The organism is Alteribacter keqinensis (assembly GCF_003710255.1).
In the GTDB taxonomy this organism is placed as follows: Bacteria; Bacillota; Bacilli; order Bacillales; family Salisediminibacteriaceae; genus Alteribacter; species Alteribacter keqinensis.
The window spans coordinates 346,029-403,699 of sequence record NZ_RHIB01000002.1 but is presented as its reverse complement, the minus strand read 5'-3'; the positions used below and the strand labels follow the sequence as shown (position 1 = coordinate 403,699).

At 46.9% G+C, this 57,671-nt stretch carries 47 protein-coding genes and 2 riboswitches (1 of these 49 only partly in view); of the genes, 30 read left to right on the top strand and 17 right to left on the bottom strand.

The window, feature by feature from the left end; translation table 11 throughout:
• Nucleotides 1-136 precede the first annotated feature (136 nt).
• From hxlA to EBO34_RS13345, 13 genes are all read left to right on the top strand, one after another.
• On the top strand, nucleotides 137-775 hold the full coding sequence (gene hxlA / locus EBO34_RS13405) for a 3-hexulose-6-phosphate synthase (RefSeq protein ID WP_122899377.1): 639 nt from the start codon (nucleotides 137-139) through the stop codon (nucleotides 773-775).
• Nucleotides 753-1,304 (top strand): 6-phospho-3-hexuloisomerase, encoded by a 552-nt coding sequence (gene hxlB, locus EBO34_RS13400; RefSeq protein WP_236784655.1) that lies wholly within the window; start codon nucleotides 753-755, stop codon nucleotides 1,302-1,304. The genes hxlA and hxlB overlap by 23 nt, the downstream gene beginning before the upstream one ends.
• Before the next feature lie 28 nt (nucleotides 1,305-1,332).
• A complete protein-coding gene (locus tag EBO34_RS13395; protein WP_122899374.1) occupies nucleotides 1,333-2,364 on the top strand; it encodes a TRAP transporter substrate-binding protein in 1,032 nt (343 codons plus the stop codon).
• 64 nt (nucleotides 2,365-2,428) lie between these two features.
• Nucleotides 2,429-2,905, top strand: a complete 477-nt coding sequence (locus EBO34_RS13390; protein WP_249414095.1) for a TRAP transporter small permease — start codon at nucleotides 2,429-2,431, stop codon at nucleotides 2,903-2,905.
• A gap of 3 nt (nucleotides 2,906-2,908) precedes the next feature.
• Nucleotides 2,909-4,198: a TRAP transporter large permease gene (locus EBO34_RS13385; protein ID WP_122899370.1), complete on the top strand. Its 1,290-nt coding sequence runs from the start codon at nucleotides 2,909-2,911 to the stop codon at nucleotides 4,196-4,198.
• Between the two features lie 20 nt (nucleotides 4,199-4,218).
• Nucleotides 4,219-4,503: a cupin domain-containing protein gene (locus EBO34_RS13380; RefSeq protein WP_122899368.1), complete on the top strand. Its 285-nt coding sequence runs from the start codon at nucleotides 4,219-4,221 to the stop codon at nucleotides 4,501-4,503.
• Between the two features lie 4 nt (nucleotides 4,504-4,507).
• Nucleotides 4,508-5,182 (top strand): bifunctional 4-hydroxy-2-oxoglutarate aldolase/2-dehydro-3-deoxy-phosphogluconate aldolase, encoded by a 675-nt coding sequence (locus EBO34_RS13375; RefSeq protein ID WP_122899366.1) that lies wholly within the window; start codon nucleotides 4,508-4,510, stop codon nucleotides 5,180-5,182.
• A gap of 345 nt (nucleotides 5,183-5,527) precedes the next feature.
• Complete coding sequence (locus EBO34_RS13370; RefSeq protein ID WP_122899364.1) at nucleotides 5,528-5,923, top strand: C-type lectin domain-containing protein; 396 nt, start codon at nucleotides 5,528-5,530, stop codon at nucleotides 5,921-5,923.
• Nucleotides 5,924-6,208: 285 nt separating this feature from the next.
• Nucleotides 6,209-6,315: riboswitch (TPP riboswitch) on the top strand.
• A 97-nt stretch (nucleotides 6,316-6,412) separates the two neighbouring features.
• Nucleotides 6,413-7,036 (top strand): thiazole tautomerase TenI, encoded by a 624-nt coding sequence (tenI, locus tag EBO34_RS13365; protein ID WP_183163876.1) that lies wholly within the window; start codon nucleotides 6,413-6,415, stop codon nucleotides 7,034-7,036.
• Nucleotides 7,033-8,160 carry a glycine oxidase ThiO gene (thiO, locus tag EBO34_RS13360; RefSeq protein ID WP_122899362.1) on the top strand — a complete coding sequence of 376 codons (1,128 nt, stop codon included), beginning with the start codon at nucleotides 7,033-7,035 and terminating at the stop codon, nucleotides 8,158-8,160. Before tenI ends, thiO begins: the two co-directional genes overlap by 4 nt.
• A gap of 4 nt (nucleotides 8,161-8,164) precedes the next feature.
• Nucleotides 8,165-8,368, top strand: coding sequence for a sulfur carrier protein ThiS (gene thiS, locus EBO34_RS13355; RefSeq protein WP_122899359.1), 204 nt, complete (start codon nucleotides 8,165-8,167; stop codon nucleotides 8,366-8,368).
• 1 nt (nucleotide 8,369) lies between these two features.
• Nucleotides 8,370-9,137: a thiazole synthase gene (locus tag EBO34_RS13350; protein ID WP_122899357.1), complete on the top strand. Its 768-nt coding sequence runs from the start codon at nucleotides 8,370-8,372 to the stop codon at nucleotides 9,135-9,137.
• Complete coding sequence (locus EBO34_RS13345; RefSeq protein WP_122899355.1) at nucleotides 9,137-10,165, top strand: thiazole biosynthesis adenylyltransferase ThiF; 1,029 nt, start codon at nucleotides 9,137-9,139, stop codon at nucleotides 10,163-10,165. The genes EBO34_RS13350 and EBO34_RS13345 overlap by 1 nt, the downstream gene beginning before the upstream one ends.
• A 1,025-nt stretch (nucleotides 10,166-11,190) precedes the next feature.
• Here EBO34_RS13345 and tenA read toward each other — a convergent pair.
• Both tenA and EBO34_RS13320 read right to left on the bottom strand, forming a co-directional pair.
• Nucleotides 11,191-11,865, bottom strand: coding sequence for a thiaminase II (gene tenA / locus EBO34_RS13325; protein WP_122899349.1), 675 nt, complete (start codon nucleotides 11,863-11,865; stop codon nucleotides 11,191-11,193).
• Nucleotides 11,855-13,153 carry an acetylornithine deacetylase gene (locus tag EBO34_RS13320; protein WP_183163900.1) on the bottom strand — a complete coding sequence of 433 codons (1,299 nt, stop codon included), beginning with the start codon at nucleotides 13,151-13,153 and terminating at the stop codon, nucleotides 11,855-11,857. The genes tenA and EBO34_RS13320 overlap by 11 nt, the downstream gene beginning before the upstream one ends.
• Before the next feature lie 218 nt (nucleotides 13,154-13,371).
• Nucleotides 13,372-13,471, bottom strand: a riboswitch (TPP riboswitch).
• A 799-nt stretch (nucleotides 13,472-14,270) separates the two neighbouring features.
• Here EBO34_RS13320 and EBO34_RS13315 point away from each other — a divergent pair.
• Both EBO34_RS13315 and EBO34_RS13310 read left to right on the top strand, forming a co-directional pair.
• On the top strand, nucleotides 14,271-14,567 hold the full coding sequence (locus EBO34_RS13315) for a DUF4190 domain-containing protein (RefSeq protein WP_249414094.1): 297 nt from the start codon (nucleotides 14,271-14,273) through the stop codon (nucleotides 14,565-14,567).
• Nucleotides 14,568-14,598: 31 nt separating this feature from the next.
• Nucleotides 14,599-14,922 carry a hypothetical protein gene (locus tag EBO34_RS13310; protein WP_249414093.1) on the top strand — a complete coding sequence of 108 codons (324 nt, stop codon included), beginning with the start codon at nucleotides 14,599-14,601 and terminating at the stop codon, nucleotides 14,920-14,922.
• A gap of 360 nt (nucleotides 14,923-15,282) precedes the next feature.
• On the opposite strand, the gene ulaA is transcribed toward EBO34_RS13310, so the two are convergent.
• From ulaA to EBO34_RS13295, 3 genes are read right to left on the bottom strand one after another with little or no spacing between them, the layout of a single operon-like run.
• Nucleotides 15,283-16,545, bottom strand: coding sequence for a PTS ascorbate transporter subunit IIC (gene ulaA, locus EBO34_RS13305; RefSeq protein ID WP_122899343.1), 1,263 nt, complete (start codon nucleotides 16,543-16,545; stop codon nucleotides 15,283-15,285).
• A 3-nt stretch (nucleotides 16,546-16,548) separates the two neighbouring features.
• Nucleotides 16,549-16,821, bottom strand: a complete 273-nt coding sequence (locus EBO34_RS13300) for a PTS sugar transporter subunit IIB (protein WP_122899341.1) — start codon at nucleotides 16,819-16,821, stop codon at nucleotides 16,549-16,551.
• Between the two features lie 27 nt (nucleotides 16,822-16,848).
• A complete protein-coding gene (locus EBO34_RS13295; RefSeq protein ID WP_122899338.1) occupies nucleotides 16,849-18,912 on the bottom strand; it encodes a BglG family transcription antiterminator in 2,064 nt (687 codons plus the stop codon).
• Between the two features lie 831 nt (nucleotides 18,913-19,743).
• On the opposite strand from EBO34_RS13295, the gene EBO34_RS13290 reads away from it, so the two are divergent.
• The 7 genes from EBO34_RS13290 (at nucleotide 19,744) to EBO34_RS13260 (ending at nucleotide 31,455) form a co-directional block, all read left to right on the top strand.
• The gene (locus EBO34_RS13290; RefSeq protein WP_122899336.1) at nucleotides 19,744-21,093 is read left to right on the top strand and encodes a glucoamylase family protein; all 1,350 of its coding nucleotides are present in this window, start codon (nucleotides 19,744-19,746) and stop codon (nucleotides 21,091-21,093) included.
• 365 nt (nucleotides 21,094-21,458) lie between these two features.
• Nucleotides 21,459-22,706, top strand: a complete 1,248-nt coding sequence (locus EBO34_RS13285; protein WP_122899334.1) for a sugar ABC transporter substrate-binding protein — start codon at nucleotides 21,459-21,461, stop codon at nucleotides 22,704-22,706.
• A 374-nt stretch (nucleotides 22,707-23,080) separates the two neighbouring features.
• Nucleotides 23,081-23,962 carry a carbohydrate ABC transporter permease gene (locus tag EBO34_RS13280; protein ID WP_122899332.1) on the top strand — a complete coding sequence of 294 codons (882 nt, stop codon included), beginning with the start codon at nucleotides 23,081-23,083 and terminating at the stop codon, nucleotides 23,960-23,962.
• An 11-nt stretch (nucleotides 23,963-23,973) separates the two neighbouring features.
• Nucleotides 23,974-24,789 carry a carbohydrate ABC transporter permease gene (locus tag EBO34_RS13275; protein ID WP_236784661.1) on the top strand — a complete coding sequence of 272 codons (816 nt, stop codon included), beginning with the start codon at nucleotides 23,974-23,976 and terminating at the stop codon, nucleotides 24,787-24,789.
• Nucleotides 24,790-24,826: 37 nt separating this feature from the next.
• Nucleotides 24,827-27,010 (top strand): glycoside hydrolase family 3 N-terminal domain-containing protein, encoded by a 2,184-nt coding sequence (locus EBO34_RS13270; protein ID WP_122899330.1) that lies wholly within the window; start codon nucleotides 24,827-24,829, stop codon nucleotides 27,008-27,010.
• Between the two features lie 42 nt (nucleotides 27,011-27,052).
• The gene (locus EBO34_RS13265; protein WP_122899328.1) at nucleotides 27,053-30,397 is read left to right on the top strand and encodes a GH36-type glycosyl hydrolase domain-containing protein; all 3,345 of its coding nucleotides are present in this window, start codon (nucleotides 27,053-27,055) and stop codon (nucleotides 30,395-30,397) included.
• 74 nt (nucleotides 30,398-30,471) lie between these two features.
• Nucleotides 30,472-31,455, top strand: coding sequence for a LacI family DNA-binding transcriptional regulator (locus EBO34_RS13260; RefSeq protein ID WP_122899326.1), 984 nt, complete (start codon nucleotides 30,472-30,474; stop codon nucleotides 31,453-31,455).
• 674 nt (nucleotides 31,456-32,129) lie between these two features.
• Here the strand turns inward: EBO34_RS13260 and EBO34_RS13255 are convergent.
• Both EBO34_RS13255 and EBO34_RS13245 read right to left on the bottom strand, forming a co-directional pair.
• The gene (locus EBO34_RS13255) at nucleotides 32,130-34,850 is read right to left on the bottom strand and encodes a phospholipase D-like domain-containing protein (protein WP_183163875.1); all 2,721 of its coding nucleotides are present in this window, start codon (nucleotides 34,848-34,850) and stop codon (nucleotides 32,130-32,132) included.
• Between the two features lie 907 nt (nucleotides 34,851-35,757).
• Nucleotides 35,758-36,219 (bottom strand): GNAT family N-acetyltransferase, encoded by a 462-nt coding sequence (locus tag EBO34_RS13245; protein ID WP_122899320.1) that lies wholly within the window; start codon nucleotides 36,217-36,219, stop codon nucleotides 35,758-35,760.
• A gap of 173 nt (nucleotides 36,220-36,392) precedes the next feature.
• On the opposite strand from EBO34_RS13245, the gene EBO34_RS13240 reads away from it, so the two are divergent.
• From EBO34_RS13240 to EBO34_RS13210, 7 genes are all read left to right on the top strand, one after another.
• Complete coding sequence (locus tag EBO34_RS13240) at nucleotides 36,393-37,610, top strand: ROK family transcriptional regulator (protein WP_142996794.1); 1,218 nt, start codon at nucleotides 36,393-36,395, stop codon at nucleotides 37,608-37,610.
• Nucleotides 37,611-37,676: 66 nt separating this feature from the next.
• Nucleotides 37,677-38,948 (top strand): ABC transporter substrate-binding protein, encoded by a 1,272-nt coding sequence (locus EBO34_RS13235; protein ID WP_183163874.1) that lies wholly within the window; start codon nucleotides 37,677-37,679, stop codon nucleotides 38,946-38,948.
• Nucleotides 38,949-39,020: 72 nt separating this feature from the next.
• On the top strand, nucleotides 39,021-39,962 hold the full coding sequence (locus EBO34_RS13230) for a carbohydrate ABC transporter permease (RefSeq protein ID WP_122899314.1): 942 nt from the start codon (nucleotides 39,021-39,023) through the stop codon (nucleotides 39,960-39,962).
• 16 nt (nucleotides 39,963-39,978) lie between these two features.
• Nucleotides 39,979-40,821, top strand: a complete 843-nt coding sequence (locus EBO34_RS13225) for a carbohydrate ABC transporter permease (RefSeq protein ID WP_122899313.1) — start codon at nucleotides 39,979-39,981, stop codon at nucleotides 40,819-40,821.
• 21 nt (nucleotides 40,822-40,842) lie between these two features.
• Complete coding sequence (locus tag EBO34_RS13220) at nucleotides 40,843-41,832, top strand: Gfo/Idh/MocA family protein (protein WP_122899311.1); 990 nt, start codon at nucleotides 40,843-40,845, stop codon at nucleotides 41,830-41,832.
• A gap of 27 nt (nucleotides 41,833-41,859) precedes the next feature.
• The gene (locus EBO34_RS13215; RefSeq protein ID WP_122899309.1) at nucleotides 41,860-42,840 is read left to right on the top strand and encodes a Gfo/Idh/MocA family protein; all 981 of its coding nucleotides are present in this window, start codon (nucleotides 41,860-41,862) and stop codon (nucleotides 42,838-42,840) included.
• Between the two features lie 14 nt (nucleotides 42,841-42,854).
• Nucleotides 42,855-43,793, top strand: coding sequence for an ROK family protein (locus EBO34_RS13210; RefSeq protein ID WP_122899307.1), 939 nt, complete (start codon nucleotides 42,855-42,857; stop codon nucleotides 43,791-43,793).
• 150 nt (nucleotides 43,794-43,943) lie between these two features.
• On the opposite strand, the gene EBO34_RS13205 is transcribed toward EBO34_RS13210, so the two are convergent.
• The 7 genes from EBO34_RS13205 to EBO34_RS13175 form a co-directional block, all read right to left on the bottom strand.
• Nucleotides 43,944-45,392, bottom strand: coding sequence for an alkaline phosphatase (locus EBO34_RS13205; RefSeq protein ID WP_122899305.1), 1,449 nt, complete (start codon nucleotides 45,390-45,392; stop codon nucleotides 43,944-43,946).
• A gap of 559 nt (nucleotides 45,393-45,951) precedes the next feature.
• On the bottom strand, nucleotides 45,952-46,767 hold the full coding sequence (locus EBO34_RS13200; RefSeq protein ID WP_122899303.1) for a carbohydrate ABC transporter permease: 816 nt from the start codon (nucleotides 46,765-46,767) through the stop codon (nucleotides 45,952-45,954).
• 16 nt (nucleotides 46,768-46,783) lie between these two features.
• Nucleotides 46,784-47,734, bottom strand: coding sequence for a carbohydrate ABC transporter permease (locus EBO34_RS13195; protein WP_122899301.1), 951 nt, complete (start codon nucleotides 47,732-47,734; stop codon nucleotides 46,784-46,786).
• Nucleotides 47,735-47,791: 57 nt separating this feature from the next.
• Nucleotides 47,792-49,108, bottom strand: coding sequence for a sugar ABC transporter substrate-binding protein (locus EBO34_RS13190; RefSeq protein WP_122899299.1), 1,317 nt, complete (start codon nucleotides 49,106-49,108; stop codon nucleotides 47,792-47,794).
• 18 nt (nucleotides 49,109-49,126) lie between these two features.
• Nucleotides 49,127-50,611: an argininosuccinate lyase gene (gene argH, locus EBO34_RS13185; protein ID WP_122899297.1), complete on the bottom strand. Its 1,485-nt coding sequence runs from the start codon at nucleotides 50,609-50,611 to the stop codon at nucleotides 49,127-49,129.
• Nucleotide 50,612: 1 nt separating this feature from the next.
• The gene (locus EBO34_RS13180) at nucleotides 50,613-51,827 is read right to left on the bottom strand and encodes an ROK family transcriptional regulator (protein ID WP_183163873.1); all 1,215 of its coding nucleotides are present in this window, start codon (nucleotides 51,825-51,827) and stop codon (nucleotides 50,613-50,615) included.
• A 207-nt stretch (nucleotides 51,828-52,034) separates the two neighbouring features.
• Nucleotides 52,035-54,566: an NEW3 domain-containing protein gene (locus EBO34_RS13175; protein ID WP_122899294.1), complete on the bottom strand. Its 2,532-nt coding sequence runs from the start codon at nucleotides 54,564-54,566 to the stop codon at nucleotides 52,035-52,037.
• Nucleotides 54,567-54,953: 387 nt separating this feature from the next.
• Between EBO34_RS13175 and EBO34_RS13170 the strand changes: the two genes are divergently transcribed.
• Nucleotides 54,954-55,865, top strand: a complete 912-nt coding sequence (locus EBO34_RS13170; RefSeq protein WP_122899292.1) for an Nmad3 family putative nucleotide modification protein — start codon at nucleotides 54,954-54,956, stop codon at nucleotides 55,863-55,865.
• Between the two features lie 223 nt (nucleotides 55,866-56,088).
• On the opposite strand, the gene EBO34_RS13165 is transcribed toward EBO34_RS13170, so the two are convergent.
• The 3 genes from EBO34_RS13165 to EBO34_RS13155 all read right to left on the bottom strand — a co-directional run.
• Nucleotides 56,089-56,868 (bottom strand): N-acetylmuramoyl-L-alanine amidase family protein, encoded by a 780-nt coding sequence (locus EBO34_RS13165; protein ID WP_122899290.1) that lies wholly within the window; start codon nucleotides 56,866-56,868, stop codon nucleotides 56,089-56,091.
• A 103-nt stretch (nucleotides 56,869-56,971) separates the two neighbouring features.
• Nucleotides 56,972-57,202, bottom strand: coding sequence for a helix-turn-helix domain-containing protein (locus tag EBO34_RS13160; protein WP_122899287.1), 231 nt, complete (start codon nucleotides 57,200-57,202; stop codon nucleotides 56,972-56,974).
• Nucleotides 57,177-57,671: the 3' portion of a sigma-70 family RNA polymerase sigma factor gene (locus EBO34_RS13155; RefSeq protein WP_183163872.1), read on the bottom strand. 135 nt of this gene lie beyond the right edge of the window; the window shows 495 of its 630 coding nt (coding positions 136-630); its start codon lies off the right edge, out of view; its stop codon occupies nucleotides 57,177-57,179. The genes EBO34_RS13160 and EBO34_RS13155 overlap by 26 nt, the downstream gene beginning before the upstream one ends.

Sequence of the window (57,671 nt, the reverse complement as noted above, 5' to 3'; positions counted from 1 at the left end):
TGTTTTAAAAGCCTGTTAGGAGTGGGGTTCTCGTAACAGGCGGGCAACCGAATGGAGCCATTGCCGCTTAAATAAAAGGCAGTGAAAAAGTTGGTTTGTACTTTTTCAGTGGCCTCAGATAGAAGGAGGGCTTCCATTGAAGATTCAACTGGCATTGGACCGGTTAACCCGAGACGAGTGTTTCGCGATTCTTGAACAGACCGAAGCGCATATCGACTGGATTGAGGTGGGCACCGGTGTAATTAAAGAATACGGCATGGCGATTGTGAGGGAGATAAAAGAAACGTTTCCTCACAGAACCGTGGTGGCGGATATGAAAACCTGTGATGCAGGCAAGCATGAGGCCCTCCAGGCTTTTGAAGCGGGAGCGGACATTACAACAGTGATGGCTTTTTCAGCGGATCAGACCATAGCGGATGTGCTGAAAGTTGCCAAAGACAAAGAAAAACGCGTCATGATTGATTTGCTTGGCGTAACAAACCCGGATCGTATTGCAGTCATTGAAGAACTGGGGGCGGACCTCGTAAGTCTCCACTACGGAAAGGATATGCAAAAGGGAGGGGCTATGAAGCTTGACTTGTTCTCCCTTACAGAAGGACGGAAAAATCTTGAAGTAGCAGTAGCAGGCGGCATTTCACCAGATTCACTCCCGGAGATTTTGCGCAAATCCCCTTCGGTTGTGATCGTTGGGAGCGCGGTTACAAAGGCGGATGATAAAAAACAAGTCGTATTAAAAATGAGAGGAGTTATGGATGACTATGAAAACAATCATTAATCAGGTCGCTGCTGAAATGGACACGGTTCTTTCCAACGTTTCCGAAAGCGAAGCCTCGGCACTTAGTCAGGAATTAAAAGATGCGAAGCGGATTTTTATTACAGGTGAAGGGCGCTCAGGACTGATGGGGAAAGCCTTTGCCATGAGGCTCATGCATAGCGGCTACACCGTTTTTGCAGTCGGGGAAACCATTACCCCAAGCGTCGAAGAAGGGGATCTTCTCGTTGGGATTTCCGGTTCCGGAACAACGGGCGCGATTAAGCAGTTTGCCCAAAAGGCCAAAGAGGCAGGTGCAAAGGTGGCGCTTGTCACAACAAACGACCAATCGCCCATCGCTGAAATAAGTGACCTCGTACTGGTCATTCCGGCAGCGACAAAGTTTAGAAGAGAAGAAGAACCTGAGACCATTCAGCCACTTGGAAACCAGTTCGACCAGGCCGTTCATCTGGTACTGGATGCGATTATCATTGGAACAGTTAAAGGTGAAGGGTACGAAGAAATGACCCGCCGCCACGCAAATATGGAATAGATAAAAATAAAACCGGGAGGAATAGGACATGAAGAAACTGGCAAGTACATTGGGGATGACCGTTGCTGCATTGGGATTGGTACTCACTGGGTGTGGAAATGACGATGAAACAAGCGGAGCAGAAGGAAGCGGGGACCTGAAAATCCTTGCTGCCCACAACCAGACTTCTCCCGACAATCCATTTCAGGAAGGGATGCTTGAGTTCAAGAATGTAGCTGAATCAGAATCAGACGGGGCTATTGAAGTGGAGGTTCATGCGGGAACCATCGGGACAGAGGAGTCGGAACTTGTGGAAAAGCTAAAACTTGGTGCAGCGGATGTTGTCCTTGTTTCACCGGGCTTCATGACGGCTACTGGAATCAAAGAAGTCGACTTATTAGCGCTGCCGTACCTGTTTGACGATTACGACCACTGGGAGTCTGTTGTAGACGGGGAAATAGGAGAAGAACTGGCGGAGATTATTAACGAACAATCCGGCAATGACTTTAAAGTACTCGGCTACTGGTCAGCCGGTGTCCGTCACTACTACGGCAAAGAGCCGCTCGAGACTATTGACGATCTTAGAGGAATGTCAATCAGAACCCAGACCTCCGGTGTCGTTGCAGACTTCTGGAGACAGGCAGGCGCAACACCTGTTGATGTAGCATGGGGAGAGCTCTATCAGGGACTGCAGCAAAATGTTGTAGATTCTTCTGAGAACGCTTACCCGTACTTTGTCCAGCAAAATCACCACCAGACACCAAATGGGAAGTACACCACAGAGACAGGACATGACTACACGACCCGTTTACTTCTTGTAAATGGAGAGCGTTTTGATGAGTTGACGGACGAGCAGAAGGAGATTCTGTTAAACGCTGCAGAAGCATCAACAGTGGCAGAGCGTGAAGCCCTTTACGCACAAGAAGAGGAGTATAAGGAGAAAGCCCTTGAGGAAGGTGCTGAAATCAATGAAATTGACCGTGAGCCGTTCATCGAGATTGCCCTTCCGATCCAGGAAGCGTTCGCAGAAGACGCGGGTATTGAAGATATTCTCCAAAGAATCAACGACCTTAAACAATAAATCAAGGGGGAAGAGCACACAGGAGTGATCTTCCCCTAATCTCTAACATGAGTAGGTGAAGCGAGTGTTCATTAAACGGCTGGAGCAGATTCAACTGATTATCGGTGTTGTATTTCTATGTATCTTTTTCGCGGCCATCCTTGTTCAGGTGGTAAGCCGTCAATTGGGCGTATCTGTCCTGTGGACAGGCGAGGTCGCTAACTATTCCTTTATCTGGGCCGTGTTTATGGGTGCGGCCGTGATGGTGAATAAAAAAGAGCATTTTAATTTCGATCTGCTGGCAAAGAAGCTGAAAGGCAAAGCAAAGTACGCGTTAAACATCACTATTGATGTGATCTTGATCGCCTTCAGCAGCGTGCTTTTCATTTACAGTTTAACGGCTTTAACGACGTTTTGGAGTTACCAGTGGGTGACCATACCGGCTTTGAAAATGGGCTATGTATGGATTTCTCTGCCGATTATGGCAGGAACGATGGTCATCTATCTTGCGGCACATGTGTTTACGAGTGTTAAGTTGATCTCGGCACGGGGAGGGGAGTAAGAGATGGGATTTTTATTAATAGGACTCTTTCTTGTACTGCTGCTGATCGGTGTTCCGATTGCGTTTGTTATTGGTATCATTGCCTTTGTCGGAATTTTCGCCATCCCTTATATTCCTGAAGTAACTGTTCCCGTAAGAATGCTCAACGGGTTGGACTCGTTTGTTCTGCTGGCCGTGCCGCTCTTTATTTTAGCCGCAAACCTGATGAATCACGGGCAGATTTCTCAAAAGCTGATTGATTTTTCCCTGAAAATCGTCGGCCATATCCGTGGGGGGCTTGCCCACGCGAATATACTCGTTTCGATGATTTTTGCCGGAGTTTCCGGTGCGTCACAGGCAGATACAGCCGGTGTGGGGAAAATTCTCATCCCCAGCATGAAAAGACAGGGATATGACACCCCGACTGCCGTAGGTGTGACCGCCGCTTCATCGACGATAGGGGTTATTATTCCTCCTAGTATTCCGATGATCATCTTTGCAGGCCTGACAAACGTCTCAGTAGGTGCGTTGTTTTTAGCCGGGATCGTGCCGGGCGTTCTCGTTGGTCTCGGGATGATGCTCCTTATCTACATCTTTGCCGTTAAGCGCGGGTATCCAAAGGCGAACCGCACTTCGGTAAATGAATTCACAAAATCATTTTTGGAAACGCTTCCTGCCATTTTTACTCCGGTCATTTTAATCGGGGGTATTATTTCAGGGATTTTCACTGCTACGGAAGCCGCTGCTTTCGCTTCTGTTTACACATTCCTGATCAGCATGTTTTTCTATAAGACTCTGAAACTAAGGGACATGCCGAAAGTGCTGACGGATACCCTGATGCTCAGTTCTCTCTCGTTGTTTGCCCTGGCCGCAGCCAGCGCTCTCGGGGAACTGCTGAGCTACTACCAGGTAGCCATCTGGGCTCAGGAATTCTTTACGAATAACATCTCAAGCAAGATTGTGTTCCTTTTGATTATTATCTTGTTCTTCCTGTTTATCGGTACGTTTATGGATGCGATTCCGGCCATGATTCTGTTTGTCCCTGTGGTCCTTCCAGTCGCGCAGCTTTTCGATATCAGCCCGGTTCTTCTCGGGATTATCATAATCATGACACTTGCCATCGGACTTATTACACCTCCGTACGGGCTCTGTCTCCTGCTCGCTGCGAAGATCGGAAATATATCCATTGAGCGTTCATTTAAAGCAGTGACACCATTTATTTTGGTGATCCTCATTGTGCTCGGTCTCGTAGCTTTTGTACCGGAAGTGGCATTCTTTATTCCAAAATTCTTTTTCCCTGATTTAGTCATATAACAGAAAGGTTGATAGCGTCTATGGTTAAAAGAGAAGTGTTGGCGTCAGAAGGATCGGTCATGGTTGTAAAAGTAGAGCTGGATAAAGACTTTCACGGAGACGAGGACAAGCACGTGGAAGAACAGGTCAGCTATATAGAAAAAGGCAGCGTGGAATTCGAAGTTGCCGGTGAAAAGAGGGTGTTGCACGAAGGAGATGTGCAGTACATCCCTTCCAATGCACCGCACCGGGTAAATGTGATCGAAAGCTGTACGATACTGGATGTTTTCACTCCGGTTCGAAAAGATCTCCTGGATGGGAAGTGACAAGATGAGTTTTCTTCTTGAAAATATAACAGACAGCGGAATTGTCGCCGTGATTCGCGGCGCCAGAAAAGACAGTATTTTAGACGTGGCCGAAGCCCTGAGTGAAGGGGGCGTCAAATCCCTGGAGATCACGGTGGAAACCCCCGGTGCCATGGGCGTCATTGAAAAGCTGGCGTCTGAGTTTACCGGAGGCGGGGTAAGTGTGGGCGCCGGAACGGTTCTGGATGCGGAAACTGCGCGGGCAGCGATTCTCTCCGGTGCTCAGTTTATCTTTTCCCCTACGCTGAACGTAGACACGATAAAAATCGTAAAACGGTACGGAGCTGTGAGCGTTCCCGGGGCATTTACCCCGACCGAGGTTCTCACCGCTTTCGAACACGGGGCGGACATGGTTAAAGTTTTCCCCGCAAGGACTTTGGGAGCTTCTTTTATCAAGGATATGAAAGGCCCATTGCCGCAAATTCCGTTGATCGCAACGGGAGGCATCGATCTTTCCAATGCGGGTGCCTTCATCGAGGCAGGTGCAGCAGGCGTCGGCCTCGGAAGTACCCTCGTCCCCTCCGGCGGGGCAATGACAGAAGAGAAGCTGAGCGCAATCACTGAGAGGGCGAGGGCGTTTGTGGAGCTGGTTGCAAGAGTGCGAGCGGGTGGAGGAAAAGAAGAGAGTTATAGAGTGTAGGATTTGTAGCGTTTTGGATGGGTTTGGTGTTCGATTTTGGGGTGCTTCTTAGGAGGAGCATCCTTTTTTGCGTGGGGGGGGAGGACGAATTGAAATTTTGTTATCTTAATTTAGATTCATATTTAGTTGACTCATAAAAAAACGGGAAATCAATACACCGAGATGTAAATGATAATCTTTCAGTACTAATATGAATGTTTGCCTGAGCCTTGTCCCAGCCGAAATATTCACTTCCGGGGAAACATTTGGATATACTCTGCGTTTCCACCATTGTCAAACAAAATAAGCATCCAACCAGTTCCTTTTATAACGTAATGAATACTTTATAAAAGGGAGGTGAGCTAAATGGGTATCATACCGTTTTGTCCGAGACAGTTACAACCGTGCGAAGGAGAGCAGTGTACTGAAAGAAGAGCGGAGATTGCTGTCAATAATTTTGATCCGGTTAGTGGACTTGCATATCTTTATACTCCACAAAATATAAGTTTTGAGAACGCATCAACTCTTTGCAGCAATCAAGGAGCCTTTTTAGCTTCTATTAATGAACTAAATCAACTTGCACACATGTTTACCTATACCGATGGAACAGGGAATGTTCAGAGGTGTCCTACCTTATTTTGGAGTACTGATCTTAGCGGGGATCCTGTTATTGTCCGGGTTATGCCTTGTAGTGGTGGCAATATAGAAGTGATAACAAATTTTGAGGATTGTCTGGCGCATGCTTTGTGTGTTTTTCAGTAGGTGCTTAATTTCGTAACAATGGGGGGGATCTCTCCTTCTTTTGAAAGGGAGAGAACTGTCCGTTGCTGCCATCAACACACAAAAGCCTCCGTTCCCTTACAATGGGAAATGGTAACGATCATTCTCATTTATACCTGTCCACTTTTTAGAGTAACTTTAATCTTAATAAAAAAACCGCATGTCTTAACACAAAATCCCATCACTAACGCCTGCAGGACCTGGAACCATTTCCGTATTTTGAAAACAATGAATTGTGTGCTATACTGGGGGCGAATAATTGAATACTCATAACACTGGGGGCGTCATAAGTGACTGAGATGGAAAGAGCAATTTCCAGACCCTTTGAACCTGATCTAGTTCAGACTAGCGTAGGGAAGTGGGATCGCTCTATCACTGTTGAATGACACATAGATTTTAACCACTCTTTACGTTAAAGAGTGGTTTTTTTGGTATTTTTGAAGAAAGAGCAACAAATTTGTTTCATTAAGGATGATTACCTTGCAGTTACATCTTGTTACAGATGGCAAAAAGACAAGAGAACAGTTGGTCTGCATCTTGTCAGACGTTCATGAGTCCGTGGATGTGATTCATGTAAGAGAAAAAGATCGAAGTGCAAAAGAGATAATGGAAATTGTGGAGGAACTTTTAGCGAGTGGGGTTCCGGCGGGTAAATTGATCATTCACGATCGCGTGGATGTGGCCCGAGTGATGAACTGTTACGGGGTTCAGCTTGCCTATCATAGTCTTGGCATTTCTGAGGTTCGAAAGTATTTTCCCCATTTAAGGGTAGGGAAATCGGTTCACCGCTATGAAGAAGCCATCGAGGCAGAACGGGATGGGGCTGATTTTGTCCTCTATGGCCATGTCTATCCGACAGCTTCCAAATCCGGGAAAACGCCAAAAGGACTTGACGAATTGAGCAGCCTGACAAGATCTTTAAGGATTCCAGTCATTGCCATAGGTGGCATCTCTCCTGAAAAGCTGCCGGAACTTCGGGCCGCTGGAGCAGGGGGGATCGCTGTCATGTCGGGAATAATGGATGCGAAAGACTGGGTACAAGCGGCAAAAGCCTATCAAACCGGCCGGCTTGCCGGGAAGGAGGAGATTCGATGACTGCACGTTATGATGCCATCGTGATCGGTGGGGGAGTGAACGGGTGTTCCATCGCCTACTATCTTGCTCTTGATGGGAAAAAGGTATTGCTGTTGGAAAGGGGGCGCCTGGCGGGGAAGGCCTCCAGTGCTGCAGCGGGAATGCTCGGGGCACAAGTGGAGCTGACTGAGGGAGGACCGCTATTTGACATGGCGAAAGAAAGCAGAGCCATGTTTCCATCCCTCCAACACGAATTAAAAGAGCAATCAGGCATTGATATTGAGCTTGTACAAAAAGGAATGCTGAAGCTTGCAAGAACAGATAATGAAACGGAACATCTGAAAAAGACGATTGCCTTTCAACAGAGACTTGGAGAAAGAGCGGAATGGCTGAAACCGGAACAAGTAATGGAAAGAGAGCGTCACCTTTCCGCCTCCTTTTTAGGAGCGATGGATATTCCCAGTGATGGCCATGTGAACCCGGAAAGGCTGACACACGCCTTTGCCACGGCTGCTGTCCATTTGGGGGCTGAGCTGAAGGAAGATACAGACGTGTGTTCTCTTGTTAAAGAGGTAGATTCCGTTTGTGGTGTCCAAACGGGCGATGGGACTTTTTACGGCGAAAGGATCGTGGTAGCTGCAGGGGCATGGACGAAGCGACTGTTAGAAACGTGCGGCCTTTCTTTGCCCGCTTACCCTGTAAAAGGGGAATGTTTTTCCGTATTGACAGAGCGTCCTCTCCTGTCCAGCACGATTTTTACAGACACCTGCTATCTGGTACCGAAGAGTGGAAACCGGTTAGTGATTGGTGCAACCATGATTCCAAATACCTTTTCTGAAAACGTGACGATAGAAGGCCTGTCACAATTAATGAAGGAAGCTGTGAACGTACTTCCGGCCTTGAAGAGCGCCACCTTCGAACGTTCCTGGACCGGCATACGGCCACAGTCGGGAGATGGGTTACCGTATCTGGGTAAGCATCCGGATGATGAGAATCTCATTATTGCCACAGGACATTATCGAAACGGGATCCTCCTTTCCCCGTTAACGGGCAGTCTTGTAGCTAAAATGATACGTGAAGAACCGCTGCCGTCATACATGGGCTCCTTTTCACTGGATCGAGTAAAAGAATCTGTAAAGAGGTGATAAAATGAAGCTGATTATTAACGGAGACCAGGTGGAAATGCCAGATTCCATTACGACCGTATCAGAGCTGCTGCACCATTTTGAATTGGATCAGAAGGTCGTCATTGTGGAGAAAAATAAGGATATTTTAACAAAAGAGCTTCATGAAGCAGAGCGCGTACAGGACGGAGATCACTTCGAGCTAGTCCATTTTGTAGGAGGCGGTTAATATGTTGAAGATTGGTTCAAATACGTTTCATTCTCGTTTATTGCTTGGAACAGGAAAGTACCCGGATTTTGATGTTCAGAAGAAGGCGGTGGATGTTTCGGAATCGGAGATCTTAACCTTTTCAGTAAGAAGAATGAACATTTTTAAGGCGGGTCAGCCTGATTTTCTCGAAAAGCTTGATCTGGAAAAATACAGTCTTCTTCCTAATACTGCAGGGGCGAAAACGGCGGAAGAAGCTGTCAGAACGGCGAAGCTTGCAAAGGCTTCCGGACTCTGTGACATGATTAAAGTGGAAGTTATCGGCTGCTGGAAGACACTTCTACCGGATCCGGTGGAAACGTTGAAAGCAACGGAAGAACTTTTAAAAGAAGGCTTTACTGTTCTGCCTTATACGTCTGATGATGTGGTACTGGCAAGAAAACTGGAAGAGCTCGGGGCACATGCGATCATGCCCGGAGCGTCGCCTATCGGTTCCGGCCAGGGAATCATCAATGAATTAAATCTGGACTTTATTATCGAGCAGGCGAATGTTCCTGTTATCGTGGACGCCGGTATCGGATCGCCGGCAGATGCAGCGAAGGCGATGGAACTGGGAGCGGACGGGGTGCTCCTCAATACAGCAGTGTCTGCAGCGAAGGATCCTGTGAAAATGGCCGAGGCGATGAAGCTTGCAATCGAAGCGGGGCGTCTTGGTTATGAAGCAGGCCGAATGGAAAAGAAGCGTTATGCCACAGCGAGCAGTCCTATGGAAGGAATGAGTGTCAAGTAATGGACCGATACTCACGTCAGACCCTGTTCAAACCGATTGGAGTAAACGGGCAAAAGAGCATCCGCGAAAAACATGTGCTGGTGATCGGTGCGGGAGCTTTGGGGACAGGAAACGCAGAAGCCCTGGTGAGGGCCGGTGTAGGAAAGCTTACTGTGATTGACAGAGACTATGTGGAATGGAGTAATCTCCAGCGTCAGCAACTTTATTGTGAAAAGGACGCACAGGAAAAGCTTCCGAAAGCTGTGGCTGCCAAGCAACGGCTGGCATTGATTAATTCGGAAGTAGAGATTGCCGCATATGTGTCGGATGTAACGAATGAGAGCCTGGAAGCCATGGTGAAAAAAGAACAATTCGATCTGATGCTTGATGCCACCGACAACTTTGATATCAGGCTAATCATGAATGATGTCTCCCAAAAATATCAGCTGCCCTGGATCTACGGAGCATGCGTGGGCAGCTATGGGATCTCCTTGACGATTTTGCCGGGAAAAACCCCATGCCTTCATTGTTTGCTGAAAACAGTACCCCTTGGGGGAGCCACCTGCGATACAGTGGGAATCATTGCTCCCGCTGTGGGAATGGTTGTGTCCCATCAAGTGGCGGAAGCATTGAAAATTCTGTCGGGTAACGAGCAGGAATGCAACCAAAAACTTGTTTCGTTCGACGTATGGAAAAATCAGTATATGGCGGTGAAGGTGGAGAAATTGAAGGACCCTGAATGTCCGAGCTGCGGGACATCCAGGACGTATCCTCATCTTTCTTTTGACAACCAGACAAAAACAGCCGTTCTCTGCGGCAGGGACACTGTGCAGATCCGGCCGTCTGTTCGTTTGGAGGAGGGGAGAAGGCTGGATGCTCTTAAAGAATCCCTTACTTCCCAGGGGATAGAAGTGGAAGAAAACCCGTATCTATTGTCCTTTAAAGTGGAGGAGTATCGCTTGGTGGCTTTTCAGGATGGAAGAGTACTGGTGCACGGGACGAAAGAGATCGGAAGAGCCAAAACCTTGTATCATCGGTATTTTGGATAGGAGCGGGGACAGTTTTTAGCTTCCTTTGGGGAGTGGAAGAGCTGTCCCTTTTTGGCTTTTGCCAGGGAATGGGTGACGTAAAGTGGTTCTTCTTGTCGTACGGTGTCTTGTTAATTAAACGTTTATTTAATGTGGGAATCTTCGACATGCTGGCAAAGCAGGGGTTGTTGTTAGATGGCTGCTTTTCAAGAAGGACAGAGCAGTACCCGTTAATTTTGACTGACAGGAGGTCGGCGGGGGAGAAATTGGAAATAAATTGGATGTCGATCTGGTTATCTTAACATAAATCAGTCATAAATTTATATTCACCGGGCAAATCTTAATATAAAACCGGCATATCTTTACACAAATCCGCATTACAGCCTCTCACCAGGAAATCCAAAAACCCAAAAGCATTCACTCCCAAAAAAAACAGAGCATCGGGTCTTTTCCCGAAGCTCTGTTCATTTATTTTATCCCTTCACCAAAGCTTCCTGTCCATAGAAAGAAACTTTAAAAAGATCCTTCATTTGCTCTACCGAAGTTTCACGCGGGTTGGTGCCTGTACATGGATCTTCCATGGCATTTTTGGCCATGGTGTCCAGGTGGGCGTTGAAGTCTTCTTCTGTTACACAACGGCAATTGCCATAGTGCTAATCGGAAACGTCTCTGACGCGGTGACAAAGGGGAAGAAAGTCCGTTCGGTCAGAGAAATGCGGCTTGCTTATGATCACCGCTAAAACGACGCCGAATATCACCGTGGTCCCCCAGCCCTGTGACAATCACTTGCAACGCAGCGGACAGATGAACTGTTAACAAAACGTCTTTTAACTCCCGGAACTTCGATCGGAAAAGGCTGCACAAAGGGTATATTGGAGAGCCTGGCACCCGATCCCATTGTTGTAACAAATTTCTTTCTCCTAAATCGTAGTTCATATCCTGAAAAACAGGATTCTTCTCTTCTGAACGGGAGTGGGGAGACTTTAATGTGCCCTCGTTAAAGGCCGGGTGTGAACGAGACGGACTTGCAAGTTCCAGTTCCTTTCTTATTGCTGTTCCTCAGGCCATGTCTCTTTGCGGTAGGACATCTCCCAGAACATGTATTCAAACCGCGTTGTCGTTAAAAAGATCTCTTCAAGGTGGCTTAGTTCATGCTCGGGCTTCCCTTCTGTCAGTTCATTCAGCAGATTAATAGTCCAGTTTGTCAATTCCTGAAATTCTTCGCTTGCGTACATCTTGATCCATTCTCCGTACTGATGGTCCCTTGCTCCCGGAGTCTCATCCAGCGCTTTTCCGATTTCGGCATAACTCCACATGCAAGGGAGCAGACTTGCCACAAGCTCTGCTAATCCGCCGTTATTTCCAACATGAAGCATGTAGTGCGTGTAGGCCAGTGTGGTCGGAGCCGGATTTGCCGATTCGAGCTCTTCTTCTGAAATGCCAAATTCTCTGGCATACTGTCGGTGGAGCTCCATTTCTGTATTTAAGGTCGAGTGAAGAAGTTCAGCAAATTCCCCCATTGTTTTAACGTCTTTCGCTTTCATCGCTCCCATTGCAAAAAGCCTGGCATAGTCAATCAAGTACAAATAATCCTGGACCATGAAAAAACGAAATTTCTCCTGATCCAATGTTCCATCCCCAATCCCCCGGACAAAGGGATGATCATGATTGGCTCTCCAGATTGGTTTCACATTTTCATATAATCGCTGACTAAAGGTCATATCTCTCATCCTCCCTTTTTGTATGACACCATTCATGGATAAACGTGACCATAACTTTTGTAAATTCGATGAGCTCCTGAACAGACACAGATTCATTTGTGTGGTGAGCGTTTTGTAAATCACCCGGGCCGTAAATCAGCGTTGGTATACCGGCATCTCCCAGCCAGCCACCGTCAGTAACAGTCGGCGACATACTGACCGTGGGATTTTCCTTAAAAATAGAGGAGTGGGCCCGCTTTAAGGAATGGACTTCCTTTCCATCTGGATCTATGTCCAGTGAGGGAAAGATTTCTCCCTTATCTTCAATCATGGACTTGCCTCCCCACTCGAAAACCGGTGGATGATCCCTTAACCAGGGATCTCCTTGCGCAACGTTTAACAGATGGTTTTCCACCTCTTTGGCGATATCCTCGTGATTTTCATCCGGATAAAAATGAACGGTGATCCAAAGCCTGCACTCATCTGCAACAAACGCAGCATGCCTTCCTCCTTCAATAACCGCAGGGTTTATCGTATTCATTCCTGCTGGAAATCCTGGATAAGACTTCGTAACGGCCCAATGCTGTTCCAGTTCTTTCAGACCTTGAATTATTTTCACCATTTTTTCGATGGCACTCGCTGCATGAAGGCCGCCTCCTGCATGAACCATGTTTCTCCGAACAGCATCATGATAGGTTTTGGGACTTTTCACTGTGACCCATCCTGTGATGACGCCTCCCTGTCCCTGGATATTCAGCTCACTCGTATCCACGACAACAGCAGCATCAGCGGTGTAGCCTTTTTCGCAGCATTCCAGCGTACCCGCTTCACCAACCTCTTCTCCAATCACCGATTGAAAGATCAAATCACCGGGCAGTTCAACCCCGCTCTCCCGCAACAACTTTATGGCAAACAAAGCGCCCGCCAGTCCCCCTTTCATATCCGCAGTCCCGCGGCCATACAACCTTCCGTCTTTCACAGAAGGGGTAAAGGGATCTTTTTCCCAGCCTTCTTCATTTGGTTCAGCCTCTGCCACATCCATATGGCCGTTTACGATCAGGCTCCTGTAGTCAGAAGACTGTTTCCCTTTCAGCGTTCCCACTACGTTGGGGTCATTCGGAAACACCTCCCATTGATCAATGTCAAATCCGAGGTCCCGTAATTGCCCAGCGAAAAATTCCTGCGCTTCCCCGGTATTCCGGGCAGGGGGACTGGGTGTCGGGAAACGAACCAGTTGCTTCACCAACGCCACTAATTCATCCTGTCTCGCATCAATTTGTTCGATTAACTGACTTACCTGGTCCCGCACATCGATTCTCCTTTCCATGTCTGGCACTGCAATTTAACAGACCCTTCCCTTTAGTGAAGGGAAATGATCTTAGAAAAACGAATGATAACTACAGAAAAAGCAAATTCAACTAAAATGTTTCCTGAACAACAAAAAAAACCACTCCAGCTGGAGCGGCAGTGTATGTCAAACAAGAACTCATTGGCGGCACGGTATAAAATACACCACGCCCAATGATGATAATGCTGACGCCACTTCCCTCCGCTGGTATTACCCAGTTCAGGTGACAGGGTTAAGACAAACGTCTCTCTCAGCAAAAAAGCACCCCTAGTGGTCTTTCATTAGGTTGTTTATACATACAAGATTAACATACTCAAGGTGCCCGTCACCACCCGAATGGTGTCAACTGTGGAGGGCCATTCTACATTCAGCGAGAGAGCAGGTCCGGACTGGGCATGCTCTCTCGGCGTGAAAGACCTATGGTTTCGACAAAAACCGGGTGGTGACAGGCACCACAGATAAATATGTTAAACTAATGGGAAATATGATTTTGGAGGTACATACATGAAAATTTTCATCACTTTGCTTTTGCTTATCGCAATTATAATGACAGTTACAGGCGTTGTTAAGAAAAATCGAAAAATGACAGTAACTTCTGCAGTTATATCTGTCAGTCTCCTCGTACTCTATATGATTTTATTTCAATTATAGAATGATTTGATACATGATCTTTTGTACAGGTGTAATCCAGCGTAAATTGGAATTTACCTGGTATGTAAAATTACTTCAATAAGAATTACTTGTTAATCATGCATTACAAATTGGCTGGCGGTCGATGCATGGAGGAAGAAGAAAAAAGAAGAGTAGTGGGATGTAAATAAGGGCGGTTCTTGTGTGGCATTATCTTGAATTTTGGAAGTGTCCTTTAGCTTGGGGCTGAGCCTGTGAATATAGAAGACCGCAGCACTCTCAAAAGAGTGCTGCGGTCTTCTTCGTATTAAAGTTGTCACGTGAAAGCTGCCCCACATAACATTTTCGTCTTATCCTGTTCACTTCTTCGTGCGACGAGCATAGACATCACATTAGCAACAGTGTGCAGCTGCTCTGTGCTAATTTTTTTGATAAAAATGGAGAGGGTGTGGGTGAGATAGGTGAGAGTGTAGAAGCTGTAAAAGAGAAAGTGAACGGCAAGGCGGTGGCCTCTCTTGTGCTGGGGATTCTGTCCCTGATTATTCCGTATGTGGGTTTGATCACGGGAATAATTGGGATTGTTCTTGCGAATCTGGCTCTAAAGGAAATCAAAGTGTCTTCTGAAGGCGGAAGAGGTCTGGCGGTTGGCGGGCTGACGTGCAGCATTATTGCTACGGTTCTGTACGGTATTTTGGTTATCATGCTTATTGCTGCCTTGGGATGGGTAGCCATTTTTGAAGTCTAGACTCAAGTGAATGGGTGGGGGAGGGGAAAGCTTGTCAGTATCAAGGATTCTAAAGTGGGTCACCGGGGGACTTGAGGCGGTGCTCGGTATTCCGTTCTTGGGCGGGATGATCGTCATCAGTCTGTTTTATACGCCTTTAGTGATTATGCTGGCGTTGCATATCGTCACGTTAGTTCTGACAAGAAAGGATGGAAGAGAATCTACAGGAAGCATCTTGGGCATTATTACTTCGTGTGTGGCTTGGATTCCGTTTGTGGGCATGGTCATGCACATTCTCACAGCCACCTTTCTTATGATCGATGCAGCAAAGCCGGATCAGGTTGCAGGAGAGGCTGTACAAACACAAGTAGAATAAGTTTGTTTGAAGAAGGCCGTTCAGCTCTCTGATGAGAACGGATTTTTATGGGTTTCACTGATAGAGTAAGTGTGGCTTTGATGATGGAGGAGGTCTGGATGGAGGAATTGGAAGTAAACTGGATGTGGATCTGGTTATCTTAACATAAAACCGTCATAAATTAATATTCAGCAGGCAAATTTTAATACAAAACCGGCATAACTTTACACAAAACTTGATTATGAAGCAAAGCGGTGGCGGTTATGTTCTTCATTAAGGAAGGGCAGAACCTTCTCAGGGTCGCCAAGTTAATACTCGCAAAAAAAGAGAAACAGCCAACCAGGCCGTTTCTCCTTTTATAGTTAGATTGTTGCTGCCGATTCAATTAAACAAACTCACAAGCCAGCCTAACAGGATACCGACAACGCCAAAGTCTGAATCTCCGAATGTTGTTCCTTCAAAGCCGAGGGAACCGAGTACCGGTAAAAGTAGGGCAGGCAGGAAGCTGATGAGGATACCGTTTGTGACGGCTCCAAGCATTGCGCCTCGTCTTCCGCCCATGGCATTTCCGAATACGCCCGCAGCTGCGCCTGTGAAGAAGTGAGGCACGAGCCCCGGTACGATCAAAGCTAGGCCGAACATCGGTAGGAAGAACATGCTTCCAAGACCCGCGAGAAAGCTGAATAAAAATCCGATGATAACAGCGTTTGGTGCGAATGGGAATACGATCGGTGCATCCAAGGCCGGTTTGGCGTTAGGCACGAGTTTATCCGCAATTCCTTTAAATGCAGGAACGATTTCCGCCAGCAGCATTCGTACCCCGGCAAGAACAACATACACACCGGCGGCAAACGTGATCGCCTGCATAAGAGAGAAGACAATGAAGTTCATTCCTTCACTCAGCTCGGTTTCAATGAAGGTTGCTCCTGCAAAGAGGGCGACAACGATAAACAGAATCGCCATTGTAAGAGAGACAGCAACGGAAGTGTCCCGTAAAAATCCAAGTGATTTAGGCACTTTAATATCTTCTGTGGTCTTTTCTTTATTACCAAAGTACTTACCAATTGTTCCTGAAACAAAGTAACCGACAGATCCGAAGTGACCGAGTGCAATGTCGTCGTTTCCTGTAATTTGTCTCATGTACGGCTGTAATAGAGCCGGGAAGAGAGCCATCACAGATCCTAAGATAAGAGAACCGGTAACAATGAGTGGAACTCCGGCCATGCCGCCTGTACTTAGGATAACTGCGATTAAACACGCCATGAATAAAGTATGATGTCCGGTCAGGAAAATGTACTTAAGAGGCGTCAGTCTGGCAATGACAATATTGGCAACCATACCGAATAACATGATCATGGCTGTCTCTGTGCCAAATGCCTGCTGCGCTACCGCTACAACGGCTTCGTTGTTCGGAATAACCCCGCGGATGCTGAATGCACGCTCGAACATTTGTGAGAAGAAGTCCAGGGAGGAGATGAGAACACCGGCCCCCACCCCTAGGATGACAAACCCCATGATCGTCTTTAACGTCCCGGATACTGTATCAGCAGCTCCTTTTTTCTGTAAAAGAAGGCCCATTAGAGCAAACAGACCAACGAGAATTGCAGGTGTACCCAGGATGTCATTCATAATCAGTTCTGCCATGAATTATCCCTCCTGTAGATGTTTTTGCAACGCTTCCTTCAGTTCTTGCTGATCCATCAAGTTAGTGAGGGGGATGATCTTTCTGTTGCCATCATCCAGGTTCATAATGATATCCCGTGAACCGATGTAGTAATCAGCCAGCTCCGTTTTTGATGTGGCTAAGTCTGTATGAGAGACCTCTGCATCAATTCCCAGTTCATTTAATACCTTTTTTACGTTCATCTCCACCATAAAGCTGCTTCCAAGTCCATTTCCGCATACAACTAATAATTTCATCTTAATTCCTCCTAAATGTGTTTTGTTTTACTCACTGTATTGATCAATGATTTGCTGAATTTCACCAATGTCTTTCGCTGCCCGTAACTTTTCAACGTTGTCTCCCTCGGACAGCATCGTTGATAGTTGGGACAATGCCTTGAGATGGGACTCATTATCCACCGCTGCCAGGACGAAGAGCAGGGATGCCTGGTGACGGTCTTCCTCTGAGAACCAGACAGGTTCATTTAGTTTCAAAACGCTCATCCCGAGTTTCTCCACCCCGTCTTCAGGTCTTGCATGGGGAATCGCTACTTGAGGAGCGATAATGACATAAGGTCCTAATTCTTCAACTTTATTAATCATCGCAGATACATAGTCCGGTGTGATGGATTGGTTATCGACCAAGGGCTGTGATGCGATTTGAATCCCTTCATGCCAATTCTCCACTTTATCCAGAATCTGAATCGCGTTTGACTGAATAATTTCATTTAGCATAGGCTTATAAGGCTCCTTTATCTGAAGTGGCTTATTTGATAGAATCTCCTCAATCTCCGACAGTAATTGTGCCTGATTGTGGACGGTTGCGTGCTTTTCCACGACTCGCAGGATGTCTTTTACTTTCGAATGTGATGGATTGACTTCCTTGTAGTTAAGAAGCCGGTTCACATTCATCAGAATTCGTTCTTTTTCCGTTTCTGTTAAGACGGCATTCACATGAAAGGTCGGTACATTTCTGTTCTTTAACGGCACAGTCGTAAAAATAAGATCAGGTTTAATCGTTGCTTCTTCCACGGATGTGACCACTTCGAAATCGATGGTTGAAAACAACGTCTCAAGCTGTGTTCTCAGGATTTGAGACGTCCCGATCCCGCTGGAACAGACTACCAATGCTTGTTTCCTCTCAGCCGCTGTCTGCCCTTCTTTTCTCATCCAGCCGCCAAAGTGAATCGTAATGTAGACGGTTTCATCTTCGGGGATAGCTTCACCTATAAAGCGTTCCAAATGATGAACCACTTTATGCGTAAGCTGATAGATATCGCCGTACTTTTCCTTAACAGATTGTGTTAACGGGTTTCTTGCAGGTAACTTGTATTTTAACCGGTAGTAGGCAGGGAAAATATGAATCAGCAGGTTGTTCTGCACCTCCTGGTAATTTCGAAACTGCATACACGCATAGCGCTGAAAGTCCAGAACCATGGCGCGGACAACATCCTCAAGTCCTTTAACCTCTGCGTCATCTTTATCGGAATTGATCCGTTGGCTGAGGAGGAGGATTGTAAAAAAATCTGTTTCCCCGGCAGGGACAGTCACTTCATAGGTTTGGCTGATGGACTCGGTCAGATGCTTTGCGCGCTTGTACATTGTTTTGCTTCTAAGCCCGTCCGCTTCATCAACCGGTACACCTATAAAATGATGATGCAGGATGCGCTGAAGACAATACGTCATATACCAGATCAGCGGGTTAAAACTGCCGGTACTCCCTTGAGCTCCGAACACTTTTTCCATCTGGTTGCGGAGGTGGTTCATGTTCTGCGGGATCTGGGAATCATTTTTTTCCCACAGCCCCATCATCGCTTTCAGCACCTCCGGATCCAGGTCTTCATGGACGGTGTTCATAAACAGCCTGCGGATGTTGAACTCTTTTCCCTCAAATGTGTAGCCTTTGGAATGAGAATAGGATAAATCCAGCTCATACTCTCCGGCTTGTTTACGAAGGCATTTGACATCGTTTAAGCAGGTATTTCTGCTTGCGCCGGTGGTCTCAATGATGTGTTGCAGATAGATGCTGCTGCTTTTTGTGAGGAGGAGAAATGTTGTAATTGCCCTTCGCTCATCGGAGGAAAAGAAGTAATCATACTGCTGATTTACCGTGAAGTATGTGGGCAGCTTTTCTTTCGTTTCCTCAGTCAGAAAAATACCAACCGACTTGACTCTCTGAACTTTCTCGAGCTTCTTGTCTGCCAGCCAGTCATCCACCTTGTTTAGGTTGTAATAGACCGTCCGGCGGGACACATGCAGATGTTCACTAAGTTCAACGGCTGAAACAGGTTCATTTTTAAGTGCGAGAACATCCAATAATTGAGCGCTCTTTTGATCCAGTATCATCATTCACCCACCACCTTTTCCATTAATGCCGGCCAGCTGAAAATCAGGAAACTGTTGAATGACTTACTTTTATAATAAAAGAATTTCGCAAGATTAGAAGTCCGAATGATGAACAGACGTGTGTGCAAAATTGGACTGTTGTTGTGTGTCAAAGATTAAGCCTTCCTTGGTTTAGATACTGTCAGTGTTGTCGCCTGTGGCGGAATTTAGACCTGAAGGAATGCTCGAGCCGCTGTCTCTTTTAGTTTGTAATTGAACGAAAGTACAAATGGTGCAATTTGGTTTTGTTGTATTAGGGAGTCACTCTCTTAAATGTAAGGTTGGTTTTAGTAGTTGGTGCGGTGGAGTAGGATGGATGTGGATCTGGTCGGCAGTTTATCCGTCGATTTTATGGATATATCGGTCATTCCGCAAAAATTCGCCACCTTCCGATTTAACAAAGCCAGCCCCATTACCTGCTAGCAGGTGCGATGCTCATTACAGAGAGGATGAAATAAATTAAACCGCAAAGATTTTTAAAGAATTTTCAAAAACTGTTGAAAAGGCTTACAAAATACACTACAATTTAATTATTGAAACGTTTCACTAATTTACAATCATAAGACATAGAAAATCATTAATAAGTCTCGCGGAATTTTGGAGAAACGTTTCAATTTTGTATCTGATATCAGCTACCCGTACATACTTCCGCATGGGAAAGAGTCGTATTTATAGTCTTTCAATTTTGAGGAGGTGATCGCTGAAGCTGCCGGCGTTATGGAAGCAGAATTTGGATCTGTAACTTTCTCACTTGTCATGTAAATCAAATCTCCATACGAAAGGGCGATTAAGATTATGAAAAAGTTATTCAGCATCATGTTAACTGCCGTTCTGGTTTTTGCATTATTACCATCCACACACCATGCCCAGCCAACACATCCTCCCGGGCATGACATTGCACTGGAGAAGCAGCTGAATGCGATTGCGAAGAAGACCTTCGAGTATTTTGAGGAATTTACGGATGAAGAAACGGGTTTGACCTATGATATTGTCCGCCTGGATGAAGACGAGGAAGGAAAGCACACATCACCAACGAACATCGGACTTTATATGCTGAGCGTGATTTCAGCTGAAGAAATGGGTTTCATTGAGAAAGAGGAAGCGGTTGAGAAAATCAGCAAAACGATAAACAGTCTGCAGGACATGGAAACGTGGAACGGCTTGTATTATAACTGGTATTATACGGACGATGCGAGCCTCATGACAGACTGGGGACAGTTTATCTCCCAGGTGGATAACGGCTGGCTTACGGCAGGATTGGTTGTCGTAGCGGAAGCATATGAAGAGCTTGAGGAAGACGCACTGGCTCTTGCAGAGGATATGGATTATTCCTCTCTTTACGATTTTGATGAGAACCTGTTCCGCGGCGGATACGATGCGGAAACAGACAGCCTGACTGATCATCACTACGGGGCATTCTATACGGAACCGAGAATCACAAGCTATCTTGCAATCGGGAAAGGCGACGTTCCTTCTGAGCACTGGTGGCATATGCACCGTACATTCCCTCCTGAATGGGACTGGCAGAGTCAGACCCCACAAGGGTATGAAGTGGAGTATGACGGCGTAACCTTTTTCCAGGGACATTATGAGCACAATGATATCAAGTACGTGCCGAGCTGGGGCGGAAGCATGTTTGAAGCCTTAATGCCAGGACTGCTTGTAAAAGAAAAAGAGCTCGGAACAGAAGGTCTTGGTCTGAATAATGAACGTCATGTGGAACTGCAGATCGACCATGCAAAAGAAGAAGGCTATCCTGTATGGGGCTTCTCCCCGGCAGCGGTTCCTGGTGATTATCAGGAGTTCGGCGTACCTGCAGGCGGCATGGAAGGCTACCCGGAAGACGGTACCGTTACACCACACGCGTCCTTCCTGGCACTTGAATATGCACCGATGGACGTCTTTGAAAACATTAAAGTGCTACGTGATATGGGAGTTTACGGTCCATACGGTTTTTATGACACCGTCAATGTCCATACTGGAGAAGTGACAGAGGCATATCTTGCACTCGACCAGGGTATGATCATGCTTTCCATCGCCAACTATCTCCATGACGGACTGATCAAAAACTATTTCCACCAGAACGAAATCGGGTCCAACCCGGAACACCTGCTTGAAAGAGAAGAATTTTCAATTAACGAATAGAACAGATCATAATTAGGAGGGACTGGCCGGGAGCCATCATCCCCGGCCCCTCTTCATAAAGAAATAGCAATTCTACTTGTTTTATCTGAGTATATTTGTTCAATAAATACTAAATATAATAGCGAAAGGCGACGACTACAGTGTCGAGCGTTGACATCACGAATAAACGTTGAGGTCCGAGCCGAAAGACCCCGCAGGGCGAATTTCCAGAAGCGGCTGAGGTGATGACCGCGGAAAGCGTCCGCCTGTAGCGAAATCCAGGTTCAACTTTGAAAGTAACGTGTTTATACCGAAGATACTCCTTTTTCAGCCACTATTTTTTAACAATAAATTGAAACGTTTCACTTAAATTAGGAGGGTTCAGGATGAAATTTAAAAAGAGTTTAGCGATGTTTGCCGGTGTTCTTGCAGTAGCCGGCTGTGGTAATGACGGCGATTCAAACGGAGATCAGGCGAACGGCGGTGACGGTGACAAGGTCACACTTGACGTATGGGCCATGGGTGAGGAAGGAAACGCCCTCGGATCATTCGTGGAAGCCTTTGAAAATGAGCACGACAATATTGAAGTAAACGTTCAGGCGATTCCATGGGATAATGCCCACGATAACCTGCTGACGGCAGTTGCTTCCGGTAACGGTCCTGACGTTCTGCAGCTTGGAACCACGTGGGTGGCTGAGTTTGCAGGCGCCGGGGCATTCCTTGATCTGTCAGAATACGCAGATGAGTACGACGTGATCAGCAATGATGATTTCTTTGAAGGGGCCCTTGATACAACGGTTTACGATGACGGCGTTTACGGTGTGCCGTGGTATGTAGATACCCGCGTGCTGTTCTACCGCACGGATATCCTTGAAGAGCACGGCTTCAGCGAGCCGCCTCAGAACTGGGATGAGATGCTGGAAGTATCCCGTGAGCTTGCCGACCGTGGTGACGGCATGTACGGCTATGATATCGATCAGAATGACCAGCTTGTTCCGCCAATCTTCGCATGGCAGAACGGGTGGGAATTTAACGAAGAAGAAGCAGAGGAGAACTTTGCCGATCCGGCATTCAGAGAAGCAATGGCCTACTACCACACATTCTTCGATGAAGAACTGGTTCAAGTAACAGAAGGTGTGCCGATTGAGCAGGGCTTTGAAGAAGGAAGCAAGCCGATGTTCTCAAGCGGACCATGGATGGTCAACATCCTTCGTGACAGTGCACCTGACATTGACGGAGACTGGGATGTTGCTATGCTACCAGGCAGTGAGCGTAACGCTTCTGCGATCGGCGGTTCCCACTTGAGCGTATTCGCTGAAACAGAGCATGTAGAAGAATCTCTGGAGTTTATCACGTATATGTCCCAGCCTGAAACGCAGGTCGAATGGTTCAAGGAGACAAACGCACTGCCTGCCCGCCAGTCTGCCTGGGATGACGAGGAGCTTCAGGAAGATGAAAAGCTTGCCGTTTTTGGCGACCAGCTGGAAGAAGCCGTAGCTCCTCCGGTACTGAGCCAGTGGGAAAACGTGGCCCAGGATCTCTTGTCCTCCCTTGAGCGCATCAACCGCGGTGGCGCCGACCTAGACGAAGAGCTGGACGATTTCCAGCAAAATTCCGCTAGACGCCTTAACTAAACAGGGGGCTGAACTGATCCCGGGGAATGTCTCCGCCTGCAGCGGAAGCTAGCACCCTTAAGAACAGTAATTCATTACACAAATTTCTGAGAGAGAGACTGGGATAAAAAGAAAGAGTTTAGCTGAGAATCGGAACAACGCGCTGACATAGCGGATGAAATATACGCAGACTCCTGCGGGAGGAAAAGCAAAGGTGAGACCCCGAGGTGCGCAGCACGAGGAGGCTCACCAGCTTCCCGCGGAAAGCGAAGTATATTTCAGTAGCGATTTATTTGCACTGCATTTGATCGCTCGGATTCTCGTTGACAAAAACACTTCTGTCCCAGTCTCTTCTCTCTTCTTTTAACGATCATTTGTACGAGGAGGAAAGGTATGTGAATCATAAAAACGCCCTCACACCATGGCTGTTTATCGGGCCTGCCGTACTGCTGCTGATTGCATTTTCACTGCTTCCGATTCTGGTAAGCCTTCTGATCAGCTTTACGGATATGAACCTGATTGGTCTAAGAAACTGGGACGTAATCAGCTTCGTTGGCTTTGAGAATTTCATTGCCCTGTTCCAGGATTCCCTGTTTCACAGGTCGATTGTTAACACACTCGTGTATGTCAGTATTGGTGTTCCATTAGTCATTGTCTGCTCTCTCAGTGTCGCACTTCTTCTAAATTATATGACGAACAAGCTGTTTACATTTTTCAGGGTGCTCTTTTATGTGCCTTCCATCACAAATATCGTCGCGATTGCGGTTGTCTGGGGCTTTCTCTACAACATGGACGTGGGACTGTTTAACTTTATCCTGAACAGCCTCGGCTTAGGAAAGGTTCCGTGGCTTGAACACCCATTCATCGCAAAAATCTCGCTGATCATCCTGGCAGTCTGGAAAGGGATCGGGATTAACATGCTGATTTATCTTGCCGCTCTCCAGTCAATTCCGAGGTCATACTATGAAGCGGCGGATATGGACGGGGCGAATAAATTCCAGAAGCTACGTTACATTACGATTCCTTCGTTAAGCTATGCGACCTTTTTCGTAACCGTAACAACGCTTATCGGCTGGCTTCAGTTCTTCGAGGAACCGTTTGTCATGACAGGCGGGGGACCTCTTGACGGCACGATGTCAATGGCCCTGTTTATTTACGAAAGTGGTTTCCAGTATAACGACTTCGGTTACGCAGCGGCGGCGTCCTTAATCCTGTTCGTCTTTATTATTGTCGCTACGTTAATTCAGTTTACGTTTAATAAATCGAAAGAGAATTGAGGTGAACCCTGTTGAAAAACAGATTTGAAAAGTTTTTCGTCACATCCGTTTTAGTAGTTGGTGGATTTCTTGTTTCGATCCCGTTTATATGGATGATTCTGAGTTCATTTAAATCGGAAAGGGAAGCGCGCACGATGCCGCCCACATTCTGGCCGCAGGAGTTCACCTTTGAGCACTATATCAATCTCTTTCAGAATCTGAACTTCGGCACGTACTTTATGAACACCATGATCATCGTCCTTTTTGCCATGCTCGGCTTACTGTTTAACACGATGGCGGGCTATGGGTTTGCGAAGTTCAAGTTTAAAGGAAGAGAAGTGGTGTTTCTCTGTGTTCTCGCAACGATGATGATTCCGGCCCAGGTTTCCATGATTCCGGTTTATCTGCTTTTAAACCAGATGGGGCTTACCAATACGATGGCAGGGATTATCCTGCCCGGGCTGATTGCCGCCTTTAACATCTTTTTGATCCGGCAGTTTATGACGACGATCCCGAATGATTTAATCGAATCTGCCCGTATTGACGGGGCAAAGGAATTCCGGATTTTCTTTCAGATTATCATTCCATTATCTAAGCCGATTATTGCGGTACAGGCGATTCTTACGTTTGTCGGTGCCTGGAACAGCTTTCTCTGGCCGCTCATCGTGGCAAATGATCAGGCACTGTATACCCTTTCCGTTGGTCTCGCACTGCTTCAGGGCCAGCATTCAAGCAGTTTTGCCCTGCAGATGGCAGGTGCGACAGTGATGGTCCTTCCTGTGCTGTTCTTGTTCCTGTTCGTACAGCGGTATATTGTTGAAGGCTTTAATACGACTGGGATTAAGTAAGTGAAAACGAGTTTGCATATTCAGGAGGACAGACGTTATGAATGAAACGAAATTACACGATCTGATAGAGAAGATGACCCTTGAAGAGAAAGCGGCCCAGATGTCGCAGGTGGTTTCTTCCTTTATTCACAAAGGAAGCAGCGACGAGAAAATAACCGGACCGTTTGCAGGAATGGAAGTGGCCAATGAAGATATGACCGGAAGCGGATCCGTCCTCGGGGCAACAGGAGCAGACAATCTCCGCACGATTCAGAAGGCATACCTGGAGCGAAGCCGCCTGGGAATCCCCCTTCTGTTTATGGCGGATGTGATTCACGGCTATAAAACCGTGTTTCCTGTTCCTCTGGCCCTCGGGTGCACGTGGGACCCGAAGGCTGTGGAGGAAAGTGCCGCAATCGCCGCTAAAGAGTCCGCAGCTGCGGGACTTCATGTTACGTTTTCACCGATGGTTGATCTTGTACGGGATCCGCGCTGGGGCCGGGTGATGGAGTCAACAGGTGAGGATCCGTATTTAAATGGCGTGCTGGCCCGTGCCCTCGTACGCGGTTATCAGGGAGACGATCTAAAGAATGATCAGTCTAAGCTTGCAGCCTGTGTGAAACACTTTGCCGCATACGGGGCTCCGGAAGGCGGAAGGGACTATAACACCGTCGACATGTCCCGGCGCCAGCTGATGGAGTACTATCTGCCGGCCTATGAAGCTGCCCTGGATGAAGGGGCTGAATTGGTGATGACGGCTTTTAACACGGTGGAAGGCATACCGGCTACAAGTAACAAGTGGCTTATGAGAGACCTGCTACGAAAGGAAATGGGCTTTGACGGCGTCCTCATATCGGACTGGGGCGCCGTTCAGGAAGCGATTCCCCACGGAGTGGCAGCCGATAACCGTGATGCGGCGCTTAAAGCCGTGACGGCGGGGTTGGATATCGAAATGATGACCCCCTGTTATGTGCAGCATTTAAAGACACTTGTGGAGGAAAACGTCATCTCGGAGGCCCTGCTCGATGAAGCGGTTCTCCGGATTCTGAAGCTGAAAAATAAGCTCGGTCTGTTTGAAAATCCGTACCGCGGAGCAGACACGGAACTGGAAGAAACAGTGATGCTCTCGGAGACCCACCGCAAAGCGGCCCGGGAAACGGCGGCCAAGTCCTGTGTCCTTCTGAAAAATGAAGGCGTGCTGCCGTTAAGGAAGAGCCAGAACGTGGCGCTGATCGGCCCGTTTGCCGAAAGCACGGATCTCATGGGTCCGTGGTCCATTTTCGGAGAAGAGAAGGATGTCGTTTCTGTCAGAACAGGAATGACCGAAAAGCTCGACACCGAGCCGGCAGTTGAAAAGGGCTGTGACATCGAAGCAGTCTTACCTGAACAGCTCGAGGCAGCCGTTGAAGCAGCAAAGCAGGCCGAGGTGGTTGTTCTGGCCCTCGGAGAGCATTCCGAGATGAGCGGCGAGGCAGGGAGCAGAACCAATATAAAACTGCCTGACGCCCAGCTTCAGCTGGTTGCAGAAGTCAAGAAGCTCGGTAAACCCCTTGTGACCGTTCTCTTCAACGGACGTCCCCTCGATTTGCACGGCGTGGTTGATGAATCGAACGCTGTTCTTGAGGCTTGGTATCCGGGCACAGAAGCAGGGCATGCCGTGGCTGATCTCCTGTTCGGTGACACGAACCCTTCCGGAAAACTGACCATGTCCTTTCCCCACAACGTTGGGCAGGTGCCGGTTTACTACAATTCGTTTAATACAGGACGGCCGAAGGATCAGATTGATCCCGAGGACCGGTTTGCCTCCAAGTATCTAGACGCACCGAACGGTCCGTTATTTCCATTCGGTTTCGGCCTGAGCTACACCACTTTTACCTACTCAAGCCTTGCCCTTTCCTCGGAAGTCATGGAGGAAAACGGAACGATCCGTGTTTCTGTTAATGTACAGAACACAGGAGCGGTGGCCGGTGAGGAAACTGTCCAGATGTACGTCCGCGACCTTGTCGGGGAAGTGGTCCGCCCTGTTAAAGAGCTGAAGGGCTTTAGTAAAATTCATCTGGAGCCTGGTGAAACAAAGCAGGTGGTGTTCGAGGTGGATGAAGAAAGCCTGAAATACCACCACAGTGATTTGACCTATACGTGCGATGCGGGGGAGTTTATCGTCAGTGTCGGGCCCGACAGCAGGAATACAGAGGAAGGTCGTTTTTCCTACAGTCCCGCCGGGAGATCTGGACAGGAGTAGGAGAACACCGCAACAGAGCTTATGGCGAGGAGAGATTCTTTGATGAAAATAGAAACAAGACCAATCAATGATCACGAGATTACATCCGGGGATTTGACATATATGTTTTTACCGACAGGGGATCTTTATGAGATCCGTTCAGGGCAGGCTATGATCAACCAATGGAACAGTAATACGATTGACGGCTCTCTGAATAACCTGTATCTGCGGGTTCATTCCGGGGGAGGGATTCAGTGGAGCCCGATGCTCGGCGTGAAATCCCCGTCGAGTGTTTCTTTCGGGGACGAAGCGGTGGAGTGGAAGGGAAGCTTTGAAAATGTATCGTACGTCGTCACTTTTTCACCTGACCCGACAGGCACCTGGTTCTGGAAGGTGGACCTGGAAGGGGACGGAGCGGAAGTGGATGTGGTGTACGGACAGGATCTCGGGCTCGGCGCAAAGGCCATGGTCCGGACCAATGAAGCGTACGCCTCCCAGTATATCGACCATAAGCCGTTCGACACGGAAGATAAGGGCTTTGTGATCGCCAGCAGGCAGAATCAGCCGCAGCCAGGCGGAAATCCGTATGTGCAGCAGGGCTGCCTTACGGGTGCGGACGGCTATGTAACGGACGGCTTTCAGTTTTTCGGCCTGTCCTATAAAGAAACAGACGAGCCTGAGCTGTTAAAGAGCGAGGCGTTTCCAAATGAAAACTACCAGTATGAATTTGCCTACACCGGACTGAAAGCCGTCCGGGAACCCCTAAACGGAAGCCGCACCACAGTCTTTTACGGGCTGTTTAAAGACAACCACCCGGAACCTGTGAAGAAGCTGGAATTTCAGGATCAGCTGCAGGCCGCCTGGGAGCGTGTGGAGAACAAAACGTACGGGTTAACTGAGGGTGAGACAGGCCCGGTACAGACACGGACCGGGGAAAGCCTCCAAACGTTTCCTCTGACGTCAGAGGAGGTAGACGCTCTTTTTCCTGAAAAGCGATTTGAAGAGAAAATGGGAGACGAACTGGGGGCCTTTTTCACGCCGACACAGGAGCATGTTGTTTTTCCTGCAAAAGAACGTAACGTGGAGCGCCCCCACGGACACATTCTGATGACAGCTGATCACGGCGATCCGGATCAGGAAATGATTACCACGACGGCCTACATGACCGGGATCTTCAACGCCCAGATTGCTGTAGGGAATACGTCACTTAATAAACTGATGACCAACCCACGCAACGCCTTGAATATACCGAAAACGTCCGGCCAGCGCATTTACATTGAAAAAGACGGCAGATACTGCCTGCTCACGATGCCGTCCCTGTTTGAGATGGGCTTTAACTACGCCCGCTGGTACTACAAAACAGAGGATGACCTGATCGTTGTGACGAATTTCACCTCGGTCCGTGATGCGGAAGTAACGCTGCACATTGAATCGAAGCAGCAAAAGCCGTACCGGTTCCTCGTGACGAACCAGCTGTCGATGGCCCCAAACGAATACGAAGTACCTTTTTATATTGAGGAAAAAGACGGGACTTACGTTGTGACGGCTGATGGAAATGCCCCAAGCCGGGAGGTTCACCCGGAACTGAGCTACAGGTTCTCGTTCAGTGTTCCGTCTGAAATGGCGGACGAAAAGGCGTTAGTGGACGGCCTGGTTCACGGAACAGCGTCCTTAATCGCCTTTGAACTGGAAGAAGCAGCCGAGTGGCGTCTGACGATTGCCGGCAGCTTAACCGGGGAATTTGACTTTGGCTCTGATAAGGTGTTTCAGCAGGAGAAGGAAAGCTACCGCCAGTACGCTAAGGAGCTGATGAACGGGTTCAAGCTCGAGCATCACGGAGGAATGGCTGAAGACGTGGAAAAGCTTAATACGCTCGCTTGGTGGTATACCCATAACATGCTTGTCCATTACGCGGTGCCGCACGGGCTGGAGCAGTATACGGCAGCGGCATGGGGCACAAGGGATGTGTGCCAGGGACCTGCGGAATATTTCCTCGCCATGCAGAAATACGACCGGGTAAAAGACATTATCAAAACCGTTTATGCCCACCAGTATGAGGATACAGGCAACTGGCCGCAGTGGTTTATGTTCGATGAGTATACGAAAGTCCAGCAGGAGGAAAGCCACGGGGACATTATCGTCTGGCCGCTGAAACTGCTGGCTGATTATCTGAAGATAACCGGTGATACGGCGATACTGCAAGAGGAACTGCCTTACACTGACAGAAGCAACAAGACGTTTACCGAGCATCAGCCTTCTTTACTTGCGCACGTGAACAAACAAATTGACTATATTAAGGCGAACTTCCTTCACGATACGTTCCTGTCTTCCTACGGTGACGGAGACTGGGATGACACATTGCAGCCGGCGAACCAGGAGCTCAAGCAGTATATGGTGAGCAGTTGGACCGTGGCGTTAACATACCAATCGTTAACGCGCCTCGGTGAAATGCTCGAGGAAGCGGCTCCGGAAGAAGCTGCCGAAGTGAAGCGCCTGTCTGAAGGGGTTAAACGGGATTATCAGAAGTTCCTCCGTGACGATAAAGTGATCTCAGGGTTTTTATATTTTGCGGACAAGGAAAACCCTGAAAAAATGGTTCATCCTTCCGACAGCAAAACCGGAATCGAATACCGGCTTCTGCCGATGACCCGCAGCATGATCAGTGAGCTGTTTGATGAAGAGGAAATGAAAGAGCATTACGAGCTGATCCGAAAACATCTTTATTTTCCCGACGGGGTGCGGCTCATGAACAAGCCTGCCCGCTATGACGGTGGTGTGAGCAAGCACTTTAAACGTGCCGAGCAGGCGGCGAACTTCGGCAGGGAGATAGGCCTGCAGTATGTGCACGCCCACATCCGGTTTATCGAAGCGATGGCGAAAATCGGCAAAGGTAAAGTGGCGTGGGAAGCGCTGAAGGTGATTAACCCGGTGGGAATCGGCGATGCGGTGCCGAATGCCGAAATGCGTCAGAGCAATGCCTACTTCAGTAGCTCCGACGGTAAGTTCAACACCCGCTACGAAGCGGCTGAGAAATTTGACCAGCTAAAGAGCGGCCAGGTTAAAGTGAAAGGCGGCTGGCGCATCTATTCCAGCGGACCGGGAATCTATCTGAATCAGCTGGTGTCGAATGTACTCGGTGTCCGGGAAGAAGGGGACATGGTTATTTTCGATCCGGTACTGGATGCAGGGCTGGACGGTCTCACGTTTGAGTTTGCAGTCGGGGGGCGTCCGGTTACGATTCGGTACCGTCTTTCAGGTGAAGAAAACGCGAGCGGCGGCAGAGTGACCGTCAACGGGGAAGAGGTACCATCCGGTGTGCTCTCCAACCGGTACCGAAACAGCGGGGTAAAAATCAGTAAAACCCACATCCATTCGGATGAAAAAAATGAAATAGACGTTTTTGTGTAGTAAATTAGTTGTAAGGTGCCGGCTTGCCTCAGGTGAAGCCGGCCGGCAGCTACATAGAGAAAGGGGGGGAATCCATGCCTACAATTAAAGATGTTGCGAAACGGGCGGGAGTGGCAGTGTCAACGGCTTCCTACGCATTGAGCGGAAATAAGAAAATAAAGGGTTCAACGAGAGAGAAAGTCCTGGCAGCAGCAAAAGAGCTGAATTACAGAAAAAACGGCCTGGCTATGGATTTAAAAAAGAATAAAACGAAAACGATCGCATTGATTTTAAGCGACCTTACAGGTCCTTTCTATTCCGAACTGATCAGAGGCGTCCAGGAGCTCGTGCTGGAAAAAGGGTATGACCTGATCGTCTGCAGCTCCTACGGGGACGAAAGCTCAACGGCTGTTAAATTTCTGCGGGAAACCCGGACAGATGGGGTCATCCTGCTTGCGCACAATATCGAAAACAGTTTCATCCAGGGGTCGGCACGTGAAGGATTCCCCATCATAGTGCTGGACCGGTACGTCACCGGTGACCCTAATATTATCAGCATTAATGTAAACAACGTGAACGGCGGGTACAAGGCCACGGATTATCTGATCAGGAACGGGAAAAAATCGGTGGCGTTTATCAGCGGTCCGTCGAATTCTGCAGACAGCAACGATCGTTATAAAGGGTACTTAAACGCGTTAAAGGACCATGGGCAGACGCCTTTGTCAAAGTGGATTTTGAACGGAAACTTTACACAGGAGGGCGGCTATCAGGCGACGAAAATGCTGATTCATCAGGGTGAAATGCCCGAATCGATCTTCTTTGCCAACGATGAAATGGCCATCGGCGGGCTGGAAGCCTTGAAAGAGAGTGAGATCAGGGTGCCTGGTGATATCTCCATTATCGGGTTTGACGACATCCAGCTTGCCCCATACCTTTCACCGCCATTAACCACGATGCGCCAGCCCAAATACGAAATCGGAAAGCTCGCCTCCCACGTCATCTTTCAGGTGTTGGAAAGGGTTCAGGTGAAGGAAAGCTACTCGTTTGATACCGAGCTGGTCGAGAGGTCGTCGTGTTAGGTTTTATCGGTGCCTGTCACCACCCGAACTTTGTCGAAATCGTAGTCTTTTATTCAAATATTTAATCCTTTCAGTTCTAATACTGGCCAGATAGAAAGGTAGAAGATCATATGACTTCACAAATTAATCCTTTGCTGATCGACCTAAATGGTTTCAGATACAGGTGAATTTCAAGGATATGGCGGTTGATGTGGCGTTTAAAAGTTAAACGGTGCATGGTAGTGGAGTTGAGAGGGTTTGACATAAGGGGAGCATCTTTTTTGCGTGTGCGGGGGACGACGGTTCGTGAGTGACCTATTATAAGCCGAAGTATAATATAAAACAGTTTCAATACTGCCCCGTCCGGCACTTATGTGCCGGGCGGGTTTTTGTTTAGTGTAGAAAGCGCCATAAGTGGTCGGCCAAGCGCGCCCTCTTCCGACATCTTTACATAGATCACTTTATGGTGGAGGTGTAACTGGAAGAAAAATGGATTCGGATCTGGTTATCTTAACATAAATCGGTCATAAATTAATATTCAGCCGGTAAATCTTGATACAAAACAGGCATATCTTTACACAAAACCTCATTATCACCGCTCGGTGACCCGGTTGGCTGCTGCACGAAATTAAAAGCCCAGCACGAGTGGGATTTCGTGCTGGGCGGAGCCATTTTCAGGCTCTAACGGTCATGTTTTATTCTTCTATCCAAAATTCATCAATATTGACTCTGCTTCCCTCTAAACCATCTGCCACGATTCTAAAACGAACATCTGCTTCCGTGTCTACAACGACTCTATGGCGTTCGAGTTCGGAATTGCTTATGATTGCTTCCCCGGCATCGTTCCACGTTTCGCCTTGATCGGTGGACTGTTGAAGCAGTATTTCCGCTCCGGTGTCAGAACCGAAATTTGCGTGATAGAAGCTGACGGCGTGGGCACCTGGAACATCGAATTCCATACTGGCATGCCCGTTAGCGCGGATGCGCAGAGAGCGGTCATCAATTTTTTTGTCACTCTGATGAGTGCCGATCAGAGCATTATCGAGATGCCAAAGGCCTGATGAAAGCTCGACATCAGCAGCCGCATAACTGCCTTTTGCGGCCCCTTCATATCCCTCCGCCAGAACAGGTTCTGTAATGCCTCCTTCTACATATGAGATGTGATCGATATTTACGCGGGTTCCTTCTTCTCCGCTTACGATAAAGCGAAGCCTCACATTCTCCGACTCATTTACATCAATCCGCTCTTTTTCCAGACTCCTCTGCGATGGTAGGGTAGTCACATTCGTCCAGCTGCTTCCATGATCAACGGACTTTTGAACGGTTATGGTTCCCCCTTCATCAGATCCATACAGTCCGTGGTAGAAGCTGAGGGATGCCACACCTTCAATATCTTCCTGCATTTCGATCATTCCGTCTGCTCGTACTCTCGCAGACTGACTGCCAAGCTTTTTATCGTTGGACAGGGTACCAAGCAAAGCATTATCAAACAGCCATGCACCGGAAGAAAGTGTCACTTCATCAGCGCTGTATGTTTCCTTCACACCGGATTCAAAGTCCTCATATGCCACGCCAATAACCTGATCTCCGCCGGCCCAGTCGTATTCAAATACTTCCTTGTAAAAGTCAGCCACGTCCTGGTTCTCAATAATGACACCGGCTTCACGGTTATTTTTTCCGCTGTTTTTTGACCAGTTGATACTGGATACAAGAACCCGGTCATCAGCAATGACACCTTTATTGTGAAGAATGGCCAATCCGATGGCCTCGGTATCTATGAGTTGAGCTTCTATATCGATTCCTTCTTGTTCAGCAATAGTATGGAGGTATTCAATGGTACGTGTATTATCCCTTGGATTATCAGGATCCAGCCAGGCATCCCCAAGGCTTACGCGAACGGTGGCACCTGCCCGCGCTGCATCAATGACAGCCTCCATATAGATATTCGGGTGAGAGTCTGATGAATCTTCCAGCCCTCCCCAGAACTTGTGGGAATACATCTGACTTACATAAACGTAGTCTTCAGCATCTTTAATCATACCCAGTATCGAATCTTCCTGCTTAAAGCTTGTATCAGGTGCGATGACCGGGGTGATTTTAAAGTCTCCTGTAATGGCTTTACTTTCAAATGGGGATGGATAAGAGCCAGTTGGCACATCATAGTCCGGTTCAAATCCAGCAGGCGGATTGCCGTATCTTTCATGGGACGGGTCATGGGCAAACACATCCGGATACAAGTCGTCCCAGTCTTCTTCAAACACATCCTGAAAATAGCCTGCTACATCAGCGTCTTCAATAACGACTCCGTAGCCGCGGTTACCGCTTGAGTTATCGACAGGCGTTCCTGTTTTTTTGAAGTTTTCACTTTGTACAAAGACAATTTCGTCATCAATAATGCCGTACTTTGAATGGTCCCAGCGGTAGCGCTTGTGTTGATCGTTGTCACGGCCCATGACGATATAACGCACTTCTCCTCCTGCATCATGGAGCTGCTGGGAGACCCATCTGGAATCGTCCTGGAGGCCCCCAACCGGTCCGCCGTCAAAGTGGGCCCGCACTTCAACCCCTCTCTCAATAGCGTCAACCAGGATTTCTGTCAAATACGGGCTGTGCATTTCATATACGCTCAATTCAATGGAATGTTGGGCGTTTGAAAATAAATCTTCGAGAACGCTGAATGTAGAATCGGGTGATGTATAAGGCCTGACAATCCCTTCTACGTCAAACGTCTCAAGGTCCAAATCAGACTGGGCTTGTTTGTATGTTCGCAGATCAGCGGTTTCTGCCAGTGGGTTTCCTTTTAAGCTGTCCCAATCCGAACGGCTGTCCGTATCAATCCAGGCACCTGTTCGTTCAACCTGGTTTCGTCTTAATACATCTCCGGAACTGCCGCGTGCAGCCGGGTCACCCGTCCAGCCGATCTCTTCATAGTCAGAGCTTCCATAAACGACCACATCAATGATTTCCCCGCTGCCGTCCTTTAAAAATACTTCGTCCCCTCCATTGGCAAAGCGCGGATTGGCGCCTGCCATATTAGGTACAGAAGGGTCTGTGTTTTCGGAAAACTCAAATTGTGGAGTAATGCCGCTTAAAATGTTTTGTTCAATGATGATGTTGGCTTCCCGAACAATATAAAAGGTTTCTCCGCCTTCCATGATTGTCCCTTGCGGAAAGACCGCTTTCGTTCCGTCATCGCCAATCTGCCATCCTGAAATATCAACGTTATTTGATAAGGGATTGGTGATGGCCACATATTCATCCGGTTCAAAAGACATGTGCGTATCATAATAGACTTCGGTAATGATAATGTTGTCAGCTTCGGCAGCGACACTGGAAAAAGAAGAGGTAGTAAAGGTAGGAGTGAGAAGAAGAAAGACGAGTAAAATTATTTTAACTTTTACATTGATACCATTCATTAGAATTTCCCCCATGTAAGTAGTTGTCCATATGTAAGGTGAGCAGAGCAGTCAATCCCCCTTTTCCTGTTATTTACTTTCAATTTAACACCTTTTATGAATCCTCTTTATTATAATCGTAACAATGTAACGTTTCATGATTTTTATGTTAAAGCTCCGTTACATTTGGTCGGGTCAGCTGGAATTGAATTAATTCACGTTGAAAAGTTTGTATAGAAAAACAACATGTTCCAACATAATAGAAAGGTGTATTTGCCACCCAAGAAGACCTCCATATCATTACCTTAGCTCTCCATAACCGGGGAGATTAATCTTTTTAGAAGGGAAGGACGATCAAAGAGCGCTATCCATTTGGACAGCGCTCTTTTTTAGATTTTTTTGATATAATGATTCCAAACTATTAGATAGAAAGGCAGACGATAAAATGACTTCACAAATTAACCCTTTGCTGATTGTCAGATCAACAAACCTTACCAGATTCATATAGAGGAGATTAGGCTGCCGGGGAAATAAAGGAAATTGGTTTTTTCCCCCGGGAAATGCAACTTCCTTCTTCCTGATTGCCGAAGTATTTATGGGAGACCGTGCGAAAGAGCTCCCGGTAAAAGAACGAACACTCAGGGAGAAGAGCACTTCCAACCTTTTCAAACGAAAAAAGAAAAAAGCCAAGAAGATGAAAAGAAGGAAGTGAGGCAGCGTCTGACGGAGGAGTGGAGGCGGTTCTTTTGCTTTCATTTTCTCGGTTTGTCTTCTGAAATCTACCAAAGCATTCACTCAAAAGTAATAGTTTAGAAGCCTGAATAATGCAAATCCAGGCTTCTTTTAAGGACAGAAACGAATACGACAAATCATCAATAAATTTCAAAAAAGATCGGTATATTTTTAGCTGACGTAGTTAAGATTTTGTTTATTTTAAACCGGTGTATTTTTCATATAGCTTGATATGCCCGCCACTTACTCCATATACTATGCCGCTATTTTTCCATCCGTATTTCTCATAATAACCTTCAAGGTCAGTAGATAGATAAAGCTTATCATATCCCTTTTTCGCTGCCTCTTTTAAGCCGTGTTGTAATAACTTGGAACCTATTTCATTTCCCCTGTGCTCACTTGACACAAATAAACAAGCGAGCCAAGGGCATAAATCCTGACGGCTATTGAGGTCATTTCTTAATAATGCGTATGTCCCTATGATATCGCCTTCTTCAAATGCCACATAAAAACAAGGAATATCTGAAGCTATGCTGCAAGAGTGCTGTATAGCATCTTCATAAAACTTGTAATTATGGTCGTTTCCCCATACTTCCCAGAATATTTGAACTGCTTTTTTAAACAGGTCATTCCGTTCTTGCAATTCAATAATTTCCATATAGGTTCCTCCTTTTATTTCATATTCATTACCATTACTCCCTGCACATCGGATATTCCTTCTCCACCATATATAGTCAAGAATTTTCTGAATATTGTTGACTTCTATTTTTGGAACGTCTATAGTATAGATAATACTTAATCCAGAGTCTGGATTAAGTTTGGGGGGTGAACGTGTCGCTGACTCGTACAGGAGACGTTAAGCTTATGCAGGAGCTTAATCGTTCAATTATTTTGGATACCATTCGAAAAGAAGAACCTCTGTCGAGGAGTGACATTGCCAAGCGCTTATCGATCAGTCCAACGACCGTTGCAACGGCAGTGAAGGAACTGATCAAAAACGGCTTTGTCATAGAAGGTGGAGAAGGTCATTCCAGCGGAGGAAGAAAGCCGATTCTTTTACGGTTTAACCCCAACGGAAAGCACATTATCGCAGTTTCCATAACGAACAGTGATTTGTCCGTAGGGATTATGAACCTGGCAGCGGAGACATTGTATAAAAAACATTATGAGGCGCCTCGTTTTTTCGGTCAACGTGTGATTGAAGTTGTAAAGGACGCCATAAAGGAGACGCTGGATCAACCGGGAACGCCCAAAGAAGACTGCCTCGGGATAGCTATTATCGCTCCGGGGATTGTGGATGCAAATTCCGGTGAGATTTTATACAATGCGCAACTCGATCTCCATAACGTCAATATTGTCTCGATTGTGAGAGAAGAGTTCCAGATTGAAACGTGGCTGGACAATGATGTAAACGCTTTAATGCTGGCGGAAAAGGAATTTGGCGACTACAAAACCTTTAGAAATATTGTCTATGTCAAGCTTACAGATGGCGTAGGAGCCGGTGCCTACCTCAATAATCGTATTTTCAGAGGTCATAATGGAGGAGCCGGTGAGTTTGGACACATCAGTGTTGATAAAAGCGGCATGAGGTGTGAATGTGGCAACAATGGCTGCTTGGAATCGTACATCAGTTGGTCTGCCATTGCAGGAAGAATTGAACTGGCCCTGCAAAGAGGGAGAAAGTCAATTCTGCGAGATCTTATGAATACTGAGGATAAGCTAAGTCCAGTCCTTTTTAAAAAAGGAGTGGAAGAGCGCGACCCGTTATGTATCGAAGTGGCAGAAGATGTTGGTAGCTATTTAACGAGTGGTTTGGTGAATATCATTCATCTGTATAACCCAGAAGTAGTGATTCTGGGTGGTGAAGTGATTGATCACAATGCCTTTTTACTGAAATATACGAAAGAGCAATTATATAAAAAGACGATGAGGGTCCTGTCGCAGGATTTAAAAGTCGTTCCGTCTTCATTAGGAGAAGATTATGAATTAATTGGTTGTGTGGCAGTGTTGTTTCAGGATTTCTTTCGCATAGGGGAATTTAGTCGATGAGGTAAATCCGGTTACTTTTTCCAGAGAGTGGAACAAGTTTAAAATATGAAAAGGGGTGCAGTAAGGATGAAAAAAAGTTGGTTGCCGATTGCGTTGTCTTCGATGTTTGTACTGGGTGCGTGTGGTGGAGGTGAGGCAGATGGTGATACCTCAGCTTCAGGAGAGAATGACGGAGAAGACGTGAGTATCCGCTACTTCCACCCAGGTGCAGATCAGCCGGGTACTCGGGATGGAATAGAGGAAATGATCGAACGTTTTGAAGAAGAGAACCCAAACATCAACGTTGAACTTGAAACGGTTGGCTGGGGAGATGCCTATCAGAAACTTGTAACCGATATCAGCTCCGGACAAGCCCCGGATGTGTTCTTTGGAGGCACAAGGTGGGTTCCGGCATTTGCGCTAATGGATGCCCTTCTGCCATTGGATGACTACGCATCTGATCGCATTGGTCTTTACCATGAGCCGTTGCAAAGAAATGTAACTATTAATGATTCAATTTACGCGATTCCACGAGCGTTTTCAACGAGAACATTGATTTACCGTACCGATCTAATTGATGAGCCTCCAACTACGTGGGACGAGCTGATTGAAACGGCTCAGACTGTTCAGGAAGAAAATGAAGGAATCTATGGTCTTGGGATCTCCGGTGCGAGCCATATTTCCACAGTTGAGCAGCTCATGAACTACGTTTACCAAAACGAAGGAGCTGTCTTTAATGAAGACGGGGATATTACACTTACAGAACCTGAGTTTGTTGAAGCTCTTGAATTTTATGCGGATCTCTACCGTGAACACGGAGTCGTACCAAATCCGCTTGAATACAATCGGGAGGAGCTTCCGACACTGTTCGCTCAAGGAAGAATTGCCATGTATGTGATAGGACCATGGGGAAGGAACATGATGGGGCTTGAGCCGGATAATGAAGAGGCACCTTACGACAACGCACCACTGCCTGAAGGAAAGCAGATGGCAAACATTTTTGGGTCTGACTCAATCATGATTTCAAACAATACCGATCACCCGGATGAAGCGTGGGAATTCCTCGAGTTCATTTCACAGCCGGAAGAACAAAAGCTTTATGACCTGGATCAGGGACTTGTTCCAATTCAGATCGATGAAGCAGAAGAGCCTGAGTTCCATGAAGATCCGTTCTTTGCAACATATGTAGAAAGCATTGAGTTTGGACATGAAGCACCTAAGCCTGCTGCGTGGGAGCCGTTCCAGGATATCATTTCAGAAGCGGTTCAAAAGACGTTAAATGGTTCAGATGCGAAAGAAGCCCTTCAAGAAGCAGCGAGAAAGATTGAAGAACAGGGGTTAACCCCTTCTGGTGAATAAAGAAAAGTAAGATGGAGAGGCTGCCGGGATCCGGTACAGCCTTTCCATCGTGAACATGAAAGGAGGGGTCATGTGGAAACAGTGACGTCCCAAAGGCAGGAAAAGAGCTCGAAACGACATGGCGGTTTAAGGAAACTTTTTTCACTGGAGAAATCGCCTTTACTTTACTTACTGCCAATGATCCTCTTTATGCTTATCATGATCGGCTATCCGATTAGCCGTGTCATTTATCTCTCATTTACACAAAACATTCTGACCCGGCCGGATTTGGGCGTGGAGTTTATCGGTCTGTCAAACTACTGGACGCTCATGACTTCCGCTGAATTTTGGAACACAGTAGCGAGAACTGTCGGCTGGACGAGCTTATCCGTTGGTGGAAAAGTCCTCATCGGGTTCGGTATTGCCCTGCTCCTCAGTAAGCCGATTGGGTTTAAGAAAGTATATATGTTCCTGTTAATGGTTCCTTGGGTGACACCGATGGTTGTTGCTGCGGTATCCTTCCGGTGGATGTTTGACGGTCAGTTCGGTACCGTAAACTACCTCTTGCTGACGGTCGGGATCATTCAGGAAAACATCATCTGGCTCGGCCAGGCTGCAACAGCATTTATCGCCACGGCTATAGCAGATATGTGGCTCGGACTGCCGTTTATGATTCTTGTCTTTATGGCAGGATTACAGGCGATTCCTGAAGAGGTAAAAGAGGCAGCCCGAATGGACGGAGCCAATGGGATGCAGCTTCTCGGCAAAGTCATTTTACCGATGATGAAGCCGGTCGTTCTGGTTGCGGTCACGCTTTCGACGATCTGGACGTTCAATTCCTTCGGTGTTATCTGGCCGATGACCCGTGGGGGCCCGCTTGAGAGTACAAGAACCCTGGTGGTAGATGCTTACGTACGTTCCTTTGGTGCTTTTGATTTAGGTATGGGTGGGGCTGTAGCTGTTGTTATTTTCATCTTCTTAATGATCTTTACGTATATGTACAAGCGATTGTTAATGAAACAAGGAGAAATGTAATGAAAGGGGGATTCCTATGTCAGGCCAAAAGTCTAAATGGTTAAAAAGAGGTGCAGTTCATGGTGCGTTGATCACCTTTTTTCTTATCCTGATGGCGCCAGTCATTGTTGCTTTCTCCACATCCCTTGAAACATTCCAAGGGGCAATGTCGTGGCCGCCGAGCCTGATTAAAGAGAACCCTCAGTGGATCAACTATGCTGAGGTGTGGAGTGGAAGATATAACTTTAGCGGTCCGTTTTTTAACAGCTTAATTATCGGTGCATCGACGGTTGTTCTGACGATTTTACTCGCATTTCCTGCGGCTTACGCCATTGCCAAATTTACGTTTATCGGCCGGGGATGGCTTTTGTTTATCGTTCTCATGACCCAGATGTTTTCGCCGGTTGTTCTGATTGTCGGACTGTACCAGCAGATTCAGGCATATCAGCTGCTTAATACTTTAACAGGGATTGTGATTACAAACTGTGCCTTTACAATACCGTTGTCGGTGTGGCTGCTTCACGGGTTTTTAAAAAACATTCCCGAAGAGCTGGAGGAAGCGGCATTTGTGGACGGCTGTTCACGTGTGAAGGGAATCATTCGTATTGTAATCCCGTTATCGGCACCGGGAATTGCCATGGCTGCGATCTATTCGTACATATGGAGCTGGAATGACTTGCTGATTCCACTTATTTATATTACGGATTCATCGTTACGCCCCGTAAGTCTGGCGTTAACGGATTTCGCGGGTCAGAATACAATCTACTGGCATGAAATGATGGCAGCAAGTATTATTGCCACCGTTCCGATTGCCATCATGTTTGCCTTTGTGCAAAAGTACTTTGTCCAAGGGTTTACTGCAGGAGCCATAAAAGGCTAAAGAAGGAAGGAGTGCTTGTCGTTGGTTAAAATTGTATTAGTAGGTACTGGAACAATGGGCGGTGTACACGCAGGTGCATATTCAAAGATGGATGATGTGACGATTGCCGGTATCGTAGATAAAGATGAAAAAGCCCTGGATGCAATGGTGAGAGCGTATAACTCAAAAGGGTTTACCAGTGTGGAGGAGCTTATTGAAAGCGGACTTGAATTTGACTTGATTGATATTTGTCTGCCGACTCCGCTGCACTCAAGAGTAGCGAAGCTTGCAGCGGATGCCGGGAAATCGATTATATGCGAAAAACCACTGGCGCGGACAGTAGAAGAAGCACGGGAACTGGTCGACTACTGTGAAGAAAAAGACGTTAAGCTTTTTGTTGGCCATGTGGTCCGCTTTTTCCACGAGTACTCATACGTTAAAAAGCGTGTTGAAGAAGGGGCGGTCGGAAAACCTTGTATTGCCCGCACATTCCGCGGTGGAGCGTTCCCTCAGGGACGTGAAAACTGGTATGCAGATCCGGAAAACAGCGGAGGGCTTGTTCTCGATATGATTATCCATGACTTTGACTTTTTAAGGTGGTGTTTTGGCGAAGTAGAGCGTGTCACTGCCAGAGGCCTTCTTGAATATGTGGAAAAAGGACTTGACTATGCGCTGGCAACGATCGTCTTTAAAAATGGTGTGATGGCCCATGTGGAAGGGAGCTGGGCTCACGAAGGCTTTTCGACGGCTCTGGAAATAGCCGGTGAAGATGGTGTTCTAGAACTTCCGAACAGCCGTAATGCTTCGGTTGAACTGGAACAACGGAAGGTAAGCCTTTCTGAAGGAGGAGTGATGGTACCGAAAAGTCCGGTTGTGGACGATCCATACTATCTGGAACTGAAGCATTTTATTGAATGCTGGAAAACCGGTGAAATACCTCTGGTTACAGCAGATGATGCATGCGAGGCGTTGAAAATTGCTCATGCTGTACTCGAATCTATTAAGACAAAGGAACCGGTAACGTTATCATAAATTTAGCTTAATAGCGGGGTGATCATAGTGAATATAGGCATTATTAGTTTTGCCCACCTTCATGCTGTGGGATATGCAAAAGCGATTAGTTCAATTCCGGATGTTAATTTGACAGGGATTGCTTACGAAGAAGATCCTGAAAAAGGAAAAGAGTTTGCAGATACATTTAACACTGAGTTTTACAGTTCCGTCGACGCCCTTCTCCATTCTGAAGTGGAAGCTGTGATTATTACATCAGAAAACTCCCGACATGTTGATCACGTGGTCAAGGCTGCGAAAGCCAAGAAGCATATTTTGTGTGAAAAGCCGATTGCGACCACCCTTGAAGACGGAAGAAAAATTATGAAGGTTTGTAAGGAAGAGGGTGTGTTGTTTCAAACAGCCTTTCCGGTCAGATATAATACTCCTGTTCTTGAAGGGAAACGCATTGTGGAAAGCGGTGCACTCGGTACCATTTTAGCCATGAAAGGGCTGAACAGAGGCACAAACCCGGGCGGGTGGTTTAATGACAAGGAGCTTGCAGGCGGCGGTGCCGTAATGGACCATACTGTTCATGTTACGGATATCATGAGATGGTATACAGGCTCTGAAGTGAAGTCCGTTCATGCGGAAACAGGAAACCTGTTTGGTACACCTGGGGTGGAAGATGCCGGTCTTTTAACACTGGAATTTGAAAGTGGCGCATTTGCTACCCTTGACTGCAGCTGGTCCAGAAATGAAAAGTACCCTACTTGGGGTGATGTGGTCCTGGAGGTTGTCGGAACACAGGGAAACCTTAAAATCGATGCGTTTGGCCAGCGTCTGCATGTCTATTCCAATGAGAACGGCACATCATGGGAGTCATGGGGAGATGACATGGACAAAGAGATGATTCAAGGATTTATGTCTCATGTAAGAGAAGGTAAAGAACCATCAGTAACTGCGCGTGACGGATATGAAGCACTTCGTGTCGCCTTGGCGGCTTATGAAGCCTCAGCTTCGAAAAAAGGTGTCGTTCTCGAACGGTAAGGGGTGTTTAGTCATTGAAGAAAGCGATTGGTTTAGATGTGGGTGGCACGAAGATTCTTGCTGCTGTTGTAAATGAAAAAGGTAAGATAACTTACCAAAAAAAATACCCAGTCGAACCTTTTAAAGGGGATCGGTTTCCGGAGTATGTGGTCCAGGTAATCGAGGAGGTTCTCGATACATCGGGAGAAGAACTCTCCTCGATTAAGGGAATTGGTATTGCTACAGCAGGCATTATAGACTCTGAAGAGAAGAAAATCGTGTTTGCACAGAATTTGGGGCTTGAACATTGTGCAATCGGCGAAGCGCTCAAGAATCACTTTAACATTCCTGTGAAGTTGTATAACGATGCCAATGCTGCCGCCGTTGCAGAGTATACGTGGGGCCATAAAAAAGCGGAACACTTAGCCTATGTTACGATCGGCACAGGTGTTGGTGCGGGGATCATCTCACACGGAAAGCTGATCCGCGGGTTCAGTGACAATGCGGGTGAATTCGGGCATATCTCGGTGAATGTGCATGGGGAGCGTTGTGGCTGCGGTCATCGTGGCTGTCTCGAGTTGTACACCTCTGGACCAGCAATGGAACAATCAGTCGCAGAAAAACGCGGCTTGAGTGGCCGCATTTCCATGCGTGAGATCAATGAAATGGCTGATGACGGAGATGTGGTTTGCCGGGAAGTACTGGATCATGCTGGTTATCACCTTGGAATGGGGCTTGTAAACCTCGTCCACCTGTTCAACTCGACTTCTATTGTCTTAGGAGGAGGGGTTATGCAGTCGGGAGAGTATTTGTTTGAACGGATTCGGGAAACAGTCGATACGTATCTTATGAACGGACTTAAAGGAAGCGTTCAATTACATAGATCAAGGTTCAGCTCTGAAATCGGAGCGTTAGGGGCAGGGAGTGGGTTTTTCGCGAACAGTGAGGAGAAGTCGCGTATTTCTTTAGTATAGAAAGTATTTATAAGACTCTTGTTTTTGTGTTGAGGTATCACTGTGCAATGTTGCAGTGGTGCCTTTTTTGTGAGGGAAGTAGGGTAATTATTCGGTGCCAGGCACTGTGTGCAGCATTACACACAGTGCCTGGCACCGGCTGAGAAGTAATTATTCCTCTTTGACTTTCCTTGTAAAACGGAAATAAACCAGTCCCCCTGCGGACATGAGGGCGAGGACAAGACCAAAGAGAGCGAAAGTCGGACTGTTCGTAGCGGTTACTGGCAATTCGCCGCCTTCCTGGACGTTGTCATAAGGGTCGAAGTCAATGCCCATGGCCTCGGCCATTAAGAAAGGAAGGTCTGTATTATCGAGGAACCCATGGAATTTCTCTGAGTGTTTTCCAAATGCATAAAGGGGGACATCTACACCGGTATGAGCATCGCTGGTGAACCCGACGAATGCCCGTTCACTGATGACCCGGTTGATTGCGATGTTTGGCTCTTCTGCTTCGGCAATGACTGACAGCTCCTCGTCGGTCGGTTCTATGTTCGCATAGGTTTGAAGCACGTCTGCTATGTTATCTCTGTTCTCGTCCAGCTGTTCGGCCATATAATCCCCGGTAGCTGTGACGCCGTGCAAAATATCAACGTTACTTTCATATTCGTCATAACCGCCGACGGACATGCCTGCTGTATCGTGGTCACCTGCAATAACCACAAGTGTATTTTCATCCTCTTCAGCAAACGCAACAGCTGCTTCTACGGCTGCTTCAAAGGCTTCCGTATCTTTTAAGATCCATGGCGAATCATGGGCGTGGCTTGCCCAGTCAATCTGGCTTCCTTCAACCATCAGGAAGAAGCCGTCCTCATTATTGCGTAACGATTCAATGGCGACTTCCGTCATCTCAGCAAGGCTCGGTTCCACTGCTTCATCTCTGTCAAGCTCAGGAGCCATACCCTCTCCCGCAAACAGTCCAAGCAGCTTACCACTGTCTGCCCCTAACAACTGATCCCGGTTTTCAATAAATGTGTATCCCAGTTCCTCTGCCTCTGCAATCAGGTTTACATCCTCATGATGGCCGCCTTCTTTTTCAGGCAAAAAGAAGTCCTTTCCGCCGCCCAGGAGAACATCGACTTCTCCGATCAACTGAGGAGCAATTTCCGCTTCACTTTCCCTGGACAGGACATTCGCAGCAAACGCAGCCGGAGTCGCATGAGTGATCGTTGAAGTAGCGACCAGTCCCGACGCCTTTCCATGCTGAGTGGCAGCTTTTAAAATAGAGTGAAGCTCGTTTCCATCCGGGTCGACCCCAAGCATTTCATTGTTTGTTTTAACACCGGTAGCCATTGCGGTCCCGGCCGCCGCTGAATCTGTAACCCTGTTATCCGCTGATGTGGTCTGCATCATCCCCACTAGCGTTTCATCAAAAATGGTGTACTCTCCTTTATAGTGGCGGTAATTGGTGGCATGTGAGGCTGAAAAACCATCTGGTATTAAGAAAATAATGTTATCTACGTTTTCCGATGAATCGGGATCCCCCTCTGCATGCGTGTGGTTCACCCCTGCAAACGAGGTCATGAGCATGATGCTTAAAAACGCTGAAAAAATCTTCTTCATTTACTTATTCCTCCTCCAATATGGATTGGCTTTTTTATAAGCCTTGATCAACCTTTCTTTATTTACATAAAAATACCTTTTTATTAATAAAAAACCATTCTTCAGCACTACCAGCCTAAAAACCACAGCTGTTTATGTAGAAAAATAGAATATACTGGGGCAGTTTGTCACAGTAAAAAAGGTCATTCCACCAAGTTGTTTAAAAAGAAACACTAAGCCGAATAAAAGGCAGTACATTTGAGGAGGACTTTTGGTTTGGTGAGGGTGGTTATGACAAAGGAAAGCCCGAGACAGCCGGCAGAGGAATCTTGTTCGGTGTTTTATTTTCTTCATAAGGTCTGGAGGCTTGAAGGGAAGAGCGAGAGGAGAGAGGTTAACTAAATGGAAGTTAATTGGATGGGAATCTGGTTATCTTAATATAAATCCGTCATAAATTAAAATTCAGCCGGCAAATCTTAATACAAAACCGGAATATCTTTACACAAAGCATGATTATCACCTCTCATCACCCCAGGCTCCACAAAAAAGACTTAACCCCTAAAGGTTAAGCCTCTGATTTTTATTTCATCCCCGTAAGCGTAATTCCCTTAATAATATGTTTCTGCAGGAAGAAGAATACGAGAATCAATGGCAGAGCGGTGATGGTAGCACCTGCCATGATCAGCTCCCAGCGGGATTCGAACTCTCCTGATGCGAAGTAGGAGAGACCTACAGGGAGTGTGAAAATCTCCGGTGACTCAAGAACGATGAGCGGCCAGAGGAAGGCGTTCCAGTTACTCAGGAATGTGAAGATACAAAGGGCGGATATTGCCGGCCAGACTTGCGGAATGGCAATCTTCCAGAAAATCTTGAATTCTCCCAAACCGTCTACCCGGGCTGCGTCCAGAAGATCGTCCGGGATGGATTGCATGAACTGCTTCATTAAGAACACGCCAAATCCTGTCATAAGACCGGGAAAGAGCAGGCCCCAGTAGTTATCGGTCCAACCGAATTCGGAACTCATGAGGTACCATGGAATAATGAGCATTTCTGTTGGTACCATTAATGTACTGAGAATCGCAATGAAGATGATTGTTTTTCCGATAAATTGAAATTTAGCGATAATGTAGCCCACCAGTGTGTCAAAGAAAGCTACGCTGATTGTGGTGAGAACGGCGATAATTAAACTATTAATAAACCACTTTCCAAACAACGTGTCCTGAAAGATTCTCCGGTAGTTCTCGAATGTCGGATTATCCGGAATGATGCTCAGGGAATACACTTCAAGAGGTGTCTTGAGGGAAGTGGAAACCATCCAGATAAACGGAAAGATCATGAGGATGGATCCTAAGATCAATAATGTATATACGATGATCGATTTTGCTCGTTTATTCATCTATGTGCACTCCCCTCTAGTAGTCAAATTTCTTCGACAGCACTTTCATTTGAATCACAGTGATCGCCAGGACGATCAGGAACAGAACAACAGTGGCGGCGGAAGCCATACCCATACTGAACTGTCTGAATGCAAGCTGGTAAATGTAAACCACGATTGTAAGGGTTGATTGGAGCGGTCCGCCCGCGCTGTCGACACTCATGTTCACAACCTGTGTAAAGGATACCTGAATAAAGTTGATACTTCCGATAACAACGGAGAAGACAATCGTTGGATTGAGCAGCGGGAGGGTGATGGATTTAAATTTATGCCAGCTGCTGGCTCCGTCCACTTCTGCTGCTTCATAAAAAGTCTTCGGAATATTTTCGAGGCCCGCAAGGAAGATGACCATCTGAAAACCGAGTGCCTGCCAGACCATGGTGGCGATTATGATATAAATGGCCTGATTGGGTGAGTTTAAGAACAGTTGTGCAGGCAGTCCGAGGTTTGTAAGCATCTCGTTGACAAACCCGTTGTTCATAAACAGCCAGCGGAAAACCCAGCTTACGGCTACAATGCTGGTTACATAGGGAATGAAATAAATCACCCTGAAAATACCGACGAACGTGTTGATGCGCTGCAGCAGCAAGGCCACGCCTAAACCGATAACGACTTGTCCGGTTACACCAAAGGCGATGAAGATAAACGTATTGAATAAGGACTTTCTGAATACCGGATCCTGAAACAGAGCAACGTAATTATCCATCCCTACAAAGGGCTTTTCAGGAGAGAGGATATTCCACTCATGAAAGCCGATGTTGAACGTATACAGCGTTGGTATGAAGCGGATCGTCACGTAAAAGATGAGCGGCACGAGCAAACACAAATAAACAAACATGTATTTGCTTTGTTTAAGGGTGAGCCGTGAACGCGGCTTTTTAGCTTTTGGTTTCAGTGGTTGATTGGTTTCCAGTGATGTGTCAGCCATGAAAAGGACCTCCTGTTAGAAGAAAGGCCGACTCAAAGGCCGGCCTTTCGAGTAGTGTCAGCGGTTTTCCCAATAGTCATCAAAGAGTTCCTGAGTAGATTCAACAAACTCTTCGAATGCTTCTTCCGGTTCGACCCCTTGAAGCAGGACACGGTCTACTGCCTGGATGGCAAGGTCGCGTTCGCGGCTTTCATCCACAAAGAAGTGGGCGTTGGCATATGGGAGCTGCTCAATGAATGCCCCGTATAAATCGTGCTCCAGGTATTCATCCTGCAGGGCTACACTTTCTTTAGCAGGCAGCTCTCCTGTTGCTTCGAGCCAGCGCTCCATTACGTCGTCACTTGTGAGGAACTGAAGGAACTTAACAGAGGCATCGAGCTTTTCTCCTTCAACGTTTCGTGTGATTCCGTTACTCCAGAATGATGCCTGTGTTGATTGCTCGTCTTTTGCCGGCAGTGGAGCAATCGCGTAGTTTAAGTCTGGTGCGTCTGCCTGAAGCGTACCAACACGGAATGAGCCGTCAATATTCATAGCAGCGTTTCCTGTCATAAACGCGGTTACGTCATCGGTGTAAAAGTCTCGTTCGGCAACTTCATGCGTCATTGGGAAGTCGAGCCAGTACTTGAATGCCTCCAGGCCTGCAGGGCTTTCATCCCAGAGAATCGTGCGGCGGTCCTCACTTAACCCTTCACCGCCTGCCTGGTAAATAAGGGCATCACGGAACCAGTGGTGTCCTTGCTGGCTAGGCTCCCAGGCCATTCCTGCCTGACGAAGACGTCCGTTGTCATCTCTTTCTGTGAGCTGGATGGAGTACTCCACAAGTTCGTCCCACGTTTGTGGTGGCTGATCCGGGTCAAGTCCGGCTTCTTCAAACATGTCTTTATTGTAAAAGAGTGCAATGGTTCTTACGGCTGTTGGAATCGTCCAATACTCGTCATCGAGCTTGACGGATTCAACCATCGGGAAAAACTCATCTTCAATTTCATCATGTGGAAAAGCATCCTGAGGCAGCGGCTGCAGGTAACCGGAATCTACATAACGGGGAACCCATCCGTAGAATAGATTAATCACATCCGGACCTCGTCCTGCAGGGACCTGCGCTGCTACCCGCTCATTAAATTGGTCATAGGGGAAGGTGGTCTGCGATACTTTAATGTCGGGGTTCTCGGCTTCAAACTCTTCAATCAGATCATCGATTAATGTAACTTTTGAATCGAAATGATATTGCCAGTATTCAATCTCAACCACATCTTCGTCACCGGATTCTCCGTTTTCTCCATTTTCCTCGGTTGCACCATCTGTTTCTGCATCCCCGCATGCTGCGGCCAGAACAGCCAGTGAGAGTAAGCCTGCACTCAATAATCCCTTTTTCATTTTTATATCCCCCTTGTTTTAAACTGAATAGTTATTCTTTACACACAGCTCAGCGGATTTTTCAAGACGACTGGCATAATCACGCAGGCTGTGGAAAGTTTCCATAACCCATTCTGAATCCTTGTCAGCCTTCGCTTTGCACTCTTTAATCTGCTCCTTTACTGCATGAGGAGAAGGACCGCCTTTAACATTTCTTACTTCAATGAAAGAAGCCGGATCTATGGCTTTTTTGTATTCATCCTCAGTCAGGGAGAGATCAGCACCGATGGTTTCTTTTGCGATGGTGCAGACAAGCCGGGCATCTCCACTGCGGATATCAGAATCCTCCCTGTTTAGGTGACTCACAAGGGAGCTGACAACCTTATGGGCTGAGCGGAAGGAGATATGGTGGTTTCTCACCAGTACGTCTGCCAGTTCAGTCACTGTTGAAAATCCTTCCCTGGTGCGTTCATATAAGGTCTCTTTTTCAAAGGTGGCATGCTCCAGAATTTCATTTAAGATGGAGAGAATGTTGTTTGCGCTGGTAAAGCCCGACATCAGTACAGGCTGGATGTCATCTCCAATGTCCACGATATCTCCGAGTGGGATGCTGTGGGCTACTGTAAAACAGCTTTGAAGGTTTCCGATTGCTTTGCTGATTGAAGCGCGTGTATGTTCCAGAGCGGATGGGTTTCGTTTTTGAGGCATAATACTCGATGTCTGTACATGCTGATCGTTAAGTTTGAGCGTGCTGACTTCGCTTGTAGCCATAAACATTAAGTCATAGACGAAGCGTGACAACGTACTTAGGGATATAGATAAAGCGCTTCCAAATTCGAGCATGAAGTCTGATGCGGAAATGGCGTCATAGGAGTTTGTCATAGGTGAGGAGAAGCCAAGCTGATCACTTATCTGCTGTCTGTCAATCGGAAAGCCTGTAGTGGAAAGGGCGCAGGCCCCCATTGGAGACACGTTTATTCTGTCATAGAGAGCGATGCCTCTTTCGGTGTCGCGTTTGAGGTTCTGCTCAGCAGCCAAAAGGTAATGAGCCAGTGTTGTCGGCTGTGCTTGCTGGTTATGTGTGTGGGCAGGCATGATGGTGTGTTTATGTTCTTCTGCCAATTCCAGCAGAAGCGTTCTCATGTCAATTAATTTATCGATCCATTCCGCTGTCTTTTGCCGCCACAGCATTCGGAAGATTGTGGTATCCATATCGTTACGGCTGAAGGCAAGGTGCATATTCCCGACCAGATCGTCACCAATCTCCTGGGCCAGGTCATGTTCAATCATAAAGAAAAGGTCTTCAAACTGAGGATTGTATTCTTTTTCATATCCTTTTCTTTTAAGAGCAAGTGTGGCTTCCAATATCGTGCCTGCATCCTGGTCGGAGAGGATTTTTGTTGAATTAAGCATCATCACGTGAGCAAGATTCACTTCCATGATATACGTATAAAAATGCTCTTTTGTAAAATCAAATAAAGGATTCAAAGTGTCTTGAATATAAAGAGGTGATCGAGATGTCATGCTACATGACTCCTTCACTTTTAAGTAATGATTCGTGTTCTTTTAAACAGAGGGCTCCGGCTCCGATTACGGACACATTCTCAAGTTCTGTTACTGAAATTTCGGTCTGAAGCGGAAGGTGTCTGCTTAATACTTCTTTCACTCGGGGAAGAAACCAGCCACCTGACTTTGAAATCCCGCCGCCCAGGATCACACATTGAGGGTTGAAAATGCATACGACGTTGACCAGTGCATAGGCGATGTGATCGACTGTTTCCTTTATCACTTCAGTGGCAATCGGATCTTCGTCTTTAGCGAGTTGAAAGATGGTTTTCGCTGACAGGTTTTCACTGTCGTAAGTACCATGATAGTCTGGCTCCTCAAGCTTTTTCTTCATCCGCTTTACAATTGAGGGGCCGCCTACATGACTGTCGAGAAATCCGTAGCCTTCAAAAATCTCATCATATTCTTCATTTGCTTCATTTTTATCCGTTACCATATAGCCGATTTCGCCGGCCGCGAAAGAAGAGCCTCTGTATAGGCTGCCATTGACAATGATGCCGCAACCGACCCCGGTACCAAGGGTAATGAGAATCAGATGGTCTGCATTTTTGGCTTTCCCTTTCCATTGCTCACCGAGAACACCGACATTCACATCGTTATCAATATAAACAGGTAGACCAAGTTCATTTTCGACAGCTTCTTTCAGGGGATAATCAATCCACCCGAGACTCGGTGCCTCAAGAACGGTGCCTTTGTCGGTATCGGTAATACCTGGTGCTCCTACTCCTACAGCCATTACATGCTCCGGGGTTCTGTTGATCTCCCCGAGAAGCTTGAGAATACAATCACCAACTTTCCTGATGATGTTGTTCTTCAGAGCGGGTTGCGTTTCAAAACGATCTTTGGCAAGGATCGTACCATTCAGGTTCAAGATCCCTATTTCTACATACGTTCCGCCAATATCTACTCCTGCTATAAGGCGGGAGTCGGGGCTGAAAGATAAGTGAACAGGTTTCCTTCCGCCCGAAGAACTGGCAACTAGGCTGTCTTTTTCTTCGATCCAGCCGTCTTCGATCAGCTCATCTACAATCGAGGAGACCGTAGGCTTACTGATCGAGAGGGCGAGCGCAATGTCGGCACGGGAGCGTTCATCATTTTCCCGCACATATCTCAGGATCTTCTTTTTATTCAGGTATTTCAGGTAGTTAGGCGTGCTTGTTTTTTTTAGGTTCATAAGCATGGCCCCTTGCACTTGATGAGTAGATTGTTGTTAGTGTGTTAGTTCGTAAACTTTACTAACTTAACTATATGTTAGGGTTTTGGCTAATATTTGTCAATTAATATTTTTAATTTTATAAATATTTAGTTTATTACTGAATTTACAAAACAGCAGGGTGTTCCTTAAGTTTGGACTTAAAGAACACCCTTTAGAGCTGTTGGTTTATTCTTCGGCAGCTAATGGATAGCTCATCAGGTTGGTAAATAAGCGGTAGCCGCCAGGAACCTGACCTTGAATCTGACGGTACCAGACCAGGTTCGTATGCATGTAGGTTCCCTCACCATACTCTGCCATCAGAATGCCGCTTGTATATGGCTCAGGGTCAACGGGATCTTTCATACCGATAAAGGTTTCGTACCTGTCATCCCAGCTCATCGGAAAATAGAGTGCCCGTTCCTGAACCCAGCCTTCCCAGTCGGAATCGGAGATCGCATTTGGGTAGGTGAAGAGTTCATGCTCAGGGTTAAAGATGTCAACGTCTGAGTTTTTATCTGTCACTCTCCAGCGAATCGACGGTACACCGATTTCGATTGGGTACGGTGCGTGCTTCGCATCATCCCAGCCGTCATTTGGTGTATGATACTGCACAATCAGGTGGCCGCCATTATTTACAAAGTTGAGCAGCCGGTCGTTTTCCTGTGCCAGGATATCACGGCCTCGGAAGGATCGGATTCCCTGAACGATCGTGGTGTACTCTGAAAGGTCGCCATTGGCAATTTCCTCGTCTGTGAGAAGGGTTAAGTCAATCCCGATGTTTTGCAGGTACTCAGGGATACGGTCAAACCCGCTGTCAATGTAGCCGACTTTTAACCCATCCGGGATGGCCAGATCAAAGGAAATGCCCGAAGCTTCTGCATCATAAAGGTAATACTGCGTTCGGATGTGATCGTAATCGATCAGCTGCACCGTGGTGTTGAACGTACTGCCGTTCACATCCACAAGTCCTTCTACATTGAATTCGTCATCAACGTTCTCTTCCGGAGGAGAAAGGGTGAACGTTACGTTTTGTGTTTCCAGTTGTTCACTAAACTCAACTTCCGCTTCTGATGGACTGACTTCCCATCCATCGGGAATATCAAGATAGGCTGACGCTTCCGCCGACCCGTTTACATAGTTCGTCAATGTCATGTCCACCTGTACATCATCCGGCACATCAAGTTCGTTGATCGAAATCTGATCGGGTGTAATGTGAACGGCTACGTCAGGTAAAACAGCTACAGTGTCCTCAGGATTTACGTGGTAATTTACACCTTGTCCGTTAACTGCATACGACACATCTGCAGAGAGGATGAAAGGTGCATACGGGTGGTAAAATTCAGCATCTTCAGGAACAGTCACTTCATATTGCACTTCATTTGTTTCGCCTGGAGTTAAGGATTGAGCAGTGGAACTTCCTTGTACTGTCCAATCTTCAGGTGTATTTAATCCGAGTTCGACGTCGTTAAGGGTCTGGTCCCCATTGTTCTCAGCCTGTACAGAAACCGTATAGGTTCCGCCTCTTGTGAGAGCAGCGTTCTCCACGTCTACAGAAACATCCAATGAAGAGGCCACCTGGCTGACTTCGGTCAGCTGGTCTTGTTTGACTTCCAGCTTGAACAGCAGGTCTTCCTGTAATTCGGGATCAATGTTTCTTGAAGCGATCCGGTCCATCGCATGTTCGATGTCTTCAAGAGCGTCGTGTGCAGCAAGAAGCGTCTGGCCGCGGTCCGGAAACTGGTTAATCACTTTATTCAGAGAGCGATCTGCTTGAAGAAGAACGCCTCTGATCTGGTTGTTGGAGCCGGAAAGCTGTTCGGCAGCTTCTTTAAACGTAATGTCAAGGCCGTCATAAATGGACTCCTCTGTCTCAGGAATATCATTGACGGATTTCACAAGATCGAGGTTTACATATAGGGGTGCAACCGGCAGATCGCGTCCCATTCCCTGGCTTTTGTGAAGGTATCTGGACTCTTCCCCAAGCTGGGCATATGTTTTTCCGTAAATCGGGTCGACCTCGTTACCTACTTCTATGGATAGGGTTGGGTTATTGTTATCAACTGCAGGGAGGTACATTTTCTTAATCTGCCAAGGTGTTAATCCTTCATCCATATGTTCAGGGAATACAGATGGATCAGCAGCGTCATCAAATGCTCTTAATGATAGGATCGTAATGGCCCGGTGGTGGCCATGCTGTGTATCAACATCAAGGAAGGAAGGGAAGACGATCTCAGGCCGTTCTTCACGAATTGAGCGGATAAAACGTTCATAGGTCAGTTCTTCTCCCCATTCTTCAAAGGTTTCTTCAGGAGTCTTTGAAAATCCGAAGTCATAAATCGGGTCATCCGTATCTTCACTGAGAATAATCAAATCCACATTGGTCACCTCTGAAGCTTCAATTAATTCTTCAGATCGGATAATCCCGAGACCATTGCCAAGCTCCTGGCCGATTTCATTCTGGCCGCCTTCGCCACGGTTAGCGATGTTACTGCTCGTGCGCACCCCTTCTTTGAGGGATAAGTAAGCGAGAAGGTGGCTTCTTTCATCATCGGGGTGAGCCCCTGTATTCATAAAGCTTGTTGTCGTTTTAAGTTGAGTAATGGCTTTCCACAAATCCTGATCGGGTTCATCATCGGCTGAAGTAAGAGGGGCCTGAGGGATAAGGATGGACAGGAGAAGCAAAAAACTTAACAAAACGCCAATTATCGGTTTCTTCAATCAAAAAACCTCCTTAGTTTTGGATGTTCGATGTCAGATTGCGTCCTTTGACCTCCTTTCAAAGCATGGATTGAGTAAGTAAGGTTTCCTTACTAACTTAACCATATATAATTTACAGAATATTTAGAAATGTATTATTTACTAATTATTGGTAGGTAAAAAGATGGTTATATTTGGATGATTAGACATAGAGGGTGATGAGTGGAGATAAAGTGACTGGAATCGACAATATCCAGGTGAATTGAGGGTGGGACTTTAGGATCGTGGGGGCTGGGCGGTGGTTGTGCTTCGTTGATACAACCGTTATATAATTTCATTACTTTGGAAGGATTAAAAAGGTTATTGTGGAATGGATGAGTTAACCTGAATTGAAAAGAGGGATTTCACATGAAGTTGGTCCTGAGCAGAAAAGGGTTTGATACTGGCAGCAGCGGTTGTTTTTCTCCATATGATCATCATTCGGGCAGGTATATTTGGTTCCCGATTCCTGAAAAAAAGAATCATTATTCCAATACAATCAATTATGCAGATGTCCGGATTAAAGAAGATTATTTTAATAACCCCAAGTACGAAGCCGGGAACTTGAGTGAGTTGTATAAAAGGCTGTTGGGCCATAATCGGATTAAAATGGGAAATAGCAAAGCGTGTTCAATCGATGACGTGGGACTGTCAGCCCACTTTGACCCTATGCTTGGAGAGCCGCCGTGGATGGAGAGAGGGAGCGGGTTGAAGATAGGAAAGGGATTCGGTCAGTCCAACGCTGCACCGCACCTTTTAAAGCAGGAGGTTGGTGCGGGTTCTGTTTTCCTTTTCTTCGGAGGGTTTAAATCGATACATAATCACTACTCTGGGCACTATTTTTACGGGTGGATGAAGGTTAAAGAGCGGATTGATAACTATGACAAGGCCCTTCAGGCGGCAGAGGAATATAACCTCGGCGACCACCCCCATCTAACAGAATCTGCTTTTCAGAAACTGAATTTTATTTATACACCGGAAGAGTGGCTGTTCGAGGATTTGGAGGTCCCCGGCTGCGGTTACTTTACTGCACTGAATGACAGTCTGCTTCTTTCAAGGAGTAAAGATCGAAACAAAAGTGAATGGCTGTTGCCGAAGTGTTTCTACAAGCAGCTAACCCAGGCTTACAAGAACTCGTGGGTTGACCTTGGTGATGACTTTTGCACGGTTAAAACAGGAAGAGGCCAGGAGTATGTCACTGAGTTATCCTCGGCGGGCGAAGCGTGGCTAAGGCAGCTTTTTAAGCGGAATGCAGATAATATAAGTGCAGCAGATGGTTAAAAAAACGGAGCTTCGGCCAGTGTCCCGAAGCTCCGTTTTTTTATGAAAGGCTATCCTATGAACATTGACTTAATGTGAGGCCAAATTAGCAGCTCTAAAAGTACACCACCCAAATTTTGTCGAAATCGTAGTCTGATATTCAAAGATTGAGTGGCGGTCTCATTAGTGAACATCAGTTTACCGAAGAGTCAGAGGAGCAGCCTCTGCCTGGAGCAGGTCTTCCTCAGATATTGATTACCCTCACTAGGTTTGGATCCGTTGTTATATAAAGCCCGCTCAGGAGGCGGTACATATCTGTGGTGCTGCCGGGGACGGCTACCCGTTCGACAATGGTAAACGCCTCACCTTTGAATACGGTTCCGGCGATCGCCTCATCATCCCAGGATGGTAGTGAATATACGTTCAGTGTATCAACTTCAACAACCACCATCTGTGTGCCGGTTTCCCGTTTTTGCAGGCCGAGGTGAGCTGCAATTCCTTCCACTACAGCCCGGCAGTAGGCTTCTTTAAAAGCGGCTTGTCGCATCAGGTTATTGTCCGTGATGTTATCAATAAACGCCTCTTCAAGAAGAACTGCAGGCATTGAAGTATTACGGAGGACACTGAAATTGGCTTCTTTTCGGCCGCGATCCGGCAGGCTGTAGCTGCCGAGTGCCGCAGCAACACGGTTATGAATGGCTGTCTGAAGGTTACGGGTTACCTGGCTCACTCCGCCATTCCAGATATAACTTTCGAAACCGCGGACAGATCCGTTAAAGGCATTTTTATGATCACTGATAAAGACATCTGCTCCTGCATTATTGGCGTTTTGGGCCCGGACTTCCAGGTCCACAAACACATCGGTACTGCGTGTTAAAAGGGTATGAACCCCTTCATATTCATCAAAAATCTGCTGCATCCTCAGAACACGGTCAAGGCACAGATTCTTCTCTAATAATCCATGTCCCGTAGCTCCCGGATCGTTTCCCCCATGTCCTGCATCCAACCATACTAATTTTGTCATACAATCCTCTCCTTTTTTCTTTTTCTGCTTTCACTTATAAAAGGGACGGAAGGACGTTTAGTAACAACCTGGGACAGTAGAAACTTTAAAAAGGGCACCGGATTTATTTTGCTTCATCCAGCCACTCCCAGAACCCCGGAACCTTCTGGGTATCAAATGACTGAACAACCTTCATTGTTTTGATCCGCAGTTCCTGTTCAAGGTTTTCCCTTTCCTGAACATCAGTCTGATACAGAGATTTCCTGATTTTTGGTTCTATTTTTCCAATGATTTTCAATGTGCTTTCTTCGTCGCCTTTCTGTGAACGTTCAATCAGCATCCGCCATTCCTTCATCTAATACTCCTCCCTTCAACGAACGTTTCAATTTTTTGATGGCTGAGCGGTGTATTTTTGAGACCGCCTGCTGGCTGACACCAAGTTCATGTGCAGCTTCTGTCATTGTTTTTTCTTCCCCGTAAATCAATTGAAGCACTTCCTGCTGACGGTGGGTAAGCTTTTGAAGACCTTTTTGGAGCTTAGGGTTTTCAATTCGTTCATGCAAAGCCAGATGCTCCCCTTCGATCACTTCGTCTTCAACCCGCTCGTCCGCTTCGATAGTTTCAACCACCGCTGAATCCTCTTCTTTTATGGGTTGATCCAGGATCAGGGGGAAGGTGATAGAAGTCTCTCTTCTTTTTTTGTCATAACTGACTGCTTCCCAATACAGTGTCTGTGAAAGGTAATTGATCATTCTCACTCCGGTGAAATAATCTCTGAACGCCCGGTCAAGTGCTGCGGCCTTATTGTTATCGGTAGGGTGCTT

What these genes read in the sequence shown, in the direction of transcription:
- EBO34_RS13370 (WP_122899364.1), top strand. Translation starts at nt 5,528, where the DNA reads ATGGGTATCATACCGTTTTGTCCGAGACAGTTACAACCGTGCGAAGGA.
- thiO (WP_122899362.1), top strand. Translation starts at nt 7,033, where the DNA reads ATGACTGCACGTTATGATGCCATCGTGATCGGTGGGGGAGTGAACGGG.
- EBO34_RS13285 (WP_122899334.1), top strand. Translation starts at nt 21,459, where the DNA reads ATGAAATTTAAAAAGAGTTTAGCGATGTTTGCCGGTGTTCTTGCAGTA.
- EBO34_RS13300 (WP_122899341.1), bottom strand. Translation starts at nt 16,821, where the DNA reads ATGAAATTATTAGTTGTATGCGGAAATGGACTTGGAAGCAGCTTTATG.
- EBO34_RS13295 (WP_122899338.1), bottom strand. Translation starts at nt 18,912, where the DNA reads ATGATGATACTGGATCAAAAGAGCGCTCAATTATTGGATGTTCTCGCA.
- hxlB (WP_236784655.1), top strand. Translation starts at nt 753, where the DNA reads ATGACTATGAAAACAATCATTAATCAGGTCGCTGCTGAAATGGACACG.
- EBO34_RS13190 (WP_122899299.1), bottom strand. Translation starts at nt 49,108, where the DNA reads ATGAAAAAGGGATTATTGAGTGCAGGCTTACTCTCACTGGCTGTTCTG.
- EBO34_RS13265 (WP_122899328.1), top strand. Translation starts at nt 27,053, where the DNA reads ATGAAAATAGAAACAAGACCAATCAATGATCACGAGATTACATCCGGG.
- EBO34_RS13160 (WP_122899287.1), bottom strand. Translation starts at nt 57,202, where the DNA reads ATGAAGGAATGGCGGATGCTGATTGAACGTTCACAGAAAGGCGACGAA.
- EBO34_RS13395 (WP_122899374.1), top strand. Translation starts at nt 1,333, where the DNA reads ATGAAGAAACTGGCAAGTACATTGGGGATGACCGTTGCTGCATTGGGA.
- EBO34_RS13195 (WP_122899301.1), bottom strand. Translation starts at nt 47,734, where the DNA reads ATGGCTGACACATCACTGGAAACCAATCAACCACTGAAACCAAAAGCT.
- EBO34_RS13200 (WP_122899303.1), bottom strand. Translation starts at nt 46,767, where the DNA reads ATGAATAAACGAGCAAAATCGATCATCGTATATACATTATTGATCTTA.
- EBO34_RS13260 (WP_122899326.1), top strand. Translation starts at nt 30,472, where the DNA reads ATGCCTACAATTAAAGATGTTGCGAAACGGGCGGGAGTGGCAGTGTCA.
- EBO34_RS13290 (WP_122899336.1), top strand. Translation starts at nt 19,744, where the DNA reads ATGAAAAAGTTATTCAGCATCATGTTAACTGCCGTTCTGGTTTTTGCA.
- thiS (WP_122899359.1), top strand. Translation starts at nt 8,165, where the DNA reads ATGAAGCTGATTATTAACGGAGACCAGGTGGAAATGCCAGATTCCATT.
- EBO34_RS13205 (WP_122899305.1), bottom strand. Translation starts at nt 45,392, where the DNA reads ATGAAGAAGATTTTTTCAGCGTTTTTAAGCATCATGCTCATGACCTCG.
- EBO34_RS13270 (WP_122899330.1), top strand. Translation starts at nt 24,827, where the DNA reads ATGAATGAAACGAAATTACACGATCTGATAGAGAAGATGACCCTTGAA.
- EBO34_RS13165 (WP_122899290.1), bottom strand. Translation starts at nt 56,868, where the DNA reads ATGACAAAATTAGTATGGTTGGATGCAGGACATGGGGGAAACGATCCG.
- argH (WP_122899297.1), bottom strand. Translation starts at nt 50,611, where the DNA reads ATGACATCTCGATCACCTCTTTATATTCAAGACACTTTGAATCCTTTA.
- EBO34_RS13350 (WP_122899357.1), top strand. Translation starts at nt 8,370, where the DNA reads ATGTTGAAGATTGGTTCAAATACGTTTCATTCTCGTTTATTGCTTGGA.
- EBO34_RS13170 (WP_122899292.1), top strand. Translation starts at nt 54,954, where the DNA reads ATGAAGTTGGTCCTGAGCAGAAAAGGGTTTGATACTGGCAGCAGCGGT.
- EBO34_RS13255 (WP_183163875.1), bottom strand. Translation starts at nt 34,850, where the DNA reads ATGAATGGTATCAATGTAAAAGTTAAAATAATTTTACTCGTCTTTCTT.
- EBO34_RS13180 (WP_183163873.1), bottom strand. Translation starts at nt 51,827, where the DNA reads ATGAACCTAAAAAAAACAAGCACGCCTAACTACCTGAAATACCTGAAT.
- ulaA (WP_122899343.1), bottom strand. Translation starts at nt 16,545, where the DNA reads ATGGCAGAACTGATTATGAATGACATCCTGGGTACACCTGCAATTCTC.
- EBO34_RS13245 (WP_122899320.1), bottom strand. Translation starts at nt 36,219, where the DNA reads ATGGAAATTATTGAATTGCAAGAACGGAATGACCTGTTTAAAAAAGCA.
- EBO34_RS13385 (WP_122899370.1), top strand. Translation starts at nt 2,909, where the DNA reads ATGGGATTTTTATTAATAGGACTCTTTCTTGTACTGCTGCTGATCGGT.
- tenA (WP_122899349.1), bottom strand. Translation starts at nt 11,865, where the DNA reads ATGACCTTTAGTCAGCGATTATATGAAAATGTGAAACCAATCTGGAGA.
- tenI (WP_183163876.1), top strand. Translation starts at nt 6,413, where the DNA reads ATGATTACCTTGCAGTTACATCTTGTTACAGATGGCAAAAAGACAAGA.
- EBO34_RS13345 (WP_122899355.1), top strand. Translation starts at nt 9,137, where the DNA reads ATGGACCGATACTCACGTCAGACCCTGTTCAAACCGATTGGAGTAAAC.
- EBO34_RS13375 (WP_122899366.1), top strand. Translation starts at nt 4,508, where the DNA reads ATGAGTTTTCTTCTTGAAAATATAACAGACAGCGGAATTGTCGCCGTG.
- EBO34_RS13380 (WP_122899368.1), top strand. Translation starts at nt 4,219, where the DNA reads ATGGTTAAAAGAGAAGTGTTGGCGTCAGAAGGATCGGTCATGGTTGTA.
- EBO34_RS13235 (WP_183163874.1), top strand. Translation starts at nt 37,677, where the DNA reads ATGAAAAAAAGTTGGTTGCCGATTGCGTTGTCTTCGATGTTTGTACTG.
- EBO34_RS13225 (WP_122899313.1), top strand. Translation starts at nt 39,979, where the DNA reads ATGTCAGGCCAAAAGTCTAAATGGTTAAAAAGAGGTGCAGTTCATGGT.